Origin of the sequence: Alkalibacillus salilacus (assembly GCF_030812915.1) — a bacterium.
GTDB lineage: Bacteria > Bacillota > Bacilli > Bacillales > Alkalibacillaceae > Alkalibacillus > Alkalibacillus salilacus.
Genome location: NZ_JAUSTQ010000005.1, coordinates 57,672 through 115,342 on the forward strand (window position 1 = coordinate 57,672; position 57,671 = coordinate 115,342).

The window sequence follows — 57,671 nt, forward strand, 5'->3', positions numbered from 1 at the left end:
AAGTTGGGAAATTATTATAGCCTTAATATTAATATGTTGTAATTCAATTTTAAATAGACAAAGACCAGAATTATTAGGAATGTTAACTGCTTTTATAATGGGAATCAGAATTGATATCTGGCTTTTTTTAGCTCCTTGTTCAACTAACCTGCCTCTTTAGCATAAGTACATTTCTTCACAAACTTTATGTTTTATTAAATAAATTTTAACTTAATTTTGTATCAAGATAAAATTCACGTGAAAATTACAACACCTTCACACCCATATTCCTAATAAGACTCCATTTCAAGCATATATTTGCAAAAAATAAAATTAAGCATAAACTTGCCTATCCGGCAAGATTATGCTTAAAGTCACAGTCATCAAACGTTTTTTTAACCATATGCATATGGAGATGGCGGGACTCGAACCCGCGTCCAGAGACATCGCCACTCAGGCTTCTACGAGCGTATTCGATTTATTGTCATTCGCCGATTCTTCAGCCAACCGACAGGCTTCCGAATGGCTAGTCTGATTAATCTCTTCTAAAGACCTCAGACGGTGGCCTTTAGCGTAGCCCGCTTCATTTTGAGACCCTTCAATCTACCACACGGGCGATGGCAGGAAGGATCCTGTAGCCTGCTTTACGCAGCTACAGCGAAATCGTTTTGTTTGCCAGTTATTATTAACTGAATGACGTTTAACGAGTCGTCACCTCGACTCGCTACCTGAGCTCGATCTATCCCTGTCGAATCCAAAACATCCCCGATTAAAGATGTTTGGCTATTAACCGAACGCTACAAATTTATTATAACATGAGGGTAGCCATTTGGAAAACGGTAAGCTTTTCCACTAATAATCTTTCAACGCACGCTCGACATCACGTTTCATATCCTTTTGTTTCAAGTCTTCACGCTTATCATATTTCTTCTTACCACGACCGACGCCAATCAATAATTTAGCTACACCATTTTTAATATACATTTTCAGCGGCACAATCGAATAACCCTTTTGTTGGGTTTCGCCTGACAATTTATTGATTTCTTTACGGTGCAATAACAATTTACGAGCACGTGTTGGTTCGTGGTTAAATTGATTGCCTTGCTCATACTCTGATATATGCAAATTATGAACGTATAATTCACCTCGCGACACCCGAGCAAATGAATCTTTTAAATTGACTCTTCCCGCACGAATGGCTTTGATTTCCGTTCCTCTTAGCACAATTCCTGCTTCAAACGTTTCTTCAATATGAAAATCATGTCTCGCTTTACGATTTGTAGCAATGGCATTTGAATCTTTTTGCGGCATATTTACCCTCCTCACTGCAAAAGCTATTTTACCAAAAAGAAGCGTCCATTTAAACTGTCTTCTCTTGAGCTCAACGGTTTCCTAAAAATCGTCATGATCATTCAAAAATTTTTTCTTTATTTTTAAGTCATTGTAATAGACAATTGTTTTTATTTTGTGGCATTCTAACTAATTAGGGAAACGAAAGATATGGAGGTTTTGTTATGATCGACACAATGCAAATAAGACAATTAACCATAGATGATGAATCGCTTGTTGCCAACATGCAAACAGGGATTGAAGATGACTATGTGGTTCGAGTATTCGAACGTTTAGTGACTCATGATAATCAACGACTATATGGGCTTTTTTCTGAAGGAGAACTCGCTTCCATCGCTGGTTATACAGTCTATCAAGGTCAGTATGGAATGTTAGGCCGCTTAAGAAGTGATCAACGCTTTCTTGGCAACGGCCATGCAACAAGCATTATTCAATATGTTATTAACGAGTTAGAACAATTAGACCATATCAAATGGATTGGGGCTAACACACAATTACACAATTTTGCAGCTAAACGTGTGTTAGAGAAATTAAATTTACCTCAACTTGAGATGTTATATCCAGCCGTTTTGACACAACCTGAACAAATGCCAGAAGCTAACGGCGATACATGGAAGGAACTCACTACACTAGATGAAAAACGTCGTTGGATTGATCCGATCAAGCAAGACGACTCGGTGATCTTTCCGTTAGAATCTTATTATCCATTTCCAGCAAGTCCAGCTTTATTAACAGATGATTTGCTTGAAAGTTGGACGTTTTTCGAAAATGATGCACAAGATCGTTTCGTTATTGTTAAACATGATCAGAAGAAAAATCAATATGCTCACGTCGTCTATTTATGGGATGACTTATTTGAACAACCTGGGTTGATGAAAACATTATATAAAACTTTAAGTACGTTTAAGCAACAATATGGAGATGATCTTAACCTTCGTTTTGATATTCCAGAATCAACTCGACAATTAATTCCAAACGACGAAGCATTTACTTTCCAAGATCCTTGGATTCTACATGGTTATTGGAAAAAATAAGAGGCTGCGATTCGCAGCCTCTTATTTTATGCCTTCTTCTTTTTCTTCGGTTTTTTCATTCCTACGATTTCAAAATCGACAACACGTTCTTCGATATTCGTACCTATTACTCGGACTTTCAATTCATCACCGATTCGAAAGATATTACCTGTTCGTTCACCAATCATCACTTGATGCTGTTGGTCAAAGTTGTAATAGTCATCTGTTAGGTGACTAACATGGACAAGTCCTTCAATCGTATTCGGAAGTTCAACGAATAAACCAAAGTTCGTGACTGAATTAACGATCCCATCATATTCTTCACCGATTTTGTCGGACATGAATTCAGCTTTCTTGAGATCATCTACTTCACGTTCGGCATCAACTGCACGGCGCTCCATATCTGAAGTATGACGCGCAATAGCTGGAAGCTCTTCCTTCCACTTAGCCGTTGTATCAGCACTTAAGTCATCTTGAATTAAATAAGTGCGAATTAAACGGTGAACGATTAAGTCTGGATAACGTCTAATTGGGGACGTGAAGTGTGTATAGAATGACGTTGCCAGCCCAAAGTGACCGACACTTTCTGCCGCATATTTCGCCTGTTGCATCGAACGTAACATCAGCTTAGAAACAACGAGGTCCTCTTTACTACCTGACACTTGATCCATCACCTGTTGTAGAGCTTTCGGATGAATATCATCAGCCGTTCCTTTCACTTGGTAACCCAAATTAGAGATAAACTCGAAGAAATGACGTAACTTCTCTGAATCGGGATCTTCGTGAATACGGTGGATAAAAGGCACGTCCATCCAATGGAAATGTTCGGCAACCGTTTCATTCGCTACAAGCATGAATTCCTCAATCATGCGTTCAGCTACACCACGTTCACGTAACACAACATCGGTTGGATGCCCTTCATCGTCAACTTTAATCTCAGCTTCTTTGAAATCAAAATCGATAGCCCCACGGTCCATCCGCTTATGTCTTAATGTTTGCGCAAGGGATGCCATTGTCTCAAACATTGGGACAAGCGTTTCGTATTCTTTTCGCGTAGCTTCATTACCCGCTAAAATGTCATTAACTTCGCTATAAGTCATACGAGCTGCAGTTTTAATCACAGCAGGGAAGATCTCATGTTGAACAACTTTACCCGCATCATCAATTTCCATTTCACAGCTTAATGTTAGGCGGTCAACTTGAGGATTTAATGAACAGATTCCATTTGATAAGCGGTGTGGAATCATCGGAATCACACGATCTGTTAAATAAGCACTCGTACTACGTTCAAATGCTTCTTTGTCAATTGGTGATCCTTCTTTTACATAATGAGTGACATCGGCAATATAAACGCCTAACAAGTGATTGCCATTGCTTAATTGTTCAATCCGCACAGCGTCGTCTAAATCCTTTGCGTCGGCACCATCAATCGTCACAATCTGTTTATCACGTAAGTCACGACGTCCTTTCAGATCATCATCCGCTATCGTATCTGGCACATTGTTTGCATGATCAAGTGTTTCTTGATCAAATTCTGCTTTAATTCCATGTTTGTGAATGATAGCTAGAATATCAATACCAGGATCATTTTTATGGCCTAAGATTTGTGTAATTTCACCTTCTGCACTTTTTGTTTCTTTAGGGTACTCTTTTATTTTCACGATCACTTTATGGCCATCAACTGCTCCGTTTTCGTTGCCTTCTTTAATAAAAATATCACCAGGAATTCGCTTATCATCAGCAATCACAAAACCGAATCGTCCATTATCTTGATACGTGCCGACAATTGGCTGTTCACTGCGTTCAACAATTCGAATCACAACACCTTCTGGTCGGTTTCCATTAGCTGAATCATTCTCAATTCTAATTAGAACTGTATCCCCATTCATCGCTGAATTTAAATCAGATTGATGAATATAAACGTCTGACTGCTCTTCACGATCAGGGATTAGAAAGGCGAATCCTTTCGAGTGCATTTGGATGCGTCCACGAATTAAGTTCATTTTTTCAGGTAAACCATAACGATCTTTACGGTTTCGAATTAACATGCCTTCTTCTTCTAGTTCATTTAATGCTTTCATCAATGTTTTGACTTCTTCACTATCCTCTAAATCTAATTCTTCTTGCACCTCTTCAACACTTAATGGTCGTGTTGCCTCTTCTTGAAAAAAGGTATTTAATCTTGGTTTCATTTCTGCTAATTCCATATTGTTCACCTCTTCATCCGTTTTTTATTTCGACCAATCCAGTTGCTCTAAGTAATGGTGAATATCTTCGTGGACTTGTTCTTTATAATCACTTAAAGTAATGACATGTGGTGCGCCTTCATACCATTTAATATCCTTTTGATCGCAAGAAACATTGTCATAAATATGCTGTGCACTATCTTGGTTAATCATTTCATCACTACCAGCTTGTAACACAAAAGTAGGCGTATAAATGGTGTCTAAGTCTTGTTCAACTGATTTTATTAATCGACTTAAGGTTTCAAACGTTTCAGTAGACTGTTCCATCAGTTCATCCACTTCTTGTTCAATCGTTTCCTTATCTTTTTGTTCCAGTTGTTTGTATTCCTTGGCTTTAAATCGATAGCCAGCAGATAATTCATCCTTATTATCAAAGAATATCGGTGTACATATCGGAATAACTCCTTTAATCGGTTTATTCATTGCTAGTTTGAGTGATAGAACACCTCCTAGTGATAAACCGGCAACAGCTATTTCTTCATAACCTAATTCTTTCAAATGATCATAAGCTGCTTCTACATCTTCCCACCAATCTGCGGCTGTTGTTTTAGCTAACTCTTCAGGTGGCTTACCATGACCACGATAAATAGGTGCATGTGATGTATAGCCTTGCTTTTCTAAATAACGGCCTAGCATCCGGACATCTGCCGAATGGCCTGTGAATCCATGTAGAAGTAGAACGGCGCGCGGGCCTGCTTCGAATGTAAATGGTTTAGGTTCTTTGATTTTCATGTTGGTCTCCCTTTCTAATCTACTAATTGATACATTTCCCTAATTATGCCACTTTTAATCATCTTATTTGATTAAAAAAGAACAGCAAGTTAGATAACTTGCTGTTCTCCTAATAGGTATTATTTATTGCACGATATAACCAAGTAGGAATGTAACCACCATAAACGATACACCTAAGATGATCGTTAAACGGTGCAGAATCCCTTCCATACCACGTGCTTTTTGTTTACCAAATAATTGTTCAGCACCACCAGAAATCGCACCAGACAAACCAGCACTTTTTCCTTGTTGTAAGAGAACAACGGTAATTAACGCAATCGTATTAATAAATAATAATGTTGCTAAAACTTCATACATTGCATTGACCTCCTCATGCTTACGCACAAATCCATAAGTTTACTTTAGCACAAATAAGACGACCAATGCAAGATAGTTTTTAGGCATTGGAATTGAGCGATGGTCTGTCATCTTCTTCGTCTAAATCAGGCTCTGTTTCATTAATATACAAGGCACAAGCTGCATCACCGGTAATATTAACAGCGGTACGTGCCATATCAAGCAAACGGTCAACACCGAGGATGAGTCCAATCGCTTCAACAGGCAAACCAACTTGCTCTAATACCATCGCAAGCATAATCAGACCAACACCTGGAACTCCTGCCGTACCAATAGATGCTAAGACCGCGATTAATACAACTGTTAACATTTCTGTGAGGCTTAAACTTTGTGCATAGACTTGAGCAATAAAGACCGTTGCGACACCTTGCATAATCGCTGTACCGTCCATATTGATTGTCGCACCAACTGGTTGCACAAACCCACTAACCGATTCTCGTACACCTAAACGTTTCTGTGCGGTTGTCATCGATACTGGCAGTGTCGCACTACTACTGGCTGTACCAAACGCAACACTAATCGCTTGGGCAAAGTTTTTTATGAACCAGATAGGACTTTTCTTCGCCAAAAACTTAATGACAGAGCCGTACGTGATGACTGCATGGATTAGTAACGCAGCTAATACAACTAAGAAGTAAGCGAACATTGATTGAATAGCTTCTAGTCCGACACCACCTACAGCTGACGCAATCAGAGCAAACGCACCCAATGGGGCCATATACATAATGATTTTGATTAAATACATCACAAGATCAAAGGCTTGCTCAAATAAATGATAGATCTTATCTGTTTTCTTACTTAAGACAGCTAATGCAAAGCCGATAAAAATAGAGAAAAAGATAATTTGCAACATTTCGCCATTTGTCATGGCATCAATCGGGTTCGTCGGAACAATATTGACTAATGTCTCGACAACAGAAGGCGTTTCTTCTGCTTGATATTCTTCTTCAATTTCAACTGAATCGAGTAAACCTGGTGTTCCTGGTTTAACTAACAATGCTAGTGACATCGCAATGGTTAATGCCACAGTTGTTGAAAGAAGGAAAAATCCAATCGTTTTTCCACCAATGCGCCCTAACTTTTTCGGATCACCTAAGCCTGCTGTACCTAGTACAATTGAAACAAAGACAATGGGCACAACCATCATTTGAATCAAACGTAGGAAGATATCACCAATTGGCGAGAAAACGTATGTATCGACTGGACCAAATAAATCCGGTAAAAACAAGTTCATACCTAAGCCAACAATGATACCCAAAATTAACGCAATAATTATTTGCTTCGTTAAATTCTGCAACGTAAATCCTCCTTATATTCTAAGATGAGTATGCAAACGCTTACTAAAAATATAAAACTATTATAATTTTAAGTCGTGCTATAAATTATAGTAAAAATAATGTTAATTGCAATTGTTTTTTTATGTCAGATTTAATATAGGAATTGAGTCATACAAATTTTGTTAAATCTACCTCTGTAATCGAATGATGAGAAGTTGATTTAGATTTATTGGCACTTTTTAAATATATCAGCGACACCACGGTTAATAGCGCCGATATATTTTGCATATCGGCGACTTACGATTTTTATCGGCGGCATCCTGAATATATCGGCGACTTACCAATTTTATCAGCGACTTATGAAATATATCAGCGGCATCCTGATTATTTCAGCGCCCTACCGAATATATCAGCGAGATTCCAATTATATCAGCGACCTCATCATATTTATCAGCGACTCCTACATTTATATCGACAACCTCACCTAAATAAAAAGCACCCAAGGCGATTAACACGCCTTGGGTGCACAATCTACTCGCTTATTTCAGATTATAAAAAGCTGATTCGCCTGCGTAAAATGCAGTAGACATTAAATCGCCTTCGATCCGTAGAAGTTGATTATATTTAGCAACACGATCTGTACGAGATGGTGCGCCTGTCTTAATTTGACCAGCATTTGTTGCAACAGCAATGTCTGCGATTGTTGCGTCTTCAGTTTCACCTGAACGGTGTGAAATAACTGCTGTATAGCCAGCGCGTTTGGCCATTTCGATTGCTTCAAATGTTTCAGTAAGTGTACCAATCTGATTCACTTTAACAAGGATAGAATTACCAATACCTTTTTCAATACCTTCTTCTAGTTTCTTCGTGTTTGTAACGAATAAGTCATCGCCTACTAGTTGAACACGGTCACCGATACGCTCTGTTAACACTTTGAAACCGTCCCAGTCATTTTCATCTAATCCGTCTTCAATACTGACGATTGGGAATTTGTTAATTAAGTCTTCATACCAATCGACCATTTCTTCAGCTGTACGCGTGACACCCTCACCTTTAAGGTTATATTTACCATCTTGATAAATTTCAGATGCTGCAACGTCCATTGCTAATTTAATGTCAGTTCCAATTGTATAACCTGCTTTCTCAACCGCTTCAACGATTGTTTCAAGCGCTTCTTCGTTAGATTTCAAGTTCGGCGCGAAACCACCTTCGTCACCAACACCAGTTGCATAACCTTTTCCTTTAAGTACTTTCTTAAGCGCGTGGAAAATTTCAGCACCTTGGCGAAGCGCTTCTTTAAATGTCGGCGCGCTCACTGGCATAATCATAAATTCTTGGATGTCGACATTATTATCTGCATGCTCTCCACCGTTTAGAATATTCATCATTGGTGTAGGTAGTGTACTTGCTGAGAAGCCACCAAGATATTTATATAGAGGTTTTCCTTCAAAATCTGATGCTGCATGAGCTGCTGCCATCGATACACCTAAAATGGCATTTGCTCCGAAACGACCTTTGTTTTCAGTTCCATCTAATTCAATTAATGTTTGGTCGATTAAAAGTTGTTCGGTTACATCGAAGCCAACAATTTCCGGCGCGATAATTTCATTAACGTTTTCGACAGCTGTTTCAACGCCTTTTCCTAAGTAACGGTCATTGTCGCCGTCACGAAGTTCAACTGCTTCGTATTCACCTGTTGAAGCGCCACTTGGCACCATTGCTTTACCAAAGGCGCCTGAGTCTGTCATGATTTCAACTTCGACTGTTGGGTTACCTCGAGAATCTAACACTTCACGTGCATTGACATCTAAAATATAAGGCATAGATTGTCACTCCTTGATTTATTTTTTAATTAATGATTGGCCTGTCATGTCTTTAGGCTGTTCGACATTTAGTAATTGTAATAATGTTGGTGATAAATCACCTAATACTCCGCCCTCGCGTAATTCAACACCTGGCTTAGTCACGATCACAGGTACAGGGTTTGTTGTATGGGCTGTCATCGGACTGCCATCATCGTTTAATACGATATCAGAATTTCCATGGTCAGCTGTAATAATAACAGATCCGCCTAACGCGTGAATCTTCTCAACGACTTTCCCGAGACATTCATCGACAGCTTCAACTGCCTTGATCGTCGGCTCTAACATACCAGAATGACCGACCATATCTGGGTTCGCAAAGTTTAAAATCGTTAAATTAGGTGCGTCATCATCATAAGCTTCTAACAGCGCATCAGTTACTTCATAAGCACTCATCTCAGGCTTCAAATCATACGTCGCAACTTTTGGCGAATCAATTAAGATACGATTCTCACCTTCAAACGTTTGCTCCGCTCCACCATTCATGAAATAAGTGACATGTGGATATTTCTCAGTTTCAGCAATCCGTAGTTGACTCATTCCCTGATTAGAAACGACTTCACCAATAGTGTTCTTAGGTGAATTTGGTGGATAAACAACATCAACATCAAATTGATCACTATACTGTGTCATCGTCACCATATATAAATCGTCCAAATCGTCATAACCTTGCTCGAATTGATCTAACTGATTATTCGAAAACACATCTGTTATCTGTTGGGCACGGTCCGGTCTGAAGTTAGCGAATAATATAGCATCACCGTTGTTCACTGTTGCCACTGGCTCGTCATCTTCATTTGTTAAGACAAATGGTTCAACAAATTCATCAACGACATCTTGTTCATATGAAGCTTCTACGGCTTGAATGGCATCTTTAACATGCTTACCTTCGCCTAAACGAATCGCACGAAACGCTTTTTCTACACGTTCCCACCGCTTATCACGATCCATTGCATAATAACGTCCAGATACAGTGGCAAGTTGACCAAGATTGATCTCATCCATTTTAGCCTGCAGTCGTTCTAAATAAGTGACAGCGGTTTTCGGTCCAACATCACGACCATCTAAAAAGGCATGTACATAGACGTCATTAATTCCTTGTGATTTTGCCGCATCGAGCATTGCGTGAATATGGTTCTCATGACTGTGAACACCACCGTCTGACAACAAGCCGAATATATGCCATGCGCCTTCATGTTCTTTTACGTGACTCGCTGCATTCGTAAAGCTTTCTTTCCCTTGAAAACTGCCGTCTTGAATCGCTAAGTTAATGCGGGTTAGGTTTTGATAGACAATGCGGCCAGCACCAATATTTAAATGACCTACTTCAGAGTTACCCATTTGACCTTCAGGAAGGCCTACTGCTTCACCTGAAGCGGTTAAAGTAGTGTGTGGGTATTCTTGCCAATAACGATCAAAATTAGGTATATGAGCTTGTCTAACAGCATTACCATAGTCTTCATCACGCATCGCAAAGCCATCTAAAATAATTAATGCGGTTAATGGTTGGTTAGGCATTGGCACCAGCCTCCACGAGTTTCACAAATGAATCTTCTTCTAAACTAGCGCCACCAACTAATGCACCATCAATATCCGATTGACTTAGTAATTCATCAATATTAGCTGGTTTCACACTGCCACCATACTGAATACGAATAGCTTCACTGACGTCTTCTGAGAAAGTATCTTTCAACACTTGGCGAATGTGGGCACAGACATCATTAGCTTCTTCACTTGTTGCCGTTTTTCCAGTTCCAATCGCCCAGATCGGTTCATAAGCGATCACAACTTGCTTCGCCTGTTCTTCAGTTAAACCAGCTAATCCAGCTTTCACTTGCTTTTCGACAAATGTAAACGTCTCATTATTCTCGCGTTGTTCTAAAGACTCGCCAACACAAACAATCGGTGTCATCTCATGGTTGAATGCCGCTTTTACCTTTTGGTTAACTGATTCGTCTGTCTCACCAAACATTTCACGGCGTTCAGAGTGTCCTAGGACAACATAATCGACTAAAATATCTTTTAACATTTCTGGACTGACTTCACCTGTAAAGGCGCCACTATCTTCAAAATGCATGTTTTGTGCTGCAATTCCAACAGGGAAATCACGTGCAGCTTCAGTTAATAGGGGTAAATGAATATACGGTGCGCAGACGACAGCTTCTACTTTCTCCGCCTCCGGTAATTGTTCACGTACGTTTAAAAGAAAACGAGCCCCATCACCCGCTAGTTTATTCATTTTCCAGTTACCTGCAATAATTGGTTTACGCATTTATTTCACCTCTTCGTCTAGTTCGTTAAGGGCAGCTACACCTGGTAGAACCTTGCCTTCCATAAATTCAAGGGATGCACCACCACCTGTTGAAATGTGATCCATTTGATCTGCATAATTAAACTTCTCAACAGCTGAAGCAGAATCGCCTCCACCAATTACGGTATAGCCTTCAGTTTCTGATAAAGCCTTAGCGACACTTTTCGTACCATTAGCAAATGCCTCATACTCAAAGACACCCATTGGACCATTCCAAATGACGAGTTTTGAGTCACTAATAATTTGCGAGAAGTTCTCAACTGTTTCTGAACCAATATCAAGGCCTTCCCAATCACTTGGAATTTCGTCGATTGGTACTACTTTTGTGTTCGCCTCTTCTGAGAAGTCATCTGCTACTGTAATATCGACTGGTAGATGTAGAGACACACCTTTATCTTTCGCTTTTTGGATAAATTGTTTCGCTGAATCAATATTGTCCTCATCAAGTAATGATTGTCCAATTTCATGACCTAACGCTTTAATAAACGTATACGATAGACCACCACCAATTAATAAGTGATCCACTCGATCGATTAAGTGGTCAATTACACCAATTTTATCCTTAACTTTCGCACCACCAATAATCGCTGTGAATGGACGTTCAGGATTGTCCAACGCTTTACCTAGTACTTCAATTTCTTTTTCTAATAAGAAACCTGATACAGCTGGTAAATGGTGAGCGATTCCTTCCGTTGAAGCGTGAGCACGGTGAGCTGCACCAAATGCATCATTTACATATAAATCCGCTAGAGACGCGAACTGTTTCGCTAATGCTTCATCATTCTTCTTCTCGCCTTTTTCAAAACGGACGTTTTCTAAAAGCATGACGTCGCCTTCTTCTACTTCGCCGACTGCTTTAGAAACATCTTCACTATAAACATCATCTGTTTTGAAAACAGGTTGTTCTAAATAATTACTTAAATGTTGTGCAATAGGATCGAGACGAAGTTCTTCTACTACTTCACCATCTGGACGACCTAAATGGCTAGCTAGAATGACTTTCGCTCCGTTTTGTATTAAGTACATAATCGTTGGTAAAGCTGCTTGAATTCGGGTATCATCGGAAATTTCACCTTTTGACATAGGAACGTTAAAATCGACACGACAAAAGACGCGTTTTCCTTGTAATTCAACATCACGTAAATTCATTTTTCGTTTCACTTGAATACCTCCAAGGCTAAATTTAAGGAGGGACATATCTAGTCCCTCCTTCTATTTTAGAACAAGTCTTGTGATAAAGAAACACTTACTCGCTGTGTTATTTACTCTAAGCCTTGCTCTGCCATATAAACAGCTAAATCTACACAACGGTTAGAATAGCCTGATTCGTTGTCATACCAGGAAACAACTTTAACCATATTATCTTCCATCACTAATGTTGAATCACCATCAACAATTGATGAACGTGGGTCACCATTATAGTCAGAAGATACAAGTTGTAGGTCACTGTAACCTAAGATTCCTTTAAGCTCGCCTTCAGAAGCATCTTTAAGTGCTTGATTAACCTCATCCACACTCACATTTTGATCTAGCTCTGCAGTTAAATCAACGAGTGAAACGTTTGGTGTTGGTACACGCATTGCCATACCTGTTAATTTACCATCAACTTCTGGTAGAACTTTACCTACTACCTCAGCTGCACCTGTTGTTGTTGGGATAATGTTTTGTGCAGCCGCACGTGCACGACGATAATCTTTATGAGGTAAGTCTAAAATTTGTTGATCGTTTGTATATGAGTGTACAGTTGTCATAATGCCACGGTTTAAACCGAATTTATCACTTAGTACTTTAGCAACTGGTGCTAAGCAGTTTGTCGTACATGACGCGTTAGAAACGATTGTGTGTGCTTTAGGGTCATAATCGCTTTGGTTAACACCCATTAGTAACGTCTTATCTTCTTGCTTACCTGGAGCAGAGATAATCACTTTCTTCGCACCAGCATCGATGTGTTTTTGTGAATCTTCACGCTTCGTGAATAGGCCTGTTGATTCAATGACAATCTCAACACCTAAGTCACCCCAGCCTAAATTAGCTGGGTCACGTTCTGACATGACTTTAATTTCTTTACCATCTACGACTAAGTTTTCACCATTCGCTTCAACATCTTCTGATAATGTGCCATGAACCGTGTCGTATTTAAGTAAGTGCGCTAACATATTGGCATCTGTTAAGTCATTGATTGCAACAACTTCTACTTCATCATTGTTTAACGCTGCACGAAACACGCGACGTCCAATTCTTCCAAATCCATTAATTCCTATTTTTACTGTCATAAAAAATGCCTCCCATTTTTTAATTATATTCTTTAAGTAAATGACGAGCTATGACCTCATCAATTACTAAGACATCACTTTCTCCCCATTTCAAATAAGCAGAAATGGCTTCACATTTCGAACGACCGCCAGCAACGGTGATAATTCGACTTCGTTCTTTTAAATCATCCATTGCAAGACCAATCGAATTCACTCTGTGTACAGTCTTCCCGTTTTTGTCGAAGTAATAACCAAAAGATTCGCCAACAGCTTGGTGTTCATTGATTTTATTCATCGTTTCAGCTGCTGTCTTGCGTCGTTTCGCCATAGTCTCCGCATCACCGATTCCATGAATCACGATATCGGCCTGCTTCATCAACTGCAATACTTCAACAATGGTCGGTTCTTCTTGCATTTTCGCATGTAATTCCTCACCGATTGAGTCAGGTACGTATAACAATCGGTATTCGCCATCTGTCTGTGACGCCATTTTGACACAAATCGAGTTGGCCTGGTATTCATGCAAATCACCTAAACCACCACGCGCAGGAACAAATAATGGTTTCACGTCATCGACTGGTTGCAGATAATCAGCAACCGCAGCCATCGTCGAACCACCTGTTACTGTCACGACTGAATCCCCATGATAAGAAGCAATCAATAGATTAGCCGCTTCTTTACCTAATAATGATTTGACTTCTTGTGGCGATGCATCTTCGTCACCTGGCACAACTTTCACTTGCTTCACAGGCAGACGTTCCATGAGCTGTTGCTCCATGAAATCAAGATCTGAACCTTCTTTCAATACTTGGTGATAAGCGCGAATGACCTCTGAACCATCTTGAGTGACATACATGCCTTTGGAGGTAATTAAAATTAAGCCTTGTTCATCTAAAAACTCAGTTTCACTTCGCATTTGACGCTCTGTTTTATCTAATTGCTCAGCTAATGAACGCCGACCGACTGGCTCAGTCTGCCCAATCGTCTTTAACACATGGTACCGGGCATCCATCTTCTCTAACAAATCAGGTACTAACTTTTTTTGAAAATCAAAAATGCGGTGCAAAAAGACATCACCTTCTTATCACCTTGTCTTATAACTTTGTTAACTCTGCCATGATGGTGGACGCCAATTGACCTTTAGCAAGTCAAAAAACGTCCCGCTTACAGCAAAAAAATATCCTACTATTAGATTAGCAGAAGCCCTTACTAATTTCAAACATTAAGTAAGGTGTTCCTGCAAAAATTGTTCTAATGTGGCGAACGAAATAGAATCGGCTGATAATTCACGTGATCCAATGCGTACAACCGGGATCAACAAAAAGTAATCCTCAAGTAATCGCTCATCTTGATAAATATTTTGCTCAACAATTGAAAAATGATAATCCATCTGCAAAATTTGCAACAATTGTTTCACGTCTTCGCATAATTTACAGTTTTGCTTCGTGTAAAAATAGACAATTGCGCTGTCACGGGCCATATGGTGAACACTCCTTATCCGTTTCAGGTGACGATCATAAATAAACCACCTTTTATAAATTGATTAATCTATAGCAAACCATGTTTATCTTCGAAGGGTTTCTAATCTGTTAAATAACATTCCCATATTCTATAATAATTCAAACATTAAAAATCCGAAAGTATCCTGTTTATAGGTACTTTCGGATTAAATAATTTTAAGAATCTTGCTGCTTATCTTGTTCGCCCCACCACTCAACATTTTTCAAACCATGCTTACTAGCTTGAAACTCTGGATCATAGCCATCTTTACGTTGTTGGACATAATCACCTAACACACGGAAAGCAATACGACTGAGTAGTATTATAGCAATTAAGTTAACTGTTGCCATCATCGCCATAAACAAGTCAGCCATATTCCAAACAATATCAATGGAAGCTAGCGAGCCGAACATGACCATAAATAAGACGACAAAGCGATAAACGTTACGCCATAATTTACTATGTTTTAAGAAATCAATATTTGATTCACCATAATAATAGTTACCAATTAATGAACTGAACGCGAATAAGAAGATTGTAACAGCTAAGAAAATAACAGCCCATTCCCCAATTTGCGCACTTAAAGCAGTCTGGGTTAACTGAATTCCATCTTCTGTATGACTCGCAAAATCACTATATAACAAAATCACAAACGCCGTCAGCGAACAAACAACGATCGTATCAAAAAAGACAGCTAATGACTGAACAAGTCCTTGCTTCGCTGGATGACTCACACCTGCTGTCGCAGCAGCGTTTGGCGCACTACCCATACCAGCTTCGTTTGAGAATAAGCCTCGTCTAATCCCTTGCATGAGTGCAGCGCCGACACCGCCGCCAACAGCCTGCTCTAAGCCAAATGCATGCGACACAATCATCATGAAAATACGGGGGACTTCAGACAAATTCATAAACACGACGACTAGTGAGACTGCGACATAAATGACCGCCATAATCGGTACAATTGTTCCTGAGACAACCGCAATTCGTTTAATACCACCGAAAATAATAATACCCGCAAAAACAACGAGTACAATCCCTGTCACAAGTGGATCAATATCAAATGCTTTCTCAACAGCACCTGAGATCGTATTTGCTTGTACCGCATTAAATACTAACCCAAATGTAATCGTAATTAACACCGCAAATAATACAGCCATCCAACGTTGGCCGAGTGCTTTTTCTATATAATACGCCGGACCACCGCGAAATCCGTTTTCATCAGGCACTTTATACACTTGCGCAAGTGTACTTTCGATAAACGCTGTCGCCATTCCGATCAGCGCAATCATCCACATCCAAAAGACAGCACCTGGACCGCCTACTGCGACCGCTAAAGCGACACCAGCTAAGTTACCTGTCCCGACGCGTGATGCAATACTAATACTAAACGCTTGAAAGGCATTTGTTCCGCGCTTACCACTCTGTTCAACCGCTTCCTCTCGAATCACTTTGAACATTTCCGGGAACAATCGGAACTGAACGAAGCGACTGTATAATGTAAAAAATAGTCCTGCAAAAATTAATAAATAAACTAATAAATAATCCCAAAAAATTGTATTACCTATTCCAATTAATGTACTAAGAAAATCCATTTTCACCTCTCCTTTCTAAATAGTTGTCATCCATTTTATCAATTTTTTAACGACAAATGAATTGTTTTTTTGTGTTCATTCGTAATAGAAACTCAAAATTTTCATTAGTCAGCCCACAAAAAAACTCGGCCTTCGCCGAGTTTCGAATCAATCATACGTCCTTCACCAATAAACCACGTTCTCTTAATGCTTGCTCAGCTTCGTTGAGAAGTGTCTCATCATCTGCTGCGATGGTATGCAGGTGAACCCCACCTGTTAGCTCTGACAACAAAGCCGCTTCTGATGTCTGAATTTGTTCGATAAAACGCCTAACATCGACTCGATTGGAAATATGTAAAACCGCTTTAAATTCACCGTAAATCGGATGATCAACAATGACATCTTTCACGTACACACCGTGGTCGACTAAAATCGTCAATTCTTCTTCTGTTTGATCGCGATTGTGACGACACGCAATTGTTCGTTCAAACCGGTGAGTTTCCGCTTGATCCCGCATGTACACATAACCTTGACTCGTTGATATGATCGGTTCATTCTGCGCTTTTAACAACGCAACATCACCAACAATCACTTGCCGACTAACCTGATACGTTTCAGATAGTTCTTTTCCTGTTTGCGGTTCATTTTCTTCTTTTAATTTATTTAAAATATGTCGCCTTCGCTCATCGCTCGACAATCGTTGGTTGGCCATCGGAATTCACCTCATTTAAAACATTCGTTTCGATTAATGTATTTAAACATGCAGCTAGCTGTTTTACCTCATCATAAGTCGTATAGCGACCAAAGGAAATGCGGAAAAATTGCCTTGCTGTTTCCTCACCCATCTGCAAGGCGTTCATTGCATTCGCTGACTGTTGATAGCGCACATCGCATGCACTCCCTGTCGAGATCGCGATGTTATGTCGATTACATTCTAACATAACATACTGACCTTCCATATGTTCGATCGCCATCCCGATAATAGAAGGTAATTGAATCGACTTTTCCCCTTCGAAAAATTGTATCACATTAGGTTCAATAAGCGACTCCTTAAATAATGCTCTTAATTGAGATTGATTATGATGTTCTTCTTCAATCCGTTCAACCGCTTCCTCACAAGCTGAGGTCATGGCTACCACACTTGGAACATCAACTGTATTTCCTCTCAACCATTTTTGCGCCATACTTGCCGAATCATATTTCGGATGATCTTTTAAATAAAGAAAACCTACACCCTTAGGGCCATAAACTTTATGACTGGAAACAGACAAACTATCAACAAGATCCGCGATGTTTGATAAATCTACCTTGCCAAAACTTTGCACAGCATCAACGTGTAATAATGCCTGATACTCGGCACACAGTTTACTAATTTGCTCAATAGGCTGAAGCGTACCGATTTCACCATTACTATGTTGCACACAAACAATCGCTGTCTGTTCGTTTAACACCTCATTCAAACGCTCTAAATCAATCACACCATTTGAATTAAATGGAATCACACTCACCTGGTAACCTACTTGTCTAAAAGCCGCTTCGGTTTGACGAATCGAATTATGTTCACCTGCTGATAAAATGACGTGATTCCCTTCTGCTTGTTGCTTTAAATGTTCGATCCCTAACCAATTCCCCATCGAACCACCACTTGTTAGATGAATATTGTCTGATTGTGCACCGATAAACTCTCCTAATTGCTTTTTGCAAAATTGGACAACTTGTTCAGCTTCACCTCCCAAATCATGCATACTATTCGCATTGCCAAAATATTGACGTGCTGATTTCACATAAGCATTCAATGCCGTATCACTCATCGGTGTTGTTGCAGCATAATCCAGATAAATCACTCGATCCGCCCCTTTCAGAATAACCCTTGCTATTCATTTAATAATATGTAAATATAGGTGTCAAGACACATGTAAATAATTAAGTAGAAGAGAGGATGTGAAATATTGAACAAATTAAAATTAAAGCAAATGCTGACTCATTTCTTTAACGAAGACATCGGGGATTATGATGTGACAACTGATTATTTATTTAATGAACAGGACCGAAGTCAACTAATCATCACAGCCAAAGAATCAGGTATTTTTTGTGGTGAATCTATTATTTATGAAGGCTACACTTTACTAGATCACACCATGCATATTGAGGTATTAGTATGTGATGGCGAAAAAATTTCACCTGGCGATGCCATTGCCTACATAACGGGACCCATCAACACATTATTAAAAGGTGAACGAGTTATTTTAAACATGATTCAACGTTTATCAGGCATTGCGACCACAACAGCACAGGCTGTCGAACTTTTAAATGATCACCATATTCGTATTTCTGATACACGAAAGACAACACCTGGATTAAGAATGCTAGAAAAATATGCTGTTCGTGTGGGAGGCGGAGTCAACCACAGATTGCGCTTAGATGACGCTGTTTTAATTAAAGACAATCACATCGCCTTCTTCGGATCGGTAAAAAAAGCTATTCATCAAATCCGGAGACAAATCGGCCATATGATCAAAGTCGAAGTCGAGATCGAAGACGAAGATCAATTACTAGAAGCAATTGAAGCGGACTTCGATGTGATTATGATTGATAATACTGACATAACGACTATAACCAACTGGGTAAAACTGATTCCTGAATCCAAAATTGTCGAATTATCCGGTGGAATTACACCAGAAGATTTACCTCGATATCGTGGGTTACCAATTGATGTTATTTCAATGGGGTACTTAACTCACCATATCCAAGCGCTAGATCTAAGCGCTACTCATCAGCCGATTAAGGAGCGTGTTTAATAATGTCATTATTACAACAAATAGAACAGTCTGTATCGCAAATTCCTGAACACTATAAACAGATGGATCAAGAGCGGCTAAATCAGATCATTCAGCAAGCAAAGGATGAATTAGGTGACGAGTTGTTTATACCTGGCCATCATTATCAAAAGGATGAAGTGATTGCCTTTGCCGATGCTCGCGGCGATTCCCTGGAATTAGCACGTAAATCCGCTCATACATCAGCAAAACATATCGTCTTTTGTGGCGTGCACTTCATGGCGGAAACGGCCGATATTTTATCAGCTGAGGATCAACATGTTTACTTACCAGACTTACGCGCGGGTTGTTCGATGGCTGACATGGCTGACATCAACCAAACAGAACGAGCGTGGGAACGATTAACAGAGCAACTTGGAGATACGATCCTACCAATGACTTATGTAAATTCTACTGCTGCAATCAAAGCGTTCGTTGGTAAATATGGTGGCGCAACCACGACTTCTTCTAATTGCGAACAGATGATGACGTGGGCTTTCAGTCAAAAGGAACGTATTTTATTTTTACCAGATCAACATCTCGGTAGGAACACAGCTTATGACCTTGGTATTCCACTAGAGCATATGGCTGTATGGGATCCAATCTTAGAAATTTTAAACTACGACGGTGATCTTGAAGATATTAAAGTCATTCTTTGGAAAGGACACTGTTCTGTCCATGAAAATTTTACTGTTCCCAATGTCGAAGCTGTACGAGATGAACATCCAAATATGAGCGTCATTGTCCACCCAGAATGTAAGCGTGAAGTCGTTGAACTTTCAGATGACGCCGGGTCAACACGGCATATTATCCAAACGATTGAAGCGGCTCCATTAGGAAGTGAATGGGCAATCGGAACGGAAATGAATCTCGTAAAGCGACTGATTAAGGAAAATCCTGATAAGCACATCATATCGTTGAATCCTCATATGTGCCCTTGTTTAACGATGAATCGCATTGATCTTCCTCATCTCGCTTGGTGTCTGGACTCGTTAAGACGAGGAGAACCAATAAATCGGATCACAGTCGATCAAGCGACAAGCGACCAAGCAACAGCTGCATTAGAACGAATGTTAAATCGATAGAACATAAAAAGGTTCAAATACAAACGACTGTATTTGAACCTTTTATTGATCATGCTTCATGTATTTTGCCATTAAAGGCTGAGATATCACATGCTGTCAGTCGATGGATAATATGAAGAGCCGCTTCATTATATACTTGTTCTTCTGAAGCAATCGCATTTTCAGGCACCCACATAGAATAACCTTCGATATAAGCATCTTTAGCGGTAAATAACACGCACATATCACCTGCGACACCCGTTAATATTAGATGGTCGATACCCAAATCTTTTAGCATTAAATTTAGCTGAGTACCATAAAACCCGGAATGTTTTGGTTTGTAAATAAAATAGTCATCTTCAGTAGGCCTCAGTCGATCAATCCAACCTTTTCCCATACCATCTGAACAATAATCGACCAACTCGTCATAAGATTTCTTCCACATACCAAAATTATCATTCACATATATGACAGGAATTCCTTGTTGTTTAGCTAACTGTTTCAGTTCAACAATGGGTTCAACAATATCCACGGTATGAGAGTATAAATTTTCTGCTCCAATAAAATCCATTCGATTGATCATATCAATAATCAGTAATGCTTGATTAGCCATTAGGCATCACCTTTTCGATATGGCATAGGTCCAGGTGGTACTTCGCGTTTATGAGCCGAACGTTTATGCAGGGATTTAATGATATCAGCTGATTTGTTCGGTATATCTTCACCTCGTAGAAACGCATCGATGTGATCATAAGACACACCCATCTCTTTCTCATCCGTCTGACCTTCCCACAGACCAGCACTCGGTTGTTTATTTAAAATCGCATCGGACACACCGAGATATTCGGACATTTGATAAACTTCTTTCTTCGTTAAATTACGAAGAGGCTCCATATCCGATGCTCCGTCACCATACTTAGTAAAATAGCCTGTGTAGGTTTCGGCCTTATTACCTGTACCAACCACTAAATAATTAAAATTCTGAGCTAAAGCATATAGTGTACCCATACGAATACGTGCTTGTAAATTTGCTCTAACTAATTGTTCCTGCTCAGTATTCCACTGCTCTTGTAATTGAGCTTGAATCGTTTTAATTTGTGTTTGATACGTTTCCGTTAATTCTATGCCATAATACGGCATATCTAACGTATGAACTAAATCCAGCGCATCTGCTTGATCAGTAACCGTTTGATTAATAGGCATGATGACACCTAACGAACGTCCAGGAAACCCGCGTTGCATTAATGCTGCAGCCAAAGCCGAATCAATGCCACCACTGACACCGACAATCACTCCATCAGCACCAGCATCATCTACATAATCTTGCATCCAATTGACGATATAATTAATCCGCGCTTCCATCGAAACCCTCCTTGAACATCTAGTTGTAATATACCTTCAATGCAAAAACTCAAACATCAAACAAATAAAAATACCACCAACTCAATTGGAGTTAGTGGTTATTAAAATTGAACATAACTTGTGCAATCCCTACATATTTACTGTTATATATAGAATGATTTAAGCTTGTCTCAAAATCTTCTCCATCTTTTTTCCCTTTGCCAATTCATCAATTAACTTATCCAAATAACGAATTTCTTGCATGGTTGGTTCTTCGATTTCTTCTACACGAACACCACAAATAACGCCTTTAATCAAATGCCTTGAGTCATTCATTTCAGGTGCATCCGCAATAAATGTTTCAAAATCTGTTTCTTTTTCCAACTGAGCTTCAATCTCTTCTTGGTTGTATCCTGTTAACCAACGGATAATTTCATCTACTTCTGATTTTGTTCGACCTTTTCTCTCCGCTTTTTTAATATAGTGAGGATAAACGCTAGCAAAGCTCATCGTATAAATCTTATGTTTAGCCATAGACCTTCTCCTTTGTCTTTATATCTATACTTTAACATATATAGACCACGTGCTGATTGAAGATTAGTTAACTGATTACTACATATCAAATATACAAAACAACCTCAATCCTTCATAGATTAAAAGGATTGAGGTTGTTGGGTTAATCCCTCATCATGTTCCATTGAAGTGGTGTCCCTCTTTTGATTGCTTTGTTAGCCCTTTTTCCCAATACAGTTGATAAATATTTCGGACTCATACCATACCCAGGTCGTATTGACCGCACATTATCCTCAGTGAATATTTCTCCTGTTTGAATATCTTCTACCACAAATAATGACCGTGCTAATTTTCGTGAGTTTGCTTTTTGTTCCGTTATAGAGTAATCGACTTTACCGATAGCTTTTTCTGCTTGTCGCACGGCATTCACCATTTCCTGAAATTCACTCGGCTCCATAGAAAAAGATGCGTCTGGTCCACCAAGAGCTTTATCTAAAATAAAATGCTTTTCAATAACTCTTGCTCCAAGTGAAACTGCCGTAATCGGAACGACACTTCCATGCGTATGATCAGATAAGCCGATCTCTGTGTTGAACGTGTTCTTAAAATTAACCATTGTATTTAAATTTGCGTCTTCAATTTTAGCAGGATATGCTGATGTACATTTTAATAAGGTGATATCCTCATTTCCTACATTGCGACAAGCTTCAACTGCATCATAAATCTCTTGAACAGTCCCTATCCCTGTCGATAAAATCATCGGTTTGCCCTTCGATGCGGCATATTCTATTAATGGAATATCAGTTATTTCAAAGGAGGCAATTTTATAAGCCGGATTATTCAAAGTCTCTAATAAATCAACAGCCGTTGTATCAAACGGACTGGAAAAACAAATCAAGTCCTGCTCATGAGCATAATTAAACAATTCCTGATGCCATTCCCAAGGGGTGTAAGCTTCTTCATATAAATCATACAGCGTTCGTCCATCCCAGATCGTGTCATGGTTCAATTTAAAATAATTTTGCTCAGATCGAATTGTCATGGTATCAGGTGTGTATGTTTGTAGTTTGATCGCATCGGCTCCTGATTTAGCTGCTGCATTAATCGTCTGTTTGGCAATATTAATATCATGACTATGATTGGCGGACAACTCTGCAATGATCAATACACGATCTTTTAATAATTCATGATCCGCTTCAAGCATTACTGATTCTCCTCATTTTCATTGATCAAAATGTTTCTCCCTAATATGAAGGCTTCAGCATGGTGAACCCCTATATTAGACCCTCTCCATTCGGACAACACTTGCACCCCTTCAATTGACCTTGGGTGCGGCCATTCACGCATTTCAGACGTATAGGACTGGAGCGCTTTTAATTTTGCTTCGATGGAATGAGAAATATCGACATACCAGTTCGGAATAAAATTTGGGGCTGATTGGGGAGGCATCCATTCTGTGCTCGAAACTGTTTCGAAAAATAATAGCTGTTTAACTAAATGCTGGCCTGGAATGGGTCGGCAAGCTGTTATGACTGCTTCATGAATCCGTCTATGGTCGATATTAACATCACCAATATGATGGGTATAAACGATGTCAGGTTTTACACGATCTATTATTTGTTCAATCACCTTAATAATATCTAATCGGTCCAGTTGATCCATACGATTATCTGGAAACTGATCCAAAATTAATTCATGTACACCTAAGACATCATTGGCTTTTTCTGCGTCTTTTGCCAATTGTGATAATTGATCATATCGCTCTTCTCGATCACGCTTTGGATCTCGACTTGTTATTCCCTCTGCTAAGATAACAGAGTGGACCGTGTCTCCTTGCCTAACATGATTCACAATGGTCCCGCCACACCCGAGGATTTCATCATCAGGATGGGCGGCTATGACTAAGACATTACTCATCGCTGTCTTCCTTTCTCGTTATTTTCACATCAGCATGAATATACCCCTCTTTTAAACTCGCCCGCTCAAATTCAAATAACAAATCTTCTGTTTCTAAATAGGCTCGCGGATAAGAAGTTGCATCTAACATCCTTATGTGGTCAAAGGCTCTTTCTAATGTGTCGATTTTCTTTAAATTACCTTCTGTTCTTTTTCGTCTTGAAAAAGAAACCACTTCCCCGACTTGTTCATAAGGTGTAGGTTCTGTTTCGATTATTTCCTGAATCATTTGCTCGATCGTTTGTGCTGCTCTCATGTAGATTTCTTCAGCTGATCCATATAAACTTAAATCCTTTTTTAAATAAATCGGCCCAGCATCTATCTCTGCTTCACAACGTATAGCCGTTAGTCTTGTTTCGTAAATGCCTCGACTGATTAAGTTCTGCAACGGGGTCCCACCTCTTCCGTAGGGTAAATCAGTCATATGAAAGACAATACATTCAAAGTTCTCATACACCTCTTGAGGAATGATGAATGACCAATGAGGGATAAAAATATAGCAAGGATTAATGGTAGATAAATAGTCGTATGTTAACGATTCCCGATTAGATATATAATACACTTGATGGTCTAAAGTATTGGTTAAATTCTCGTAAACCTGACGATACCAGTCATGATTCGCAACAATAACGATTTTAACTTCGATCACCACCTATTAATCTAATAATTCTTTATAAAATTCTATATGCGTATCATACTCATCCGACCTAAAATTCGCTTTATTAAAGGCCTTAATCGACGCTTTATTTTGATATTTAACCTTTCCAACTAGTTTACTAATCGGTAAATCGTATTGATGAACGATGCCTGATAAATGCTTGATTAATTCGCTACCATAACCACGGCCACGATAGGCATGGTCTATACTATAATCAATGACACCTACGCCTTGTTCTATATCGATTCTTAGTTGACCGATTGGCTGATCGTATCGATATACCATAAATATTTTATGATCCGCTGATTTCAGTTTATTCTTAAACCATTCTTGATGGTCACTGTAGTTAATTTTATTAGAATCAAATGCGTTATTTCGGACACTTTCCTCATTGGCCCAAGTATATAATTGCTCACAATCAGACTCATTTGCTTCCCTGATATAAAAATCTTCCACTCTAAACACCTCTATTCACTCAACAACTAAGTTACTTAATAAGTGATATTGGAAATCAACAAAGCTAATAGTGAAACCATATTAATCTTGACCACCGTTTATTAGTAATTGAATAACTCGTTTGGACCCGTTACCATCAATCAAACCACTCAGTTCATCTGATAATTTTTGCCTTTCTTGATAAGATAAGAGTCTTTCAAATTGTTTTAGCACATCTTGATAGAACATTGGCGAATCTATACGAATGACTTTCTCATTTAACCCGCCATTAATTAAACTCGCTACATTATTTTGTTGATTATCGGCGGTTGCTATAGGAATGAATGGTGTTTGTGTCCGAATGACCTCTAATAAGGTTTGACCTGCTGCTGTGATCACAATATCTGCCTGCATGATCTGCTCCAGCATATCGTCAGGACCAATTTGATCTAATCGATGGATATGAGTTTGATTGAGGCTTTCAACTGATTCATCACCAGCTAATAACACATAGAAATGAATGTAAGGGTATTTACCTGCCAAACTTTTCATTAATGCTTGCGTTGACTGATTTCCTGCACTTCCTAGAGTTATAAAAACCCGTTCAACATCTTGGTTAATCGTTTTGTGCCTTGTTTCGGTTAATGGCTTTCTTAAAATGATATAGTCTCTACCACTATAATAATGGCTTCTAGACTCTGATGCCTCTAGTGACAAATTCACCACCATCGCGTTACCTGGATAATCGATTCGATTGAGATCATCTAAAATCAAACAATGACCCGCTTGTTGTACTAATTGCTCACAAACCGTTTTACTAACCAAATAAGAATCCACGATCAGATTATGATAATCCTTGATCTTATTTTGAATAAAACTAAAGTTGCACCAGTCTACATATTGGACATCAACTTGCTCTAACAGCTTAATAGATTCATCTGAGGTATTCACAATAAATTCAACCTCATAACCTTGGGCCACCGCTTCATCATAAAGCGCTTTACAACGTGCGATATGACCTAATCCAATATTAGATCCACCTTCTGTTAAAATAATAATCGACTTCACTTTAAACACAGCCTTAATCCGTTATATTTTTCTGGTCAATGTTACTATTAACCTTGGCAATATGAGGATGTTGATGTAATAGCATCATAATCTCATCTAAATAAAAATCATGTTCACCATGATATAAATAATCGTATATTAACTGAATAACTTCAAAATCTTCTGGAGTATCAAGTGTAAGGCGAAAGTGGGATAAATCAACATCTAACTGATAGAACGCAACATCATGTCGTTCTTCGTAAATATAGGGGGTAACATGTTCTTTTTGGTAGGTTTCAAGACTAAGTCGATTAGTTGCTTGCAATAGATCATTTGAGAAGACTTCGACATCGAACCCTCTGGGGTAAGTTCGTTTCTCTTCATAGGGTGGTGCATTAGTAACTAACGGAACAGAGTGATTTTGATAATACTCAATCAAATCATCTAAAACATGGGGATCAATCAATGGACAATCAGATGTAATCCTGACCACCGTGTCTAATTGAAATGTATGCGCCGCTTCAGCATAACGATTTAACACATTTTGTTCTGAACCACGAAAAATCGAAGCATTCAAATCTTTGACCTCACTTACAATGGCATCATCTTCTACTAAATCGGTTGTAGCGACAATCACCTCATCAACGAGGTTCGCTTGATTAACACGCTCCAACACATGGGCTAACACTGATTGCCCTTTTAGATTTTTTAACACTTTGCCTGGCAACCGTGTAGAACCCATCCTAGCTTGAATAATAACGCCAACTCTCATCTTACCCCTACTTTCTAAACGATTGAATGACGTGCTCAACAATCTGAATAACATCTTGAACGTCACCGTCTGTCATAGCAGGAAATAACGGCAATGTAATAATCGATTCATATAAGGATTCAGTAACAGGATATTCCCCTTTTCGGTAGCCCATTTGTTGATAAAACGGCTGCATATGCACGGGAATATAGTGAACGTTCACGCCAATATTGTGAGCTCTTAAAGCGTTAAAAATGGCTTCTCTTGTGCCTGTTAAGTTCGCTAAGTTTAATTGAATGACATATAAATGCCAGCTCGATGACACATCATGATGCACAAAAGGTGTTACGATTTCTGCTACATCTTGAAAAGCCCCATCATACATAGCTACAATTTCGCGACGTCTTTTGATAAAATCATCTAACTTCGATAATTGGCTCAATCCAAGGGCTGCTTGAATATCTGTCATACGATAGTTATAGCCTAAAAACTGCATTTCATAGTACCAAGGGCCGTGATACTCTTCCATCTCATCTTGGTCACGCGTCACCCCGTGAGATCGAAACTGTTTTAATTGTTGATAATACGTTTCATCATTGGTTGTAATCATCCCGCCTTCACCTGTTGTAATATGTTTAACAGGGTGAAAGCTGAACATTGTCATATCAGACAAACCACCGATTTTCTCACCTTTGTAAGTAGCTCCAATGGCGTGAGCTGCATCTTCGATCACGATCAAATCATGTTTATCTGCAATAGCACGAATCGCATCTAGATTAGCAGGTTGACCTGTAAAATGGACTGGGATTATGGCTTTGGTGTTTTTCGTAATACGTTTTTCCAATTCATGAGGATCAATATTATAAGTTTTAGGATCAATATCTGCGAAAATAGGTGTCCCTTTTTGATATAAAACACAATTAGCCGAAGCTATAAATGTCATGGGTGACGTCATCACTTCATCGCCTTCACCAATCCCAGCGACAAAACATGCCGCATGTAGGGCCGCTGTCCCGCTTGAAAATGAAACAGCATATTTCGCTCCCACTTTATTCGCAAGAGCTTCTTCAAACGCATCTACTTTAGGTCCTGTTGTTAAGAAATCACTTTTCAAAACATCTACCACTTGTTCTATATCATTGAGACTAAGACTTTGTTTGCCATAGGGTAACAATCTATCTCTCTTTGGATCATGAACCATCCTCTTCACCTTCTTATTTTGTTAAAAAATTGAACAACTTCAACTTGATGATGCCAATCAAATTTTATTTAAAATTGGGATTGTTAAATTTAGATCAGATTAGTAGATTGAATCCAACTTTCCGTCTTTTTAATACCTTCTTTTAAGCTGTATGACGGATTCCAATCAAGCAATCTCTTAGCTTTTTGGTAATCGCACACTAACCTAGGGATCTCACTTTGAGGATGAATATGTTGAATATGCTTAATACGACTTTGATCATCCACGATTAACTCAGCTAATTTATTAATGCTGATATCTTCACCCAGTCCTGCATTCACAATTTCGCCGTTCACTTGATCTGTGTAACCAGCTTTTACAATAAACCGAGCACAGTCTTCCACGAAAAGTAAATCTCTCGTTTGATTGCCACTGCCATAAATATTGACCGGCTGACCTGCCAATTTATTTTTCAGAAAAATGGCGACTACGCCACCTTCTCCTCCCGTTTTCTGATAAGGTCCATAGGTATTAAATGGCCGTATTACGGTAATGGGCAACCCATAGCTATGATAGTAAGATAAGCACATATTTTCCGCCGCAAGTTTTGAACCTGCATAAGGGGAAGCTGGTTTCGCTGGATTTTTTTCACTGATCCCCTCTGATCCATCAGCTTGTTGATAGACCATACACGTACTCATAAATACCATCTTAACGCTATGGATTCTGCACTGCTCGAGCACATTAAAGGTTCCGATTACATCGTTTTCAAATGTGGTTTTAGGGTCATCAATACTATCCTGGACATTAATACTTGCCGCCAGATGAAAGCAAATATCAAACTTTTGATTAAACAATAGATTCAATATATGCTGATCTTTAATGTCTCCGACGACTAAGTCCATAAAATTCTTATCTTGATAAAAAGTTTCTAGGTTTTCTCTTCTACCATTTGATAGATCATCTAACACCCACACCTGGTGGTTATCCTTCAATAACTGGTCGACGACCCATCTCCCAATGAACCCTGCACCACCTGTCACAAGAATTTTCAATACGACTCCCTCCTTTCTAGACGAACACATATTAAGTCACACAGACCCTAATCCTTCAAAGAATAGTTAGACCTTTTTAAAAACTCTGATTGTATATGCCTGTAATCCAACGTTTTTTCCGCATTTACCTTCTTCAATTTGTTTAAACCCTAACTCTTCAAAGATCTCTTTATAATTTCTAGGGAAAATTCTCCAATGTTCAGATTTTTCAGCTTCAATTGTCATAAGATAAGCATCAGTAATTCTTGCGATTTCCTTGAAAATCCACTCGCTATCTGGATGAATATGCTCTAAGACTGCCATTGTGAATACTAAATCGTATTGATTAGTAGGAAGCTCTTCAATTATGTTCTCAACTGAAGAGTGAATGATTTCACCATGATCGATTAAGTGAGGATGATACTTCTTAAGTTGATTAATCGCTTCCTCACTTATTTCGATTCCTGTCAATTTTTTGTAATTATTCTCGTAAAGATAATTCAAATTTCTACCTAGATTGCATCCAATCTCTAATACTTGCTTACTCTCATCGATATATTTATTGATATGGTTATATAGAAGCTCGCTTCTTCCACTGTGTCTTAAATAATGTTCTGGCAAGCTTTCATTCTTCCAATAATCATGGATTTCTTCCAATGATCTCTTATCTTCTTCATCCATCTCATCTTTCTCCTTTTGATTTAAAACATTCTTATATCAAGTTGATAATTTGTGAATTAAATCGTACAATCGCTCACTAGATAAGCCTATATCTGGATAAGCATACGAAATAAACTTATCCCTTCTTTCATCTACTTCTTGGCTCCATTTTGGGTCATTAATAAATTTAATAATTAGTGCTGCTAACTTTTCAGGATCTTTTTGCACTAACTCACCCAAACGATCAAAGTAACCTGTATAGCTTAATAATTTATTTTGCATAATGAACACGGGTTTATTGACCAACATAGCCTCTAACCCTACAGTCGATGGGTATGAAACCACACAATCCACGTGAAGAAGTGTTTCATATAAATCATATGACCCAGCCGATTGAATAAACGGGAATCTTCTTTCTAGTTCATGGGTATCTGTATTCGGAAAATCTTTTAATACTATATTCCATTCGAATTCTTTTGAAGCTGAAATCGTTTCTAGCAGCGTTTCCCATTTGCTAATATTGCGCTCACCTCTAACCACGACAAGTAGTGTTTTCTTGTTATGATCCAATCCTAGACTTTTATCAAAAGTAACGCGTGATATGGGCCTTGGCTGAAATGCCTGATCAAATCTGGGATGCCCTGTAATCTCAAGCGCTTCTTCTTTCACCCCTAAAGCCTTATACCAATCCACTTCATACTGACCGTAAACAGCATCTATATTAGCAATCTTCGGAATATAACCAAATTCATTACCGATGATCCCATGTTGCGTACAAATGGTCGGAATACCACGTTTTGCTGCTACAAACGTCACGACACGACTGAAATGGTTCGGACTCGAAATCACGATGCAAGAAGTAGGAATATCCTTTAGGATGTTGTTGCAAATTTCAATTTGATTAATGACAGTGGACATTCTATTAAAAAGATTTTTTTGGAATTCAGGCTTTTGATATAAGTGGTGATCTTTATAGCTTTCCAACAACTTCTTCACCTGAAGTCTCATATGAATTGTAGCCGCATTCACATTGGGCAAATAATCATTAACATAATGTACGGGCATATTGAGTGAAGAATCTTGCGGCGACTTTTTATGGTTCGTTTTTACGACGACTGTTTTGGAAGGATTGAAGTAATTGTTTAATATCTCCGGTGGAATGCGAAGTAACTGGTCATCAATGAAGAGTACTTTATTTGATTTATTTGCGTTTCCGGTTTCTTTTCGCTGTGAGTGTATATATTGGTCGAATAACTGTTGAACTTCTGACTGATCATCAATTCTTCTCGTTAGTTTTTTTGCAAAAGTATCCTTATCTAATTGTCGCCAGATTTCTGGATTATTCCGAATCAAAGCTGGAAAATGAACAAGATAAGACAATGAAAAACCGTTATATGTGATGCTTTCAAAGTCACGTATAAACTCAAGATATAACGACCAATAATTTTGGACATACGTATTCATGGTATCCACCTTTAAATTATTTTCTTGTTAACCTAGCAACAGATCGTTTCAACCTCTGACCAGAGTTGCTCATATCAGGGTATGCGATACGAAGGAATTTCTGCCTTTTCCTAGAAGCATATGCTTTAAATTCTGAATCGGTAAAATACTTCATGATCACTTCACCTAATTGTTTGGGATCACTTTTAACTAACTGACCCAATGCTTGAAAATAGCCAGAATAACCATCAAAGTTACGATTTAGAATAAACACCGGTTTGTTTGCGATACTCGCTTCCAAAGCAACCGTAGACGTGTATGAAATAACTGTGTCAACGTGAGGAAAAATGTCGTAAATAGAATAATCGGCTGTCGATTGTACGAAAGAAAACTCTTTTGTTAACTTATGGGGTTTCTTACTGGGATAGTTTTTTATAATGATATTTAAATTAAGCTTTTTGATCGTTTGGATAAGCTTTCTCCACCGATTAATATCTTCATTATTTCTAATGACAATCAATAAGGTTCGTTTGTTATTATTTAAACCTAGGCGTCGATTAAATTGTGACCGTTTAGTTGTTAGTCTTCCAAATGCCTGATCAAACCTAGGGTGACCAATGATCTCTATTGAGGATCGCGGCACCCCTAACTGGTTATACCATTTCACTTCATAGTTACCATACACAGCATCTATTGTCGCTATTTTAGGAATGTATCCGAATTCACTTGCTATAATGCCATGTTGCATACAAATTGATGGAATGCCTTTAGTGGCAGCGACGACAGCTAATATTCTATTAATATAAGAATGTGTAGTTGAAACAATCACACAGGAGATCGGCCTTTCACTCAGAAAATGTTTAGCCTGCTCAATTCGTTCAACTATCGCAGCGATCATATTCAAAAAGTACAGCTGAAAACTCTTGTTTTGGTATAAAGGATGGTTTTTATGAGCTGCAAAAATTTCTCGAGCCCTATTTTGTAAATGGACGACAGCTTTTTTAGTATTAATGGAGTAATCACTTAAGTAATCGGTGTTGAGGTTTTGTTGGGATTGAGTACTTGAAACGGTTTGTTTGGGTGGTTTTATCTTCTTAATATGATTACCAGAGCTTAAGTTAACTTTATTGGATCCTTTTTTCTTATTAGAGCGTTTTTTAATTTGATTCGGTCTTCTTATATTGGCTTGTAGCATAATCGTTCGGGATGGGTGAAAATACTTTAATATGGTAGGTCTTGAGATTCTTAATAATTTGTCGTTGTGGAATGCGACTAATCCATTTTCTTTTTTTACTTGTAATTTCCGCCTATGTTGGGCCATGAATTGATCAAAGACTTCTTGTATTTCTTTATGTTCGTTCACTTGGCTTCTTAAATGTTTATGGAATTTTTCACTCGATAACTGCTTCCATAGTGCTGGATTCTTGCTGACTTGACTATAAAAGTTACAAAACAAATATGATATTGAATACCCATCATATTTCAGATTTTCGAAATCGTTTAGAAAATCCATATATAAAGACCAATAATTTCTTGTCAGAGTATTCATGATAGCCTCCTCACTTTGATCAGACATTTAGAAACTTCGCTTTTTTTAACAATGAGCGGAGTTCTTCATGATTTAAGGGTTGCTGACGCTCAGATGTATAAGTTCCATTCACAACTTCCTTCGTATCAGGATAAATCACATCACTTGATCGTTTAGGTATAATATACATCTCAGACATTTCTCTCGCGTAAGTGGATTCTTCATATGACATTAACTCTTCAAACATCTTTTCACCTGGCCTTACCCCTATTGATTCAATATCTATTTCTGATTGGTTGAGGTTATATTGATTAGCGATTTCGTCTATTAAAACATCGACTAAGTCACCTAATTTAATCACAGGCATTTTCAATACGAAAATTTCTCCACCTTTTGCTTCTTGTAATGCCTTAATCGTTAATTCTGTTGCCTGATCTGGCGTCATCATGAAACGTGTCATATCTAAATCAGTGACTTTGATTTTCTTTTCCTTCAGTATTTGTTTCTTAAAAAGCGGAATCACAGAACCTCTGGAACCCATCACATTACCAAACCGAACACTAGAAAAGATAGTTTGGTTTTCGGTTCGATTGAGTTCAGTAGCCGAAATCATCCGCTCACCGATCAACTTAGTTGCACCATACGTATTAGGAGGAGAAATAGCTTTATCTGAGCTTGTGAAAATCACTCTTCTTACCTGGTGGTCAAGAGCCACACGAATGACGTTATTAGTGCCCTGAATATTAGTCTTAACCGCTTCAGCTGGGTTATGTTCACATGAATCCACTCGCTTCATTGCAGCTAAATGAAACACATAATCAATACCTTCCATAGCTGTTGCAACACTGTCATAATCCCTAACATCACCAATAATGAAATTCAGAACATGGTTGAAACCCATCTCTTCCTGGAATTGTTGCTGCTTAAACTCATCGCGACTAAATATATAAATAGAATCTGGATTTTCCTTAATTAGATGACTGACTATACTCTTCCCTATTGTTCCAGTGCCACCAGTAATAAGAACTTTTTTTCCTTCAAAAAACACAACATCCCCTCCTTTTTCAAGTTCAGTGTTCTTATTAAGTTTTCATAGTGTCACTAATTATATATATTAAAAATAGTTACGCCGGTTAAAGTCGCAGGCCTACTCTCGCAACCCATTTTGAAACCTGTATTTATGACTCATATAATCCCAAAATCTATTTAAATGGCATAAAATTTTAATAGGCTTGAATTCAGCAACACCTATCTTAAATTGAATAATCGACTATCCAATTCTGATTGAAATCACTGATAAAAACGCCTTGATTAACACACGCATGTCACGAATTCATAGCTTAACAATAAGATATTAGTAAGAAGTGCGTATTAATAAGTAAAGGAGTCTTGAGCTATGGATGAAAAGAATTATGAAGAAGAACATACACATACAGAGCAAGAAGATGAATCCATTTCAGCATCCATCAATAATCTGAAGCATGATGTTGATTCAATTAAAGAAGAAGTTGGGAAAATGCAAATTCAAAAACTGCTCTCCAAGATGTACCAAATGATGGAACAAATTGACGATCAACTTAAGAAATTAGAAGAGGAAATCATTTTACAGAAATCAAATAATCAAAAATCAGAGGAAACTACGAATGCAACGCCTAATCAACCTAAGCCACGGATGTCTGAGTACAAAATGTTACAAAACATGTTGCAATCCTCTGGTTCTGCGGGGACACCCACAAATCAAAGAAACAGCAACTTAACAAGAAATCGCGCAAATAGCGGCCACCCCTCAAACCCCAATATGCTTAATAAAAATATCATTACTCGTAAATCTACAAGATAGCACCCTATCATTATAGACTACTAAATAGTCCCAAACGTTTTCCCATTCTCCGCGTTCACTATACTAACTAGATAAACAGTTAAGAAGATCAACTAAATTAACCCTCATAAAATCACCTATTTTCATAGATTGACTCTAGTTGCCCAAACGTTTTTCATATTTTAGCTTATAATATAGTATTCAGAAAGGAGATGATGTTTTGAAAGCGCGGGACATTAGCAAGAACTCAAATAACGCAACATCTTCAAATGAAAAGAAGCCTATAACACTCGAAACGCCACCTGGTCAGCAGAATCGAATTACGTTTGGAGGTTGTGGTTGCGGTAAAAACAAAGGTTAATGCCTTTTAAGAGATTTGTTATTAGCAAAATGTATTAGATCAAGTTAAGACCTATTAAAAAATGTCATAATGACTCAGTTACTTCGAGTCATTATGACATTTAACTAATGAAAAACCGATTCTAGACAACAGTACCGTTAAGCCTGAATAAGTTATTGGCTATTGGGACGATGTTTACAGTCTTGCTTTCTTCTTCGATCTCATCTAATTTACTAAAGAATGCTTTAATTTCTGATTCAGTTAATGAAAAACGTCGCTTTTTTTCTTTTTTACTTTTTTTAAGTAGTGAATGTTGATCGATCGAATGCCGCTGTTGACTTTGATTAGGGTGAATTTTAGGGAAAGTATCCATTAATCTTAAGATAGATTCATAGGCATACTGATTATCGTACCACTCACAATGATATAGCATGAGATCTGAATTGAGTTCGTTTTTAAATGGGACATACTTCTTGTGATTTAAATTAACCACATTATTTATTATTTCTAGCACTTCATCTACTTGAGAGGTTTTCATACCTAATTGGTTAGGTAAGCTTTGATCCTTCTTTGAGGAGACTGCAGGAACATATGAAATAACATGCTTACCAAGTAAATAGGCTTCAAGACCTGATGTACAGCCGTTGTGTATAATCACTTTAGCAGCCAATATCCATTTAGTAATATTACCTTCGTGAATCACATGAACATTGCGATATCTTGAAAACTCTTGCAAGTATGATCTGATATTCTCACCTGGATGCGGCCGAATCACAAAATTGATACCTGGAAATCGTTCACATGAGTGTTTGATTAAATCGATAAAGTGATAGTATAACTGTTTTATTTCTTTAAAATGCGGATCATCCTTTTTACCCTTAGCTGTATTATAACGTGCAAATCGTGTATTGATTAAAACAAACTCACCAAACTGCCTTTTAATTTGTTCAGCTTCTTCTTGATAAATTGTACTGAATTTAGGCTTTAATAAATCAAGTCTTGGATTTCCAGTAACATAGCATCTATCCTTCAAATCAGGATATGCACTTGTCATGACGTCCATTTGGGATTGTCCCCAACAATATTCTTGTGTGACTAATGCCAGCATCTCTTTCTCCATGCGATCTCGCAAATACTTATGGTCGTCAAAAATCAACCCTTCTTCATCCAGTTCGACAACCTTATGACCATAACTCGTCGCATCTGTAATCACCCTTTTTCTAACACCGCGAGAATAACCTTTTGAGAAGAAAATACCTTGTGGTAATTGATGAGACGCCTTTTGTACCATATAGTGATCGCCAATCACGACTTCATATCCTTTTTTCGCTGCATAATAAGCTAACAGTAGTTTGGAATCAGACTCTCTTACTTTTATCTCAATCGGTAAGTATAACCAATTCTTAATTTTATTCAAAGTTATACAACCTCTCTTCTTCAGCAATCAAACAATTGACAGAAATAAAAGAGAGGAGTGAGGTCCTCTCTTTATTCTTAGATTAAAATGTTACCCTTCTCCACCGTTGTCTCCATTACCATTTGGAAACACGACAGGGCATTGTGGTGGGATGGTTGGTGCTGGGCACGGTGGGAACGGAAGGATATCTCTTGGCTGACAGAAATCTGCTGTAATTTCTAGTGTGACATCATAAGTGGATTGGATACTTTGACATAAGCGGACAGAAACCGTTACATCTAGTTCATCTACTTCAGTCGTTGTTCCAGTATCACAAGTTGCTGTACAAACGAAGCAATCTAAATCCGTATAAGTGACATCAACATCTGTACCCTCTGGTGCACAAAGAATGACTTGCTCACAACGCGTGAACTCAGCGGAACCGACTTCGACCGTTGCTCCCCCAAGACCAGGAATTAAATCGACGAAAATCGTTACTTCGAAGTTTTTACGGATATTAACCAGTTGTAATGTGACCTCTGCTCCATCTACTACAAAATCTTGATCAACTCTATCCAATACGACAATTGGATCTTCTTCGGTAGGCGCGACTGTACATGTAACGGAATCTAGATCAATATCATCACATTCCAATTGTTCACCGGTCATAGGGTTTAATGGTAAATCTAAATCACTTAAACTTAGGTCGAAATTAGCTTCATTTAGTATCCAGTCATAAACTTTCTCTGTATTAATACAAAGAAGCTCCTGTCCCCCAGTTAGATTATTAGCTTGCATATTATTGACACCTCCAAAATATTTGATTTCACTTTTAATCTATGTCCATAGAGATAAGCGCGTTAATGAAATAGCGGAGTTACAAGGATATTTAAGAAGTTGGTTGAATATAATACACAAATAGTAATAATCTAATCACTCATCTAGTTTCGAATGTTAAAAGTACAAATACACCAACAATTTAAACCTTTTAACCATGACTTTTTCACAATTAAGCGCGTATTCAATAATATATTAATATGTAACCAAAGGGTGACACTTAGTGGATCAGTACAAATTATATGACACATCAGAAATTGAACAATTAAAACATGAGCTCCAAACCTACAAACAATCACTTGAATACTCAGGTCCCCATGATTCATTAAACTATTTTGTCCACTTAAAGCGCGAATTACATGACATGCAACTAGAATTATCGAGATTTAAAGGAGAAGTGAACATCATGAAGGAAGATTTTCAAAAGAAGATTGAAGACTATGAAAAACAAAACGAAAATCAGTCTTTACAAATTCAATCTATAGCTAATTCACTTAATCAGTTACAGCATGACCTTACATCTATTAATCAAAACAATTATCAGACTCAAGTAACTGACCTGCTTGATAAGATGGAAAAAACAATCAACAGAACAGAGAAAAATAGAGCTACACTAAAGGACCTTAGGCATAAATCTAGCAAGGAACATGCAAACTCAATAGAACATGAAGCAACTAAAACCAAACCTAGAATGTCTGAATATAGAAGAGTCCAAAATATGTTGCAATCTATTCATCAAGCGAATCCACAGAACACAAATACCTCAACTTATACTAACCAAAAATTCAGCCAAAACAAATCATTTCATAACAATAGAAAGGCATCCAGTACTACTAACCAACCAAAATCCTCTAAAACCAACCATCTCGAATTTAATAAGAATGTTATTACCAAAGTGACAAAGCCTGAAAATAATATTCAATCAGAACCTTCAACAAACCAGCAACAGCCTGATGCCAACGATAAAAAATTACCTAATCAAAAACAAAATCAGGAGATAAATCATCCATCTGAGAATACGAATTCAACAAATCAGCAGATTGATCAAAAATCAACAAAGGATGATTCAATTAATTCCACCCATACTGAAAATGAGCACGAAACAAAATCACGGCTTAATCGCCCTAAGAATAAAAGAAACCTCAGCTCACTCTGGGCATTCATTGTTGAAAAATTAAGGTGATTAAAAGATGAAGCAAAAACAACTTATCTTACCCCAAACAATCTACAATCAAATAGTGGAAGATTGTAGAAATAACCTACCATATGAATCTTGCGGTCTAGTTACTGGACTTGATCACCGGGTTAATAAATTTTGGCCATTAGATAATGAGCTGAAATCAACCAAGCGATACTTTGTTAGTAAACAGTCATTAGAGGCCGTGATGAATGAAATCACGCAATCTGGCGAACAGGTGCTAGCGATTTACCATACCCACCCTGTCACAGCTCCTGTTCCCTCTTCTTTTGATTTGAAGAACCATCCTGATCATTCCGTTTATATGATGATTATTTCCTTTAAGTTGGAGTCTCCAATGTGCAAGTTATATTCGGTTGAAAATAATCGTTATTTAGAATGTGACATCACATTCGCAACTTAATAAGACATGCAAGTGATATTTTGGTACAAGGAGTCGATAATATCATGGTTCTTCTTAGCATAGAAATGAGCATAAGTTAAATACTGACCCTTTTTCAGGAGTGAACACCATGACCAATATGAGTGAGTTAAAGAAAAGAATTGGAGAACTGAACAATCAAACGGATCGCTTTGTTGAGGAGTTTAAGGAATATTTGCAAGCTCATCAGACACCCGACCAACAAAATCCTCCGTTCATAAGTTATTTCACACACTCAATTAATGCAGCAACTGACTTCCAAGATGAAAATTTATTATTTGGCGGATTTCATATTAAAAACCTCAGTTCAGCTACAATAGAAGACCTGTACATATGTTTACGCATTGATACTTCCGATCCATTCAACTTTTCGGGAAAGTTCAATAATGATCCTTCTTCTATAAATGCTCAAGCAATACTAGCTACTTGGGAACGATTCAACCATAGTGACGATGACAAGGAACATTGGTTCAAACTAGGCCAAGGTCATTATTTAAAACCTTTTGATGATGTCTCATTATCTGATTTCCAGATCACTTGGGAAAATCATGTACCATTTTCTTGTTCAATCACAGGCTTTGTATACACTGAATCAGAAAGTGATGGTAAGACTTCTCTTAACACTATTAATATAAGAATGTAGAGACAAGGAGGGCTTTAGTTGGTTGATGAAAAATTTTGGTCGCTTACCTATAAGATGGTGAACGATTATGTCTCTCATATCGATGAACATGGAACAAATGATGAGAAACTGGAATATTCCATCTTACTTCTGTTACTCAAATTAAAAACACAGACTATTAACAGTTCAGAAGATCACCATTTGAACATGCCAGGTGAATCATCCAGCGAACTTCTAAAAGAAATAGATAAAACAATCGAACACAATCAAGATCAATTTGATCATTTACTCGAGTTTGTCACGAACTCTGAATCCTAGTTAATAGCTTAATAAAATGCCCCACTTAATGGATTCTATATCCACTAAGTGGGGCATTTATGATTATCGTTTTTCTACTTTCATCGCATCAAATAACTGCGTCGTCGATAAAGCCGTGAATGGTAAAGAAACATTATGTTTGATGCCTTCTTTATGAGCAGCGGTTAAGTCGTTAAGCAAAATATCTAAAGCGGTCTCCGGTGTCCATTCAGAAACGTCACTCCAATGTCTAGCCACCCAACTATCACCTGTACTGACGTGCAACAAGTTTAACAATTCATCTTGTGGCAAGTTGTAATGTTCAGCTAATTTAAGCCCTTCTGCCACGGCATTAACATTGATACCTAAAATCATATTGTTAATTAATTTAGCAATCTGGCTATTACCTGTTTCAGGCCCATAGTAAAATATATTCGTACCTACGGCTTGAAAATAGGGATCCGCTGTTTTGACAGCATCTTCAGGTCCCGAGACCATAATCGATAACGTCCCCTCTTCTGCACCTATTGCGCCTCCACTGACACCTGCATCAATTAAAGTTAAGTTGCTTTCTTCTTCTACTTTTTGATTTAATTGTTTCATCGTGTCAGGATCCAATGTACTCATACAGATCACAATTTTATCTTGAGGGTCAGCTGCCGTTAATCCGTTCTCTCCAAAAATGACATCCACATTCTGATCATAATCACGAACCATTGATATAACCGCTTCATCAGCTTGTTCACCCACTTCTTTCAACGTCTCAACCATGGTGATCCCTGCCGCTTTAGCTTTTTCATAGACCCCTTTGAAAGCATCATAACCAATCACTTCAAAGCCAGCCTTATTTAAATTAATCGCCATCGGTAAGCCCATCGTCCCTAATCCTACAAGTCCAATTTTTTACTCACTCAACATGCCTCCATTATTATTTTGTCTCTTTTCAAGTCTATCTATCATTTAGGTTGATTGGTCTTATTGTTACTCATACACGTATTATTCGTTTCGTAAACATCATGATGAGTATCATACATGTTTCATTGTGAAGAATCCTTCTCCTCTTGTCGAACGGACGATTAAAGGTTCACTAATCTCATCTTATAAAAGCATTTGCCATTAATGAGAGATTAATCTATTAATGGCAATACGTTTATAACAGGTTCCTCATAGGGATGAACTTGTCGAATGGTGTTTTTTACTTCCTTTATATCCTCATATGAACAACGAAATTCCATTTTACATTCCGCACCAAATGAAATCTGGTTTACAGAACCATCAAAAGGTGCTGCACCAGTTAATGGTCTCCAAAATCCTTTGACATGTGAGTAGGATATGACATTATCATAATTTCCAATAGTTAATACGCCCATTTTATTCAATGAATCTCGCATCTTAATAATATTGTCTTCTGGCAATAAAACTTCGACTTTTACATATGTATATTCCATTCAATTTCCCCTTCGATTTTTGAATTGTCAGCTTAACTTGACCCTACCTATAATTCTAAATGGTATCCGGTTCTTTATAGTAATTCATAACCATATCTTCACGTAATTAAAGCTGTGCATGATACCAGTGAATAGCTTTGGCTTCTATTTCTTCGACAAGAGATTCCTTGCCTTTAATATATGAAGCAACATCATGAGGATAAGCTTTTGCTAGATCGTATTTTAAATCACCATACCGATGTTTATCATTGGGGTAAGTGTTTAGATAGTCGCGAAAAGCTAAATGTCGATCAATATCAGGGCTTCCAACTTCAAAAACATGAACATGATGAGAACGACGGTCTCCTCCCTTTTGAAAATAACATCGCCCTGGTATTCCATTCTCACCTTTGGGCTCATAACCGAGATTTCTCATACCATCAACGTACTGATCAACACGTACAATATTGTCAATGACAACCATGATATCAATGATAGGTTTTGCTTTTAATCCCGGAATAGCCGTACTACCAATATGATATATGATTATATCTTCACTTATAAAAACTTCTTGTAGTTTTTCAGCTTCATGTTTAAACCTTAAAATCCAATCAGGGTTATACGAGCATACTATAACCTCTCTCATGATGCTTACATCCTTCCCTACTATGGCCTAACCTTTGAATGATGATTATATTAAAGCAATAAAAATCTCATTGTATTTATTCAATATCCACGGGTTACTGTATGAAATAGATCAAGATAAATCAGTCAATGAATCATTCATTAATTTTACTATATATTGCTCTAAGATCCTTTTCATTCAACTGACAACTCACGTTCCACACCGTACATCTTATCTTGTTCAACATCTAAATAACGTCCTTCAATCCCTAAAGTTATTAAGTCACGGTAGTATCCTATTGTGAACACGATGTCATCCTCTTGTTTAAAACGCAATTCATAACCTGGTAATGGATAATCCATTGTAGCAGTTGACTCTGTTTCGGCTTGGTCCAATTCACTTATCAAATCTTCTATAAACGCTTCATCCTCAATTGTTTTAACAACTTCATCTTGATTCCATTCTCTAATTTCTATCGTTGTTACCGTATCATTCAGGTTTAAATTCTCTTGGCCACAAGCCATAATTAAGAAAAAAGGGATGAGTAATATTACTATTTTTAATTTTTGCATCTAATCCCTCCGTTATAAACTAGACGTTTTATGAAACGGTTTGTTGCAATTCAGCTGCTATCTTATAGCCTCAATTTTTTCAAGTTGATCGAAGTAAGTTTGATCACTAAACTAACAAAAATAATGGACTTAAATTGCAGATACCCCTCAGAATGAACCTGCAAACTCATAAAAAAGTAATTCAATTAAGGAGGCAAATACACATTTGCATACCAAAACTGAATTACTTATTCGTTAATCATTCTCGACTTGTAACATAGAGCTTTTCATAATATTTGAATTGGTTGAAACCAGTTATACCAATATCTAATTAGAATTCAGCCATATTCATTCTTGTGCAATATAATACTCATAATGCATTCGAATTGGATTAATATAAAACGTTAAATCATTTCTTGCATTTTGCCATAAACAACGATGCATCTTCATTCATAAAGAGATTCTTGCCATGATGAAACGTCTGGATGTCAATTGATTGGAAACCAACATCAGCTAACAACCTTCTCAACTCATCATGCTTAAATCCATTATGCACTTTTGGGTGATCGATGTTTTCGTTTTTGTCAAAATCAACAATCACCAATTCTCCTCCGTCATTCAGAGTATCGTATAAAGTCTGAAGAATCGTTTTCGTTTCAGGAATATGAATGAGAACGAGTGACATGAAAATCGTATCAACTTTTTCCGTAGGCTTTTCCTGCATAAAATCAGCTTGAAGCACACGGGCATTTTCAATGTTTCTCTGACGAACTTTCTCCTTCGCAATATCTACCATTTGTGATGACGCATCTACTAGTAACACTGATTCAACTAAATCTGTTAACTCAAGACTGACAAGCCCCGTTCCACCTCCATAATCCAAGAATGATTTGGAAGTATGTTGATGTAATACGGGCCTTACTTGTTCAACAATGACTTGCGCTAGCCCTTGCATTTTATCGTTATCATATCGTTTAGCTATTTGTTCAAACGGTTGATCTGTCATCGTGATTCTTTCACCCTTTCTTTGAATTCGAACTCTTTCAACTATAACATTTTAAAATTGTTTGAAGTTGGATTGGATATGTGAAAATTATCGTGAAACAAAGGACTTAATAAGGTTTTATAAATAGAGTCAGAATTTTATGGTAAAATGAACGAAATAACAAAATTTACAAAATATCAACGCAGGAGTTGAGGTCATGGAACACAATATGGGGCTTTATGAATCACCTTTTAACTCAATCAAGACAGGTAACAAGGAAGTAGAAGTAAGATTAAATGATGAGAAAAGAAGAAAGCTTAATCCGGGAGACACAATAAAGTTTTCAAAAGTTCCAGATAGCAACGAAACATTAACCGTCGAGATTATTGAAATGAGAAATTTTCCAACATTTAAGGATATGTACGAAAACATTCCTGCAAGTGATCTTGATGCTGTCGGTGGCTCAATTGATGAAATGGTAGAACGAACTTACCAGATTTATACGCCAGAACAAGAAAAGCAATGGGGGACCGTTGCGATTAGGATTAAATTATTAGGATAGAACCTATAAGTTTCTATGTATTACAAACATAAATTGGTATTATTGGATGCTTCAAAATGAAGTAGAAAGGTTGAACACTATGGCTAATCCTACAAATCCAAAAGAAGAAGCAGCACAACATTTTAATCCGGTTGACCATATTACGTCACGTATTCATGAAATGAAACAAACATCAGAGTATGGAGCTAGGCTTTCTTTTGAATGGTGGAGATTGCTAAATCAAAATCTAAAGAATTGTCAGTACCCTGTCGTTCATCCAAAGGGTCAGGAAACATTTTCTTTATATATTACATTTTCAACTGGGCTATTTGAATGTGCTTTATCAATTGATGGTGTTACTTCTTTTATAAAAGAAAATGGGATCAAACCTGTTAAATACTCACCAACTGATATAATTTCCGCTGTCGACCAAGGTAACATTAATCAAGATCCGAATCTGATCAAACCAAATCATAAAAACCCTGTCATGGTGCTTCAAAGCTACTATTTTACCGAGAATAAACCTTATTGCATCAATGGGAACCATCGCATTCACGAGGCGTTTCTAAAGAATGATCATGGCATAGATGTATATCTTTTGGAAGATTTAGTGTTTCCCAACTTGTTTCACAACACTATATGCAAAGCCATTTACTTTCTAGAGATTGATTATAATAATGTTATGACTGATAAGAGGCATTATTTACAGGATGATAATGACGCTATTGTATACCGTTTAAACTAATGCAATTTCATAATATTTTAACCATAATATGCTTTTCTGTAGTGAATATTTAACGATAGGGTTGGTGAAAATTAATGGGTGGTATTAAAGTGATATCTGTTGCTTCAGTTTCAGGTGGCGGAAAAACTACAGTAACTAATGAATTAGAAAACACGTTAGGAGACACTGAAACACTGCATTTTGATAACTATGATTTTGATGGTGCACCAGATGACTTAATTAAATGGGTTGAAAAAGGAGCCGACTACAACCAGTGGAATTTAACCCCTCTCATTGCAGATCTTCAATCATTATTAGACAGCAACAACCCTCCTAAATACATAATATTGGATTATCCCTTCTCATATAAAAATGATGACTTGAAAAGCTTAATTGATTTTTCCATTTATATTGATACTCCACTAGACATTGCTATGGCAAGACGACTAGCAAGAGATTATCATAATGCCACTTCAGGTGAAATCCAAAACGACTTGAATTTTTATTTAAACTACGGAAGAACTGCCTATTTAGAAATGGAAAATACAATCAAACCAAATGCTGATTTTGTCATAGATGGATCTTTGACAGTTTTGGATATAGTAGAAACTATACTTAGGGAGTTAAAGGATGAATTTTAATTCTTTTTCCAACGAGACGATCTTATAATCCTTAATATTGGTTCACCTCTTAACTTTCACGCAAAACTTCACTATACCATTTCCTAAGCTGATTAATATGAGCCTGATGATAACGATTATGGTCAGCAATATGCCAAAGACCCCAACGAATAGTTGCTTCGTTTTCATCATTAAGACCAAAAGTGACTACTTTGTCCAAATCTGCATCTGATAGCTGTGTACATGTATCTTTTAACTTAGTTAATACACTTTCGTATTCCGTGATAAGTGATTCCAGAGACATATTCTTCACTTTTGGAAGCTTGTTATCGGTATCTAACACAGGACCATATTGGTTTTCTAAAGAATTGGGAAATGGCTGTCCTTTAATTCTATAAATCCAGTTAAGATCAACATACATAATATGATTTATTAACTGTGCTGTACTATTATAATTACTATTAGGCCCCTTGTAATCTAATTCTTCTTGAGACATGCCATCAGTAATAAGTTGCAATCGTTGATGATTTTCTTTAACTGCGGAATATAACATTCCCACAGTTGGTGACATATTGGCATCTCCTTTTAAATCATAAAGCATATTAAATCTCCTCCGAACTTTTAATTACTTATGGATTTAATTTAAAAACAACCTTAAATAGAAACTAACCATCACCTGAAAATAATGCAATAAAAGTACAAATAATCTATAGGCGAACAAGGACGAATCTATATACTTTTCCTACTTTATGCGAACCTTTATTTCTTCCTTTTTATCGGATGATTTTTCTTCGGAAGATTGTCCTTCTTTTAAAATATCTCGAATTTCGGTTAATAACTCTTTGTTAGGATGAGGAGATTCCTTTAAAGGTACGCTTTCACTTCCCCTTAGATAATTAAATAATTTAATAAAAAGATAGATTGAGAATGAAATGATAAGGAAATCAACAGCCGTTTGGAGAAATGAACCGTACCTAATAATAACCCCGTTAAAATCTAAAACAAGAAATTGAAAACTCGTCCCACCTGCCAGCGCTCCAAATATAGGCATAATAATATCCTCAACTAATGAATCGACAATCTTGCTAAAAGCCGTTCCAACGATAACCGCAATAGCTAATTCAAATACGTTCCCGCGTAAGGCGAATTGCTTAAACTCATTCCACATAGAACCACTCCTGATCTGTTGCTATTAATAAATCGTATTCAAAGCGAGTGATTCATATTAAATATTTAAGACTTAGCATTGGCATGAGATCAAATGATTTCTATTCAATATGGAATATGTAAATTATATACTTTACTTTATTCCCCTTAACTCTAATGACCTTGTACTTATTTCCTACTATCCTTTTCAACAATATTTCGCAAATAGTCTTTTTTAATTACATAAGAAAATAAAACCTGAATAACTACAACTCCACCAGGAATTATAGTAACTATCCACGTCATTGGACTGTTTGCGGAAGAAAAATAAGAATGCACAAATGAATATGCAACTAAACAGTACATTAAAGATAGTATACTAGCAGTAACATTTATTTTTTTTATAAGATCATCCCCCTTATAGTACTGAAACTTATCATCAAATTGATGCACAAGTTTATCGAGCAAAACTTATGTAATTTCACCAACAAAAACATCGATTCACTTATTGTCGAAAGTTTTCACACCACTAATGTATTCATCCTGTAACATTCCCATATGTATGATGTCGTGCCATTGACCGTTTCTAAATAACGACTGACGACTTTTCCCTTCTTCTTTAAAACCTAACTTTTGGTACAGCTTTATTGCCTTTTCATTAAACGAAAAAACCTTCAACGAAACTCGATGTAAATTGAGTTCTTGAAAGGCGTAATTTAATAATAAATTTAGTGCTTCAGTTCCGTAGCCTTGTCCCCAATATTCCTTCTCACCTATATCAATAATTGATTCAGCGTTTCTGTTTTTGTAATCAATGTTTATTAACGATGTAATTCCAATAGAAATTTCATTCTTTCGATCAATAATGATGTAACTTTTCGATGAACTATTATCCATAAGCACGTTTTCAACAAAATCTTTTGTTTCTTCAAATGAATATAAGTCTAATGATGGGTTTGTAGAAAACATTACATCCGTGTCATTTCTCCACTGATGATATTGTTCAGCATCGTTCTTTTCTACTTTTTGCAAGATAATTTTTTGAGTTGAGAACATATCAAGCTCCCCCTTTTTGAGATAATTTCCTTTTGTGAAATAACCTTGCTATTAAATACTTAAATCCTTATACCATTGCTAATCGAAAATAAAACAGACTAGTCAAAGGTTATTTATTGCCTCTTGTTTTATTATAGCCTTTTCTATAAGCATCATAGGTTTCAATAGTGTGCCTTTCTAATTCATTTAAAGTCTTGAAACCACTATTTTCTAATGAAATCATTTTAATGGTCCATTGATCTCCATACTTATAATCTGCATAGACATCCCCGTTACCTCTTCCGAAAAAATGGTTGTTCACTCTATTAAGAACTTGCTTCCCTTGTCCTACATAAAACAAATTTTTAGATTTATTATGTAGAATATAAACACCGGCGAAATTATAATTACTAGAATATAATGGTTTCCCCTTACCACCAAAACTTTTATTTCTCATTTCCATAAATTCAGCGGGGGTTAGTTCTAATGTATTATTCGCCAGTTCAAAGATTTGTTCACGTATTTTCTTTTGCTCAAGGAATTGAATGATATAAAAGCTAATTAAAAGTAAAATTAGAAAAAACGGTAAAATAAATATATAATCCATTAAATCACCTTCAATTATTATAATAACATCTTGTTACAGTTAAATTTTAACATACTAAATTAACTTTGAATTACTATTAGCTCAAACAAAAACAACCTCAATCCTTTCTTAGTAAAGGATTGAGGTTGCTCATTTATTTTTCTATTTTAACGATTAGATGTCTAATAATGCCCTCGAAGGGAATCGAACCCCTATCGCAAGAACCGGAATCTTGTGTGTTATCCGTTACACCACGAGGGCTAAAAAATAACTGCATTAGTCATTATAATTCGTTCTGGTTTCTTTTGCAAGAAGTCATTGCTATTTGACGGTCTAACGTTTAATCGGTCGTTAAATTGGGAAGATGTATAATGGTCAAAAGGATTAAGTTTTTCGTTTGACCTTTCTTGACCAAACAGGTATGATAAACATATAACATAAAAAACATGTAATAAGGAGTGACACGATATGAATTTAATTCCTACAGTCATTGAATCAACGAACCGCGGGGAACGTGCTTATGATATTTATTCGCGTCTACTAAAAGACCGCATTATTATGTTAGGTGGACCAGTTGACGATAACATTGCTAACTCAGTTGTTGCACAGATGTTATTCTTAGCAGCTGAAGATCCTGACAAAGATATTTCCCTATACATTAACTCACCAGGTGGTTCTATTACAGCTGGTATGGCAATTTATGACACAATGCAATTCATTAAGCCAGATGTATCAACAATCTGTGTTGGTATGGCAGCTTCAATGGGTGCATTCTTACTAGCTGCAGGTGCAGATGGTAAGCGTTATGGTCTACCAAACAGTGAAGTAATGATTCACCAGCCATTAGGTGGTACGCAAGGTCAGGCATCTGACATCCAAATTCATGCTAAGCGTATTGTTGAAATGCGCGAGAAGCTAAACCAAATTCTATCTGAACGTACAGGTCAGCCGTACGAAGTGGTTGAACGCGACACTGATCGTGACAACTTCATGTCAGCAAATGAAGCGAAAGAATATGGCTTGATCGACGAAGTGATGGAAAAATAAACGAGTATCTTAGGAACGCCCGCATATCGCGGGCGTTTTTTATTGCGTAGAAATTGGGATGAGGTGAGGTCGCCGTTATATTTTAGATCGCGCTGATATATTTCGGATGGCGCCGATATATTTACTGAGGCGCCGTTATTTTTCATATGGCGCCGTTAAAATTTGTGAGGCGCCGATACCGTTATTATATCGGCGACCTAGTGTATCAACAAACAGGATATCGGCACTTCATGTCTCGCAACCTGATATATCAACGACTTTTTGGATTAACAATTCAGGTAGACCAACAACCAAGTCTACATCAAGGACCTAATGCACCACCTCCCCTCCATTCATCCGTAAAACTCCCTCTCAATTTCATCTAAACGCTGAACATGATACGATAAACAGAGTGAGACAAGGAGTGACTGAGATGACGATCGAATTACCGAATGAAATAGAAGCCAAGTTAAAAGCTAAGCAAGCGACTCCAAGCGAGTTTGATTACTTAAAAACAGAAGCGAGTTATCTACCTTATGATCAAACGATTTTAACTGATGCGCTCGTTGCGTTAATGCAAGGAAAAAATGTGTTGCTTAAAGGGCCGACTGGTTCTGGTAAGACGAAGCTAGCTGAAACATTAGCCAACTACCTGAAGCAGCCGATGTTTAGTGTGAATTGTTCTGTTGATTTGGATGCTGAGAGCTTTTTAGGATTTAAGACGATTAATTATGATCAAGACGGCAAACAACTAATCGACTTTGTCCCTGGTCCGCTTGTTCAAGCGATGGAAAATGGGCATCTACTTTATATTGATGAGATTAATATGGCGAAACCAGAAACATTGCCGCTGATTAACGGGGCACTGGATTACCGCCGAACGGTAACCAATCCTTTAACCAATAATCGAATCCAAGCACAAGAAGGGTTTAATGTTATTGCTGCGATTAATGAGGGGTATATCGGCACGACCCGATTAAACGAAGCGCTGAAAAACCGTTTTATCGTGTTTGATATTTCCTATATTGGTGGCGATCAATTGAAATCACTAATTCAATCGGAAACGAACTTATCAGATGAAGGCAAAATTAATGCGTTTGTTCAATTGTCGGCTGATTTAATTGAAGCGGCTGAACAAGGTAAGATTGCTGAGGATGCTGCTAGTATTCGCGCACTAGTTGATGCGTGTGATTTAGCTCATATGATTCCAGCTAAACGTGCGATTCAACGGGCGATCGTGGATAAATTGGAAGATGACCGTGAGAAGGAAAATGTCCGCAATTTAGCGGATACGTTGTTTGAATGAGGTGGTTCGGTGAAGTTTAATGATAAAGTGGTCGATACGCAACAACTAGCGAATTTGCGTGATTTTGTGAATGTTTTAGCTAAAGAAGCGGATCTAGAATTTGATTATCATTTTGGGGCGACGGTTCACATTGATGACCGGCAGATTACGGCGAGTCATTTTTGGGATCATCGATTTAATGTGCAACAGACAGGTTATAAAACGGATATCTTGTTACGCGTGTTAGGGACATTACATGAGACGTCTGTTTCCGAATTTTTACGTTTAAAAAAACAAACGAACCATAGTCAAATGCCCTATTTTATCGAGCAATTATTTACGTTGCTTGAAGACATTCGCTTAGAACGATTGATCCGCCGACGTCGCCCTGGTACGAAATCGTGGTTTGATATTAGACGTAAGGCGTATCATCACTATTTTGAAACACAACGACAGACAGCGATGACGCGTAGTTATAAGACAGATGAGCTCTTCTGTCTTATTTATCTAACTTTAACATCTGAATCCCCTTTTGAAGCTTTTAGATCAAGCAAGTCTACACAAAATCGGACAATACAAGGGATTAAACCGCTTCTCCAACGTGTTTATGAAGCAAAATCAACTCGTGATATCGTGCGAATTGTCCTGGAAATTCAAGATGCGCTTGAAGAAGACTATAGTGACATGATCAATCGTTATTTCGTTTACCCGATTCAACATCAATCTGAACTCCAAGAAGAACGTGTCATTGAGGAATTGAAGCGTGTCGATCCACTGAATAATGACGATGAGGATGATACGACGAGCGACGATGTTATCAATGAGCGATTTCAAACATGGCATCAAGAGAATGAAAATGATGATGAGAACCAAACGTTTATGCAGTTTGAACTTGATCAAGGAACGAAGACGACGATGATTGGTGATGGCGCTCGCCAAACTGAAGAAGGCGATCAGGCGATGGCGAGTGTTCAAGGGATGTCAGCGCAGACGGATCAGAATGAGTATGAGCATCTTGAAGACTTAGACGAGAAGAAAAGTGAGCAAGAAGCAGGTGACGAACAAAATTACGGCAAAGAAAATGCGAACGCCGTTGTCTATGATCGTTATCCGGAAAAACCGAGTGAATCTGACATTGATTCCTATCGTGATTTATTGCGGACAATCGACCCACTTCGTCGCCAGCTATCCCAGACCATTTTTAAAGCATTAGATCAGAAACAAAATGCGGAACGATCGCATTTATTAACCGGGCGACTTGATAAAAAACAATTACTGCCGCTTTCAATCGAAAACGAATCACGTGTTTTTTATAAAAATGATTTAGAGAGCGACGAAATTGATGCTGTATTTACATTGCTCATTGATTGTTCGGCCTCAATGTTTAATAAAATGGAAGAAACAAAGACGGCAGCGATTTTATTCCATGAAGTCTTAAAAGAATTGAAGATTCCTCACAATGTGATTGGGTTCTGGGAAGATGGTTTTGCGACGAAGGAAAACGAACAGCCGAACTATTTTCATCGGGTGATGACATTTGACAACGCATTGCAACCTAATGTTGGGCCAGAGCTATTGCAGCTTGATGCTGAAGAAGATAATCGTGACGGTTTCACGATTCGTGTTGCGACAGAAGAGTTATTAGAGCGCACCGAAAAAGACCAATTCTTGCTCGTGTTCTCTGATGGTGAGCCTTCTGCGTTTAATTATAGTGAAAATGGGATTATCGATACGAATGAAGCGGTGATCGAGGCGCGTAAGAAAGGCATAGAAGTTGTTGGTATCTTTTTAAGTGACGGTGAGATTGCCGAACATGAGGCTATGCTTATGCGTAATATTTATGGTCGTGAACATATGCTTGTGCCTGATTTAAGTGAATTACCTGGATCGTTTTCAGGTATTTTGAAGCGATTGTTATTAAAGTCGATCTGATAATGAAAAAGACCACAGTGTCGTAGCTGTGGTCTTTGGTTTATTCAGTCGTTTCCATTAATGATGCCAGTGTACTGAGAGCGGTTTCTTCATCGACGCCTTCAGCTTTTAAGGTCACTTCTTCACCTGAACCAATCGCAAGGCTCATGACCCCCATAATACTTTTGGCATTCACTTGTTTTTCCCCTTTTTCTAAAAAGACATCCGCAGAAAATCGATTCGCTTCTTGCACAAATTTAGCAGCTGGCCTTGCTTGTAATCCTGATTCTAATTGAACAACAACGTTCTGTTCAGCCAAAGCAATTCTCCTCTCTATAGCCCATGATTTCCTCATCGTTTATTAAGATTATTACTCGATATTATACCATAACTACAAATTTTAGAATAGTCTGTTTATTTCTCGAGAAGGTCACCTTTACGCAGTTTTTCAGCGTAATCATCAATTTTTCTGAAGCGGTGATTAAGACCTGATTTACTTATGGTACTTGATTCTGCTAAGTCGACTAATTCTTTTAGTGACACTTCCTGATGCTGCATTCTAAGTTCAGCCGCTTCACGAAGTTTATCTGGCAATGAATCAATGCCAACGACTTCATCGATATAACGGATGTTTTCAACTTGGCGAAAAGAAGCACCGATCGTTTTGTTTAAATTAGCTGTTTCACAATTGACTAAGCGATTCACTGAATTTCTCATGTCACGCATAATGCGAACATCTTCGAATTTCAACAGCGCCTGATGAGCACCGATTAGAATTAAAAATTCGGTGATTTTCTCGGCTTCTTTAAGATAATTAATATATCCTTTTTTACGTTCATGTGTTTTCGCATGTAAATCAAAGTCATTCATCAATTCGACCAGTGCATCATTATGTTCCTGATACAATGTGAAAATTTCTAAATGATAAGATGATGTTTCAGGGTTATTGACTGAACCTCCTGCTAAAAATGCACCACGTAAATATGATTTTTTACAACATTCGCGCTGCAAATAATTATTGGGAATGCTGCGGTTGAACGAAAATGGTCCATCCATTATACCTAAATCTTTCAACACGTGTTCAACACCCTCGACAAGTCGAACGATGTAAATATTATTTTTCTTTAAGCGCATCTTTTTACGGACTAAGAGCTCGACTGGATAATCATAAACATGCTTAATCAATGTATAAATGCGACGAGCAATAGCGGCATTTTCCGTTTGGACGTCTAATATATATTTTCGATTTGAAAAGGATAATGATCCATTCATACGAACCAAGGCTGATAATTCCGACTGCTTACAACATTGATCCGTTTCTATGCTTGTCAGTTCTTTTTTCGTTTCTGATGCAAATGACATAGCGATTCCCCTTCACTTCTTTAACTCTAAATTCCATTATAACAATTCATAGAGTAAATTTGCGATTTTATGCTCATGGTGTTTTAATGTCCCGTCACTATGTAAGTCAGCAATATCTCCTTGGATGACGCGAACGCCCGCCTTCTCTAGTTCATCTCGGTCACATATAACAGGTTCAGCATGTTCTTTTTCGTATTCGTGCTTGATCGTCTGTTCGATCTGCTCACCATGCATCACGATTGAATCGACAAATGAATTTTCCACATGTCGATGCAAGGCTTCAATATGATCAGATGCTGTATAGCCAGCTGTCTCACCTTCTTGTGTCATAACATTACAGACATATACGGTTTCTGCGTTCGTTTGACGTAATGCGTCTTTTATTTCCCAGGAAATAAGGTTAGGTACGATACTCGTATACAAACTTCCCGGCGCTATGACAATTAATTCTGCTTGTTTAATCGCCCTTACAGCTTCGGGTAATGGTTGCACATGAGGTGGGTCAAAAAATACCCGCTTAATTGGTTTATTAACTTCAGGAATTTTCGACTCGCCTCTAACCACTGTGCCATCTTCAAATTCAGCTTTTAAATACATATTTTCATTGGCAATCGGATAAATTCGACCTTTGACGTTAAAAACACGGGAAATTTCCTTTATTCCTTGATAGAAATCACCTGTAATTGAAGTCATCCCTGCTAATATTAAATTACCAAGTGCATGACCTGATAGTCCATTTCCGTCTTCAAATCGATGTTGAAATAATTTGAGTAACGTCGGTTCAACATCTGACATCGAAGCGATCACTTTACGGATATCACCTGGTGCCGGCATTCTTAAATCTTCACGCAATCGTCCAGTACTACCACCATCATCTGACACTGTTACGATTGCTGATAAATTAACCGGGAATTTTCGTAAACCACGAAGTAAGACAGGTAATCCTGTGCCGCCACCGATTACGACAACTTTTTTTCCGTTCACATCTGTCATGATGTAATTTCGTGACCCTTCTTAATATCGCGGTGGTAGACATGGGCTTGATAATCTTTGCCAATCATATCAGCAATTTTTTCGGCGATTGCTACAGATCGGTGCTGGCCTCCCGTACAGCCAATGCCAATGATGAGTTGGCTTTTTCCTTCACGTTCATAGTGTGGCATCATAAACGATAATAAATCCTGTAATTTACGTAAAAACTTGCGTGTATCTTTCCACTTTAAGACGTAAGAGGACACTTCTTGGTTTTGACCCGTTAATTCACGCATTGACTCGACATAATGTGGATTCGGTAAGAAACGTACGTCAAACATTAAGTCAGCATCGATCGGGATCCCATGCTTGTAACCAAAGGACACGAGTTGAATGGAGAAAACGTGCTGTTTCCGTTCTTTAAACTGGTTAATAATTTGCTCACGTAACTCGCGTGCTGATAATTCAGATGTATTAATTAGCGTCTGTGCCCGCCCTTTTAATTCATCTAAGATTGCGCGTTCTTGGTTGATGCCTTCTAATGGCAAGCCTTCTGGAGCTAATGGATGTGAGCGTCTTGATTCTTTATAGCGCTGAACTAATGTTTCTTTATCAGCATCTAAGAATACGACATGCTCTGAGATCGCCTCATCACTTGTGAAATCGTTTAATGTATCGTATAAAGAATCGAAAAATTCGCGTCCGCGTAAGTCCATAACAACGGCTAGTCGTTTATTTTCTTTATTATCTTTCATGAGTTCAATGAATTTCGGTAATAAGGCAGGTGGTAAGTTGTCGACACAGAAATAACCTAAATCTTCTAGGCTTTGAATGGCGACTGTCTTACCTGCACCTGACATACCAGTAATGATGACTAATTCAACTTTTTGAGGTCTTGGTTCCAATGACGTCACCCCTCACTTATATATTTAATTTCAATTATACACGGAAGAAGCGTTCCTGACTATTCACTGCAAAATTTCTTATAAAACAGAAAAAACACAGGTAGATGAAAGGCGAATCTACCTGTGCTAATAGAAGCTCTATAGAATAAAGGGGGTCAATTATTAATTTCATTATAACACCCCAATATTTCATCCGTGTTACAACGGCATTAAAAACCGATTACGTTTAAGATTGAGCGGCTTGTAATTCTTCCATTAAGTCTTCGATATAGTGTTGTGCCGCTTGTGCAGCGATACTTCCATCACCTGTTGCTGTAACGATTTGACGTAATTCTTTATCACGAATATCACCTGCAGCGAAGACACCTGGAATGGATGTTTGCATTTCTTCATCTGTCGTTACCCAGCCTTCGTCGTTCGTAATGCCAAGTTCTTTGAAAGCATCGTTTAAAGGTAACATACCGATATAAATGAACACACCATCAATTTCTTCTTCACGCTCTTCACCTGTGACATTATCGTAAAGCACAGCACTACCGACTTTACCATCTGCTTCTTTAATTTCTTTTAATTCGGTATTCCAGTAGAAATTAATTTTCTCGTTGTCGAAAGCACGTTCTTGCAAGATCTTCTGAGCGCGTAACTCATCACGACGGTGCACAATCGTTACTTTATCCGCAAAGCGCGTTAGATAAATGCCTTCTTCAACAGCAGAGTCGCCTCCACCAATTACGAATAGTTCATTTTCTTTAAAGAATGCACCATCACATACGGCACAATATGAAACGCCACGGCCAGAATATTCGGCTTCACCTGGCACACCAAGTGTTTTGTACTGAGCTCCCGTTGTTAAAATAACGGCGCGTGCTTTATATTCTTTCTTACCAGCGATAACGGTTTTATATTCTTTACCATCAATGATTTGTTTAATATCACCATAAGCATATTCAGCGCCAAATTTCTTCGAGTGTTCGAACATTTTTGTCGATAAATCAGGACCTAAAATATGTTCGAACCCAGGAAAGTTCTCTACGTCTTCGGTATTAGCCATTTGACCACCAGGCATACCGCGTTCTAACATCAATGTATCTAAATTCGCACGCGAAGTGTATACAGCTGCTGTCATTCCAGCTGGCCCTGCGCCAGCGATAATCACGTCATAAATCTTTTCTTCACTCATACTGTCAACTCCTTTAAACCCCTCTAACTTTCATTACTCTTATCATATTATACTCCCCCGACTAGCGACAATAAATGTGCTCAGGGGGGTATTTTAAAATCTCAGTTATCTATTCCCATCCATGTGCTTGTAATAAACGTTCAATCGTTGGATGCTGTTCCTTTGCCTCTTGCCATATGGTCGAAGCCTTTTGATCACCATAATAAGCCCGCATGCTATAACCGAACCATAAATAATAACTTAAATAATTCGAGACCTGATCTGATTTAAGTTTCCGGAAACGTTTGATTGCTTCTTCGTGATCATTGACTTGAGCCATCACAATCGCTAATTTTAATTGTTTTTCAAAATATGTCGGATACACATTTTTAAGCTCATTTAAAAAGGCTTCACTAAGATCTGTTCGACCGATTTGATCATAAAAATACATCAGATTCATGCGACTACTCAATGAATTAGGGTCTTGTTCTAACCATATTTCTTCATATTGAATCGCTTCATCCGTTTGACCTTGCTGAAACAATGCATAAGCATACTCGTGTTTAGCCGGTAAATATTCTGGGTAACGATCAGTTAATTCTTCTAGGACTGTTAAAGCATCGCCCCACTCTTCGTGTTCGAGATGATAGAACGCCGTTTCTTGATATAGCATAAACTCATCTTCTTCGCTAAATGCAAGTTCCTCTTCTTCTGAGTAGTCTGCTAACACACGGTCCAGATTACTAATCAATTCTTCAGTCTCAGCTTTAAAATCACCTTCTGGATCTAGCTCAAGATATTGTTCAGCACTCTTTTTCGCTTCGTAAAACAGACCTAAGTGTGCATAGTTGTTTGCCATCAAATAATAGCAGTCAACATAAGGCTCGCGATTGGAGTCGAGCACTTGTTGCAACATGTCGTTGGCTTTATGATATTGATGCAATTCAGTATATAACACCGACAACT

62 protein-coding genes, 1 tRNA gene, 1 other RNA gene and 1 pseudogene (2 of these 65 cut by a window edge) are annotated in these 57,671 nt (G+C 37.8%); 16 read left to right on the forward strand and 49 right to left on the reverse strand.

Features of this window, described 5'->3' with window-relative positions:
• Positions 1-130 (forward strand): annotated as a pseudogene (locus J2S77_RS07610) (DUF6198 family protein) (its annotated part extends 136 nt beyond the left edge of the window); the annotation flags it as partial.
• A 256-nt stretch (positions 131-386) separates the two neighbouring features.
• Here J2S77_RS07610 and ssrA read toward each other — a convergent pair.
• Positions 387-746: a transfer-messenger RNA gene (gene ssrA / locus J2S77_RS07615) on the reverse strand.
• Positions 747-831: 85 nt separating this feature from the next.
• A complete protein-coding gene (gene smpB, locus J2S77_RS07620; protein WP_167262327.1) occupies positions 832-1,290 on the reverse strand; it encodes an SsrA-binding protein SmpB in 459 nt (152 codons plus the stop codon).
• 203 nt (positions 1,291-1,493) lie between these two features.
• On the opposite strand from smpB, the gene J2S77_RS07625 reads away from it, so the two are divergent.
• Complete coding sequence (locus J2S77_RS07625) at positions 1,494-2,363, forward strand: GNAT family N-acetyltransferase (RefSeq protein WP_306976127.1); 870 nt, start codon at positions 1,494-1,496, stop codon at positions 2,361-2,363.
• 26 nt (positions 2,364-2,389) lie between these two features.
• On the opposite strand, the gene rnr is transcribed toward J2S77_RS07625, so the two are convergent.
• The 14 genes from rnr to J2S77_RS07695 all read right to left on the reverse strand — a co-directional run bounded on the left by rnr (position 2,390) and on the right by J2S77_RS07695 (position 18,333).
• Positions 2,390-4,549 carry a ribonuclease R gene (gene rnr / locus J2S77_RS07630; protein WP_306976129.1) on the reverse strand — a complete coding sequence of 720 codons (2,160 nt, stop codon included), beginning with the start codon at positions 4,547-4,549 and terminating at the stop codon, positions 2,390-2,392.
• 24 nt (positions 4,550-4,573) lie between these two features.
• Positions 4,574-5,320 (reverse strand): alpha/beta hydrolase, encoded by a 747-nt coding sequence (locus J2S77_RS07635; RefSeq protein WP_306976131.1) that lies wholly within the window; start codon positions 5,318-5,320, stop codon positions 4,574-4,576.
• A 123-nt stretch (positions 5,321-5,443) separates the two neighbouring features.
• Positions 5,444-5,677 carry a preprotein translocase subunit SecG gene (gene secG, locus J2S77_RS07640; RefSeq protein WP_306976133.1) on the reverse strand — a complete coding sequence of 78 codons (234 nt, stop codon included), beginning with the start codon at positions 5,675-5,677 and terminating at the stop codon, positions 5,444-5,446.
• 79 nt (positions 5,678-5,756) lie between these two features.
• Positions 5,757-7,013, reverse strand: coding sequence for a dicarboxylate/amino acid:cation symporter (locus J2S77_RS07645; protein WP_306976135.1), 1,257 nt, complete (start codon positions 7,011-7,013; stop codon positions 5,757-5,759).
• A gap of 519 nt (positions 7,014-7,532) precedes the next feature.
• Positions 7,533-8,816, reverse strand: a complete 1,284-nt coding sequence (gene eno / locus J2S77_RS07650) for a phosphopyruvate hydratase (protein ID WP_306976138.1) — start codon at positions 8,814-8,816, stop codon at positions 7,533-7,535.
• An 18-nt stretch (positions 8,817-8,834) separates the two neighbouring features.
• Positions 8,835-10,373, reverse strand: coding sequence for a 2,3-bisphosphoglycerate-independent phosphoglycerate mutase (gene gpmI, locus J2S77_RS07655; protein WP_306976141.1), 1,539 nt, complete (start codon positions 10,371-10,373; stop codon positions 8,835-8,837).
• Positions 10,366-11,127, reverse strand: a complete 762-nt coding sequence (gene tpiA, locus J2S77_RS07660) for a triose-phosphate isomerase (protein WP_306976142.1) — start codon at positions 11,125-11,127, stop codon at positions 10,366-10,368. Before tpiA ends, gpmI begins: the two co-directional genes overlap by 8 nt.
• Positions 11,128-12,363: a phosphoglycerate kinase gene (locus J2S77_RS07665; protein ID WP_370871802.1), complete on the reverse strand. Its 1,236-nt coding sequence runs from the start codon at positions 12,361-12,363 to the stop codon at positions 11,128-11,130.
• Positions 12,364-12,428: 65 nt separating this feature from the next.
• Positions 12,429-13,439 (reverse strand): type I glyceraldehyde-3-phosphate dehydrogenase, encoded by a 1,011-nt coding sequence (gene gap, locus J2S77_RS07670; RefSeq protein ID WP_306976144.1) that lies wholly within the window; start codon positions 13,437-13,439, stop codon positions 12,429-12,431.
• A 19-nt stretch (positions 13,440-13,458) separates the two neighbouring features.
• Positions 13,459-14,484 carry a sugar-binding transcriptional regulator gene (locus J2S77_RS07675; RefSeq protein WP_306976146.1) on the reverse strand — a complete coding sequence of 342 codons (1,026 nt, stop codon included), beginning with the start codon at positions 14,482-14,484 and terminating at the stop codon, positions 13,459-13,461.
• A gap of 156 nt (positions 14,485-14,640) precedes the next feature.
• The gene (locus J2S77_RS07680) at positions 14,641-14,898 is read right to left on the reverse strand and encodes a glutaredoxin family protein (RefSeq protein WP_167262338.1); all 258 of its coding nucleotides are present in this window, start codon (positions 14,896-14,898) and stop codon (positions 14,641-14,643) included.
• Between the two features lie 196 nt (positions 14,899-15,094).
• Positions 15,095-16,510 carry an alanine/glycine:cation symporter family protein gene (locus tag J2S77_RS07685; RefSeq protein ID WP_306976150.1) on the reverse strand — a complete coding sequence of 472 codons (1,416 nt, stop codon included), beginning with the start codon at positions 16,508-16,510 and terminating at the stop codon, positions 15,095-15,097.
• 151 nt (positions 16,511-16,661) lie between these two features.
• The gene (locus J2S77_RS07690) at positions 16,662-17,201 is read right to left on the reverse strand and encodes a transcription repressor NadR (protein ID WP_306976152.1); all 540 of its coding nucleotides are present in this window, start codon (positions 17,199-17,201) and stop codon (positions 16,662-16,664) included.
• Positions 17,173-18,333: an IscS subfamily cysteine desulfurase gene (locus tag J2S77_RS07695; RefSeq protein ID WP_306976154.1), complete on the reverse strand. Its 1,161-nt coding sequence runs from the start codon at positions 18,331-18,333 to the stop codon at positions 17,173-17,175. Before J2S77_RS07695 ends, J2S77_RS07690 begins: the two co-directional genes overlap by 29 nt.
• 105 nt (positions 18,334-18,438) lie before the next feature.
• On the opposite strand from J2S77_RS07695, the gene nadC reads away from it, so the two are divergent.
• Both nadC and nadA read left to right on the forward strand, forming a co-directional pair.
• The gene (gene nadC / locus J2S77_RS07700; RefSeq protein WP_306976155.1) at positions 18,439-19,287 is read left to right on the forward strand and encodes a carboxylating nicotinate-nucleotide diphosphorylase; all 849 of its coding nucleotides are present in this window, start codon (positions 18,439-18,441) and stop codon (positions 19,285-19,287) included.
• Between the two features lie 2 nt (positions 19,288-19,289).
• Positions 19,290-20,390 (forward strand): quinolinate synthase NadA, encoded by a 1,101-nt coding sequence (gene nadA, locus J2S77_RS07705; RefSeq protein ID WP_306976157.1) that lies wholly within the window; start codon positions 19,290-19,292, stop codon positions 20,388-20,390.
• Positions 20,391-20,439: 49 nt separating this feature from the next.
• Here nadA and J2S77_RS07710 read toward each other — a convergent pair whose 3' ends face one another.
• The 15 genes from J2S77_RS07710 to J2S77_RS07780 form a co-directional block, all read right to left on the reverse strand.
• A complete protein-coding gene (locus J2S77_RS07710; RefSeq protein WP_306976159.1) occupies positions 20,440-20,982 on the reverse strand; it encodes a cysteine hydrolase family protein in 543 nt (180 codons plus the stop codon).
• A complete protein-coding gene (gene nadE, locus J2S77_RS07715) occupies positions 20,982-21,731 on the reverse strand; it encodes an NAD(+) synthase (RefSeq protein WP_306976161.1) in 750 nt (249 codons plus the stop codon). Before nadE ends, J2S77_RS07710 begins: the two co-directional genes overlap by 1 nt.
• Positions 21,732-21,890: 159 nt before the next feature.
• Positions 21,891-22,244 (reverse strand): DUF2200 domain-containing protein, encoded by a 354-nt coding sequence (locus J2S77_RS07720; RefSeq protein ID WP_306976162.1) that lies wholly within the window; start codon positions 22,242-22,244, stop codon positions 21,891-21,893.
• 142 nt (positions 22,245-22,386) lie between these two features.
• On the reverse strand, positions 22,387-23,427 hold the full coding sequence (gene pseI / locus J2S77_RS07725; protein WP_306976164.1) for a pseudaminic acid synthase: 1,041 nt from the start codon (positions 23,425-23,427) through the stop codon (positions 22,387-22,389).
• On the reverse strand, positions 23,427-24,140 hold the full coding sequence (locus tag J2S77_RS07730) for a PIG-L deacetylase family protein (RefSeq protein ID WP_306976166.1): 714 nt from the start codon (positions 24,138-24,140) through the stop codon (positions 23,427-23,429). Before J2S77_RS07730 ends, pseI begins: the two co-directional genes overlap by 1 nt.
• Positions 24,133-24,828 (reverse strand): formyl transferase, encoded by a 696-nt coding sequence (locus J2S77_RS07735; protein WP_306976167.1) that lies wholly within the window; start codon positions 24,826-24,828, stop codon positions 24,133-24,135. The genes J2S77_RS07730 and J2S77_RS07735 overlap by 8 nt, the downstream gene beginning before the upstream one ends.
• Positions 24,829-24,834: 6 nt before the next feature.
• A complete protein-coding gene (locus tag J2S77_RS07740) occupies positions 24,835-25,293 on the reverse strand; it encodes a GNAT family N-acetyltransferase (protein WP_306976169.1) in 459 nt (152 codons plus the stop codon).
• A gap of 81 nt (positions 25,294-25,374) precedes the next feature.
• Complete coding sequence (locus J2S77_RS07745; RefSeq protein ID WP_306976172.1) at positions 25,375-26,340, reverse strand: glycosyltransferase; 966 nt, start codon at positions 26,338-26,340, stop codon at positions 25,375-25,377.
• 13 nt (positions 26,341-26,353) lie between these two features.
• Positions 26,354-27,091 (reverse strand): cytidylyltransferase domain-containing protein, encoded by a 738-nt coding sequence (locus J2S77_RS07750; RefSeq protein WP_306976173.1) that lies wholly within the window; start codon positions 27,089-27,091, stop codon positions 26,354-26,356.
• A 7-nt stretch (positions 27,092-27,098) separates the two neighbouring features.
• Positions 27,099-28,271, reverse strand: a complete 1,173-nt coding sequence (gene pseC / locus J2S77_RS07755) for a UDP-4-amino-4,6-dideoxy-N-acetyl-beta-L-altrosamine transaminase (RefSeq protein WP_306976175.1) — start codon at positions 28,269-28,271, stop codon at positions 27,099-27,101.
• 89 nt (positions 28,272-28,360) lie between these two features.
• Entirely contained in the window at positions 28,361-29,305 is a 945-nt protein-coding gene (locus J2S77_RS07760; RefSeq protein ID WP_306976176.1) for a dTDP-glucose 4,6-dehydratase, read from the reverse strand.
• 66 nt (positions 29,306-29,371) lie between these two features.
• Positions 29,372-29,965, reverse strand: a complete 594-nt coding sequence (locus tag J2S77_RS07765) for a class I SAM-dependent methyltransferase (protein ID WP_306976178.1) — start codon at positions 29,963-29,965, stop codon at positions 29,372-29,374.
• 36 nt (positions 29,966-30,001) lie between these two features.
• Positions 30,002-31,408 (reverse strand): CDP-glycerol glycerophosphotransferase family protein, encoded by a 1,407-nt coding sequence (locus tag J2S77_RS07770; RefSeq protein WP_306976181.1) that lies wholly within the window; start codon positions 31,406-31,408, stop codon positions 30,002-30,004.
• Positions 31,409-31,424: 16 nt separating this feature from the next.
• Positions 31,425-32,936: a CDP-glycerol glycerophosphotransferase family protein gene (locus tag J2S77_RS07775; protein WP_306976184.1), complete on the reverse strand. Its 1,512-nt coding sequence runs from the start codon at positions 32,934-32,936 to the stop codon at positions 31,425-31,427.
• A 19-nt stretch (positions 32,937-32,955) separates the two neighbouring features.
• On the reverse strand, positions 32,956-33,963 hold the full coding sequence (locus J2S77_RS07780; protein ID WP_306976187.1) for an SDR family NAD(P)-dependent oxidoreductase: 1,008 nt from the start codon (positions 33,961-33,963) through the stop codon (positions 32,956-32,958).
• 348 nt (positions 33,964-34,311) lie between these two features.
• Here J2S77_RS07780 and J2S77_RS07785 point away from each other — a divergent pair, with 348 nt between their 5' ends.
• A complete protein-coding gene (locus J2S77_RS07785) occupies positions 34,312-34,755 on the forward strand; it encodes a hypothetical protein (protein ID WP_306976189.1) in 444 nt (147 codons plus the stop codon).
• Between the two features lie 199 nt (positions 34,756-34,954).
• Positions 34,955-35,095, forward strand: coding sequence for a hypothetical protein (locus tag J2S77_RS07790; RefSeq protein ID WP_306976191.1), 141 nt, complete (start codon positions 34,955-34,957; stop codon positions 35,093-35,095).
• 121 nt (positions 35,096-35,216) lie between these two features.
• On the opposite strand, the gene J2S77_RS07795 is transcribed toward J2S77_RS07790, so the two are convergent.
• Positions 35,217-36,491 (reverse strand): surface carbohydrate biosynthesis protein, encoded by a 1,275-nt coding sequence (locus J2S77_RS07795; protein WP_306976193.1) that lies wholly within the window; start codon positions 36,489-36,491, stop codon positions 35,217-35,219.
• 90 nt (positions 36,492-36,581) lie between these two features.
• On the reverse strand, positions 36,582-37,268 hold the full coding sequence (locus J2S77_RS07800) for a BMQ_0737 family morphogenetic spore coat protein (RefSeq protein WP_306976195.1): 687 nt from the start codon (positions 37,266-37,268) through the stop codon (positions 36,582-36,584).
• A gap of 262 nt (positions 37,269-37,530) precedes the next feature.
• Between J2S77_RS07800 and J2S77_RS07805 the strand changes: the two genes are divergently transcribed.
• The 4 genes from J2S77_RS07805 to J2S77_RS07820 all read left to right on the forward strand — a co-directional run bounded on the left by J2S77_RS07805 (position 37,531) and on the right by J2S77_RS07820 (position 39,866).
• Entirely contained in the window at positions 37,531-38,490 is a 960-nt protein-coding gene (locus J2S77_RS07805; RefSeq protein WP_306976196.1) for a hypothetical protein, read from the forward strand.
• 7 nt (positions 38,491-38,497) lie between these two features.
• Positions 38,498-38,908, forward strand: a complete 411-nt coding sequence (locus J2S77_RS07810; RefSeq protein ID WP_306976198.1) for a M67 family metallopeptidase — start codon at positions 38,498-38,500, stop codon at positions 38,906-38,908.
• Positions 38,909-39,017: 109 nt separating this feature from the next.
• Positions 39,018-39,569 carry a hypothetical protein gene (locus J2S77_RS07815; RefSeq protein WP_306976199.1) on the forward strand — a complete coding sequence of 184 codons (552 nt, stop codon included), beginning with the start codon at positions 39,018-39,020 and terminating at the stop codon, positions 39,567-39,569.
• A gap of 18 nt (positions 39,570-39,587) precedes the next feature.
• The gene (locus tag J2S77_RS07820; protein ID WP_306976200.1) at positions 39,588-39,866 is read left to right on the forward strand and encodes a hypothetical protein; all 279 of its coding nucleotides are present in this window, start codon (positions 39,588-39,590) and stop codon (positions 39,864-39,866) included.
• Between the two features lie 63 nt (positions 39,867-39,929).
• On the opposite strand, the gene J2S77_RS07825 is transcribed toward J2S77_RS07820, so the two are convergent.
• The 5 genes from J2S77_RS07825 to J2S77_RS07845 all read right to left on the reverse strand — a co-directional run bounded on the left by J2S77_RS07825 (position 39,930) and on the right by J2S77_RS07845 (position 43,454).
• Positions 39,930-40,745, reverse strand: coding sequence for an NAD(P)-dependent oxidoreductase (locus J2S77_RS07825; RefSeq protein ID WP_306976356.1), 816 nt, complete (start codon positions 40,743-40,745; stop codon positions 39,930-39,932).
• A gap of 227 nt (positions 40,746-40,972) precedes the next feature.
• Positions 40,973-41,293 carry a YqfO family protein gene (locus J2S77_RS07830; protein ID WP_306976201.1) on the reverse strand — a complete coding sequence of 107 codons (321 nt, stop codon included), beginning with the start codon at positions 41,291-41,293 and terminating at the stop codon, positions 40,973-40,975.
• Positions 41,294-41,399: 106 nt separating this feature from the next.
• Positions 41,400-41,918 (reverse strand): GrpB family protein, encoded by a 519-nt coding sequence (locus J2S77_RS07835; RefSeq protein ID WP_306976203.1) that lies wholly within the window; start codon positions 41,916-41,918, stop codon positions 41,400-41,402.
• Positions 41,919-42,091: 173 nt separating this feature from the next.
• A complete protein-coding gene (locus J2S77_RS07840) occupies positions 42,092-42,469 on the reverse strand; it encodes a hypothetical protein (RefSeq protein WP_306976206.1) in 378 nt (125 codons plus the stop codon).
• A 388-nt stretch (positions 42,470-42,857) separates the two neighbouring features.
• The gene (locus J2S77_RS07845; RefSeq protein ID WP_306976208.1) at positions 42,858-43,454 is read right to left on the reverse strand and encodes a class I SAM-dependent methyltransferase; all 597 of its coding nucleotides are present in this window, start codon (positions 43,452-43,454) and stop codon (positions 42,858-42,860) included.
• A gap of 196 nt (positions 43,455-43,650) precedes the next feature.
• Here J2S77_RS07845 and J2S77_RS07850 point away from each other — a divergent pair, with 196 nt between their 5' ends.
• From J2S77_RS07850 to J2S77_RS07860, 3 genes are all read left to right on the forward strand, one after another.
• Complete coding sequence (locus J2S77_RS07850) at positions 43,651-43,995, forward strand: ASCH domain-containing protein (RefSeq protein WP_306976210.1); 345 nt, start codon at positions 43,651-43,653, stop codon at positions 43,993-43,995.
• A 79-nt stretch (positions 43,996-44,074) separates the two neighbouring features.
• A complete protein-coding gene (locus J2S77_RS07855) occupies positions 44,075-44,719 on the forward strand; it encodes a hypothetical protein (RefSeq protein ID WP_306976212.1) in 645 nt (214 codons plus the stop codon).
• 74 nt (positions 44,720-44,793) lie between these two features.
• On the forward strand, positions 44,794-45,339 hold the full coding sequence (locus J2S77_RS07860; RefSeq protein ID WP_306976213.1) for an adenylyl-sulfate kinase: 546 nt from the start codon (positions 44,794-44,796) through the stop codon (positions 45,337-45,339).
• A 49-nt stretch (positions 45,340-45,388) separates the two neighbouring features.
• Here J2S77_RS07860 and J2S77_RS07865 read toward each other — a convergent pair whose 3' ends face one another.
• The 5 genes from J2S77_RS07865 to J2S77_RS07885 all read right to left on the reverse strand — a co-directional run bounded on the left by J2S77_RS07865 (position 45,389) and on the right by J2S77_RS07885 (position 48,346).
• Positions 45,389-45,919 (reverse strand): DinB family protein, encoded by a 531-nt coding sequence (locus tag J2S77_RS07865; RefSeq protein WP_306976215.1) that lies wholly within the window; start codon positions 45,917-45,919, stop codon positions 45,389-45,391.
• 141 nt (positions 45,920-46,060) lie between these two features.
• Positions 46,061-46,486, reverse strand: a complete 426-nt coding sequence (gene mscL / locus J2S77_RS07870) for a large conductance mechanosensitive channel protein MscL (RefSeq protein WP_306976217.1) — start codon at positions 46,484-46,486, stop codon at positions 46,061-46,063.
• A 479-nt stretch (positions 46,487-46,965) separates the two neighbouring features.
• Positions 46,966-47,520: a GNAT family N-acetyltransferase gene (locus tag J2S77_RS07875; protein WP_306976219.1), complete on the reverse strand. Its 555-nt coding sequence runs from the start codon at positions 47,518-47,520 to the stop codon at positions 46,966-46,968.
• Positions 47,521-47,629: 109 nt separating this feature from the next.
• Positions 47,630-48,106 carry a GIY-YIG nuclease family protein gene (locus J2S77_RS07880; RefSeq protein WP_306976221.1) on the reverse strand — a complete coding sequence of 159 codons (477 nt, stop codon included), beginning with the start codon at positions 48,104-48,106 and terminating at the stop codon, positions 47,630-47,632.
• Positions 48,107-48,274: 168 nt separating this feature from the next.
• Positions 48,275-48,346: transfer RNA gene (locus tag J2S77_RS07885), tRNA-Arg, on the reverse strand.
• Between the two features lie 207 nt (positions 48,347-48,553).
• Between J2S77_RS07885 and clpP the strand changes: the two genes are divergently transcribed.
• The 3 genes from clpP (at position 48,554) to J2S77_RS07900 (ending at position 52,328) form a co-directional block, all read left to right on the forward strand.
• A complete protein-coding gene (clpP, locus tag J2S77_RS07890; protein WP_306976223.1) occupies positions 48,554-49,132 on the forward strand; it encodes an ATP-dependent Clp endopeptidase proteolytic subunit ClpP in 579 nt (192 codons plus the stop codon).
• Between the two features lie 412 nt (positions 49,133-49,544).
• Positions 49,545-50,417, forward strand: coding sequence for an AAA family ATPase (locus tag J2S77_RS07895; RefSeq protein WP_306976226.1), 873 nt, complete (start codon positions 49,545-49,547; stop codon positions 50,415-50,417).
• A 9-nt stretch (positions 50,418-50,426) separates the two neighbouring features.
• Positions 50,427-52,328 (forward strand): vWA domain-containing protein, encoded by a 1,902-nt coding sequence (locus tag J2S77_RS07900; RefSeq protein WP_306976228.1) that lies wholly within the window; start codon positions 50,427-50,429, stop codon positions 52,326-52,328.
• A gap of 40 nt (positions 52,329-52,368) precedes the next feature.
• On the opposite strand, the gene J2S77_RS07905 is transcribed toward J2S77_RS07900, so the two are convergent.
• The 6 genes from J2S77_RS07905 to J2S77_RS07930 form a co-directional block, all read right to left on the reverse strand.
• The gene (locus tag J2S77_RS07905) at positions 52,369-52,626 is read right to left on the reverse strand and encodes an HPr family phosphocarrier protein (protein ID WP_306976229.1); all 258 of its coding nucleotides are present in this window, start codon (positions 52,624-52,626) and stop codon (positions 52,369-52,371) included.
• A 95-nt stretch (positions 52,627-52,721) separates the two neighbouring features.
• A complete protein-coding gene (whiA, locus tag J2S77_RS07910) occupies positions 52,722-53,669 on the reverse strand; it encodes a DNA-binding protein WhiA (RefSeq protein WP_306976231.1) in 948 nt (315 codons plus the stop codon).
• 36 nt (positions 53,670-53,705) lie between these two features.
• Positions 53,706-54,662, reverse strand: a complete 957-nt coding sequence (gene mgfK / locus J2S77_RS07915) for a gluconeogenesis morphogenetic factor MgfK (protein WP_306976233.1) — start codon at positions 54,660-54,662, stop codon at positions 53,706-53,708.
• Positions 54,659-55,546 (reverse strand): RNase adapter RapZ, encoded by an 888-nt coding sequence (rapZ, locus tag J2S77_RS07920; protein ID WP_306976236.1) that lies wholly within the window; start codon positions 55,544-55,546, stop codon positions 54,659-54,661. Before rapZ ends, mgfK begins: the two co-directional genes overlap by 4 nt.
• A 226-nt stretch (positions 55,547-55,772) precedes the next feature.
• Positions 55,773-56,726: a thioredoxin-disulfide reductase gene (gene trxB / locus J2S77_RS07925; RefSeq protein WP_306976237.1), complete on the reverse strand. Its 954-nt coding sequence runs from the start codon at positions 56,724-56,726 to the stop codon at positions 55,773-55,775.
• A gap of 109 nt (positions 56,727-56,835) precedes the next feature.
• Positions 56,836-57,671: the 3' portion of a tetratricopeptide repeat protein gene (locus J2S77_RS07930; protein ID WP_306976238.1), read on the reverse strand. The gene runs 178 nt beyond the window's last position; 836 of the gene's 1,014 nt are visible here — the last part of the coding sequence; the start codon falls outside the window, past its right edge; it ends in the stop codon at positions 56,836-56,838.

Bases quoted from the DNA above. Each gene is read 5' to 3' on its own strand.
- J2S77_RS07875 (WP_306976219.1), bottom strand. From the start codon at position 47,520: ATGTTCTCAACTCAAAAAATTATCTTGCAAAAAGTAGAAAAGAACGAT.
- J2S77_RS07765 (WP_306976178.1), bottom strand. From the start codon at position 29,965: ATGGATGAAGAAGATAAGAGATCATTGGAAGAAATCCATGATTATTGG.
- mgfK (WP_306976233.1), bottom strand. From the start codon at position 54,662: ATGACAGATGTGAACGGAAAAAAAGTTGTCGTAATCGGTGGCGGCACA.
- gpmI (WP_306976141.1), bottom strand. From the start codon at position 10,373: ATGCCTAACCAACCATTAACCGCATTAATTATTTTAGATGGCTTTGCG.
- J2S77_RS07860 (WP_306976213.1), top strand. From the start codon at position 44,794: ATGGGTGGTATTAAAGTGATATCTGTTGCTTCAGTTTCAGGTGGCGGA.
- J2S77_RS07775 (WP_306976184.1), bottom strand. From the start codon at position 32,936: ATGAATACTCTGACAAGAAATTATTGGTCTTTATATATGGATTTTCTA.
- pseC (WP_306976175.1), bottom strand. From the start codon at position 28,271: ATGGTTCATGATCCAAAGAGAGATAGATTGTTACCCTATGGCAAACAA.
- J2S77_RS07680 (WP_167262338.1), bottom strand. From the start codon at position 14,898: ATGGCCCGTGACAGCGCAATTGTCTATTTTTACACGAAGCAAAACTGT.
- J2S77_RS07880 (WP_306976221.1), bottom strand. From the start codon at position 48,106: ATGGATTATATATTTATTTTACCGTTTTTTCTAATTTTACTTTTAATT.
- whiA (WP_306976231.1), bottom strand. From the start codon at position 53,669: ATGTCATTTGCATCAGAAACGAAAAAAGAACTGACAAGCATAGAAACG.
- gap (WP_306976144.1), bottom strand. From the start codon at position 13,439: ATGACAGTAAAAATAGGAATTAATGGATTTGGAAGAATTGGACGTCGC.
- J2S77_RS07785 (WP_306976189.1), top strand. From the start codon at position 34,312: ATGGATGAAAAGAATTATGAAGAAGAACATACACATACAGAGCAAGAA.
- J2S77_RS07815 (WP_306976199.1), top strand. From the start codon at position 39,018: ATGACCAATATGAGTGAGTTAAAGAAAAGAATTGGAGAACTGAACAAT.
- clpP (WP_306976223.1), top strand. From the start codon at position 48,554: ATGAATTTAATTCCTACAGTCATTGAATCAACGAACCGCGGGGAACGT.
- J2S77_RS07835 (WP_306976203.1), bottom strand. From the start codon at position 41,918: ATGAGAGAGGTTATAGTATGCTCGTATAACCCTGATTGGATTTTAAGG.
- J2S77_RS07830 (WP_306976201.1), bottom strand. From the start codon at position 41,293: ATGGAATATACATATGTAAAAGTCGAAGTTTTATTGCCAGAAGACAAT.
- J2S77_RS07895 (WP_306976226.1), top strand. From the start codon at position 49,545: ATGACGATCGAATTACCGAATGAAATAGAAGCCAAGTTAAAAGCTAAG.
- J2S77_RS07800 (WP_306976195.1), bottom strand. From the start codon at position 37,268: ATGCAAGCTAATAATCTAACTGGGGGACAGGAGCTTCTTTGTATTAAT.
- J2S77_RS07720 (WP_306976162.1), bottom strand. From the start codon at position 22,244: ATGGCTAAACATAAGATTTATACGATGAGCTTTGCTAGCGTTTATCCT.
- J2S77_RS07845 (WP_306976208.1), bottom strand. From the start codon at position 43,454: ATGACAGATCAACCGTTTGAACAAATAGCTAAACGATATGATAACGAT.
- J2S77_RS07665 (WP_370871802.1), bottom strand. From the start codon at position 12,363: ATGTCCCTCCTTAAATTTAGCCTTGGAGGTATTCAAGTGAAACGAAAA.
- mscL (WP_306976217.1), bottom strand. From the start codon at position 46,486: ATGTGGAATGAGTTTAAGCAATTCGCCTTACGCGGGAACGTATTTGAA.
- J2S77_RS07840 (WP_306976206.1), bottom strand. From the start codon at position 42,469: ATGCAAAAATTAAAAATAGTAATATTACTCATCCCTTTTTTCTTAATT.
- J2S77_RS07635 (WP_306976131.1), bottom strand. From the start codon at position 5,320: ATGAAAATCAAAGAACCTAAACCATTTACATTCGAAGCAGGCCCGCGC.
- eno (WP_306976138.1), bottom strand. From the start codon at position 8,816: ATGCCTTATATTTTAGATGTCAATGCACGTGAAGTGTTAGATTCTCGA.
- rnr (WP_306976129.1), bottom strand. From the start codon at position 4,549: ATGGAATTAGCAGAAATGAAACCAAGATTAAATACCTTTTTTCAAGAA.
- nadE (WP_306976161.1), bottom strand. From the start codon at position 21,731: ATGGAAGCGCGGATTAATTATATCGTCAATTGGATGCAAGATTATGTA.
- J2S77_RS07865 (WP_306976215.1), bottom strand. From the start codon at position 45,919: ATGCTTTATGATTTAAAAGGAGATGCCAATATGTCACCAACTGTGGGA.
- J2S77_RS07855 (WP_306976212.1), top strand. From the start codon at position 44,075: ATGGCTAATCCTACAAATCCAAAAGAAGAAGCAGCACAACATTTTAAT.
- J2S77_RS07730 (WP_306976166.1), bottom strand. From the start codon at position 24,140: ATGAGTAATGTCTTAGTCATAGCCGCCCATCCTGATGATGAAATCCTC.
- nadA (WP_306976157.1), top strand. From the start codon at position 19,290: ATGTCATTATTACAACAAATAGAACAGTCTGTATCGCAAATTCCTGAA.
- J2S77_RS07710 (WP_306976159.1), bottom strand. From the start codon at position 20,982: ATGGCTAATCAAGCATTACTGATTATTGATATGATCAATCGAATGGAT.
- pseI (WP_306976164.1), bottom strand. From the start codon at position 23,427: ATGCTTGAAGCGGATCATGAATTATTAAAAGATCGTGTATTGATCATT.
- secG (WP_306976133.1), bottom strand. From the start codon at position 5,677: ATGTATGAAGTTTTAGCAACATTATTATTTATTAATACGATTGCGTTA.
- smpB (WP_167262327.1), bottom strand. From the start codon at position 1,290: ATGCCGCAAAAAGATTCAAATGCCATTGCTACAAATCGTAAAGCGAGA.
- trxB (WP_306976237.1), bottom strand. From the start codon at position 56,726: ATGAGTGAAGAAAAGATTTATGACGTGATTATCGCTGGCGCAGGGCCA.
- J2S77_RS07850 (WP_306976210.1), top strand. From the start codon at position 43,651: ATGGAACACAATATGGGGCTTTATGAATCACCTTTTAACTCAATCAAG.
- J2S77_RS07690 (WP_306976152.1), bottom strand. From the start codon at position 17,201: ATGGCCAACCAACGATTGTCGAGCGATGAGCGAAGGCGACATATTTTA.
- J2S77_RS07770 (WP_306976181.1), bottom strand. From the start codon at position 31,408: ATGAATACGTATGTCCAAAATTATTGGTCGTTATATCTTGAGTTTATA.
- J2S77_RS07685 (WP_306976150.1), bottom strand. From the start codon at position 16,510: ATGGATTTTCTTAGTACATTAATTGGAATAGGTAATACAATTTTTTGG.
- J2S77_RS07750 (WP_306976173.1), bottom strand. From the start codon at position 27,091: ATGAGAGTTGGCGTTATTATTCAAGCTAGGATGGGTTCTACACGGTTG.
- tpiA (WP_306976142.1), bottom strand. From the start codon at position 11,127: ATGCGTAAACCAATTATTGCAGGTAACTGGAAAATGAATAAACTAGCG.
- J2S77_RS07810 (WP_306976198.1), top strand. From the start codon at position 38,498: ATGAAGCAAAAACAACTTATCTTACCCCAAACAATCTACAATCAAATA.
- J2S77_RS07625 (WP_306976127.1), top strand. From the start codon at position 1,494: ATGATCGACACAATGCAAATAAGACAATTAACCATAGATGATGAATCG.